This is a genomic window from Lachnoanaerobaculum sp. MSX33 (assembly GCF_000512995.1).
Lineage (GTDB): Bacteria > Bacillota > Clostridia > Lachnospirales > Lachnospiraceae > Lachnoanaerobaculum.
This window is the reverse complement of sequence record NZ_AZXX01000089.1, coordinates 1-57,671: the sequence shown is the minus strand read 5'-3', so window position 1 is coordinate 57,671 and position 57,671 is coordinate 1. Positions and strand designations below refer to the sequence as shown.

At 35.4% G+C, this 57,671-nt stretch carries 50 protein-coding genes (1 of these 50 running past the window's edge); 46 read left to right on the top strand and 4 right to left on the bottom strand.

What is annotated here, in order from left to right; all coding sequences use genetic code 11:
* The 36 genes from HMPREF1495_RS11100 to HMPREF1495_RS10925 all read left to right on the top strand — a co-directional run.
* Positions 1–1,682, top strand: the 3' portion of a protein-coding gene (locus tag HMPREF1495_RS11100; RefSeq protein WP_007594255.1) for an L-fucose isomerase. It extends 100 nt beyond the left edge of the window; only the last 1,682 of its 1,782 coding nucleotides appear in the window; the start codon falls outside the window, past its left edge; the stop codon is at positions 1,680–1,682.
* A gap of 56 nt (positions 1,683–1,738) precedes the next feature.
* On the top strand, positions 1,739–2,398 hold the full coding sequence (locus HMPREF1495_RS11095) for an L-fuculose-phosphate aldolase (RefSeq protein ID WP_007594253.1): 660 nt from the start codon (positions 1,739–1,741) through the stop codon (positions 2,396–2,398).
* A gap of 12 nt (positions 2,399–2,410) precedes the next feature.
* Positions 2,411–3,910, top strand: a complete 1,500-nt coding sequence (locus tag HMPREF1495_RS11090; RefSeq protein WP_007594251.1) for a sugar ABC transporter ATP-binding protein — start codon at positions 2,411–2,413, stop codon at positions 3,908–3,910.
* Positions 3,910–4,884, top strand: a complete 975-nt coding sequence (locus tag HMPREF1495_RS11085; RefSeq protein ID WP_007594249.1) for an ABC transporter permease — start codon at positions 3,910–3,912, stop codon at positions 4,882–4,884. The genes HMPREF1495_RS11090 and HMPREF1495_RS11085 overlap by 1 nt, the downstream gene beginning before the upstream one ends.
* A gap of 14 nt (positions 4,885–4,898) precedes the next feature.
* Positions 4,899–6,017, top strand: a complete 1,119-nt coding sequence (locus HMPREF1495_RS11080) for an ABC transporter substrate-binding protein (protein WP_007594247.1) — start codon at positions 4,899–4,901, stop codon at positions 6,015–6,017.
* 9 nt (positions 6,018–6,026) lie between these two features.
* Complete coding sequence (locus tag HMPREF1495_RS11075; RefSeq protein ID WP_007594242.1) at positions 6,027–6,458, top strand: RbsD/FucU family protein; 432 nt, start codon at positions 6,027–6,029, stop codon at positions 6,456–6,458.
* Between the two features lie 39 nt (positions 6,459–6,497).
* Complete coding sequence (gene fucO, locus HMPREF1495_RS11070; RefSeq protein WP_007594240.1) at positions 6,498–7,646, top strand: lactaldehyde reductase; 1,149 nt, start codon at positions 6,498–6,500, stop codon at positions 7,644–7,646.
* Positions 7,647–7,843: 197 nt separating this feature from the next.
* Positions 7,844–8,116: a PF20097 family protein gene (locus tag HMPREF1495_RS11065; RefSeq protein WP_007594238.1), complete on the top strand. Its 273-nt coding sequence runs from the start codon at positions 7,844–7,846 to the stop codon at positions 8,114–8,116.
* Positions 8,117–8,197: 81 nt separating this feature from the next.
* Positions 8,198–8,431 (top strand): PF20097 family protein, encoded by a 234-nt coding sequence (locus HMPREF1495_RS11060; RefSeq protein WP_007594236.1) that lies wholly within the window; start codon positions 8,198–8,200, stop codon positions 8,429–8,431.
* A 486-nt stretch (positions 8,432–8,917) separates the two neighbouring features.
* The gene (locus HMPREF1495_RS11055) at positions 8,918–10,033 is read left to right on the top strand and encodes an efflux RND transporter periplasmic adaptor subunit (RefSeq protein ID WP_007594234.1); all 1,116 of its coding nucleotides are present in this window, start codon (positions 8,918–8,920) and stop codon (positions 10,031–10,033) included.
* A gap of 8 nt (positions 10,034–10,041) precedes the next feature.
* Positions 10,042–13,083, top strand: a complete 3,042-nt coding sequence (locus HMPREF1495_RS11050) for an efflux RND transporter permease subunit (RefSeq protein WP_034214819.1) — start codon at positions 10,042–10,044, stop codon at positions 13,081–13,083.
* A 197-nt stretch (positions 13,084–13,280) separates the two neighbouring features.
* Positions 13,281–14,441, top strand: coding sequence for a TolC family protein (locus HMPREF1495_RS11045; RefSeq protein WP_007594230.1), 1,161 nt, complete (start codon positions 13,281–13,283; stop codon positions 14,439–14,441).
* Positions 14,442–14,453: 12 nt separating this feature from the next.
* Positions 14,454–15,644 carry a TolC family protein gene (locus HMPREF1495_RS11040; protein ID WP_034214816.1) on the top strand — a complete coding sequence of 397 codons (1,191 nt, stop codon included), beginning with the start codon at positions 14,454–14,456 and terminating at the stop codon, positions 15,642–15,644.
* A 143-nt stretch (positions 15,645–15,787) separates the two neighbouring features.
* Complete coding sequence (locus HMPREF1495_RS11035; RefSeq protein ID WP_034214815.1) at positions 15,788–16,309, top strand: YtxH domain-containing protein; 522 nt, start codon at positions 15,788–15,790, stop codon at positions 16,307–16,309.
* Between the two features lie 118 nt (positions 16,310–16,427).
* Positions 16,428–17,474 (top strand): ABC transporter substrate-binding protein, encoded by a 1,047-nt coding sequence (locus HMPREF1495_RS11030; RefSeq protein ID WP_242832903.1) that lies wholly within the window; start codon positions 16,428–16,430, stop codon positions 17,472–17,474.
* Between the two features lie 3 nt (positions 17,475–17,477).
* The gene (locus HMPREF1495_RS11025) at positions 17,478–18,230 is read left to right on the top strand and encodes an ABC transporter permease (RefSeq protein ID WP_034214813.1); all 753 of its coding nucleotides are present in this window, start codon (positions 17,478–17,480) and stop codon (positions 18,228–18,230) included.
* Positions 18,230–18,775: an ATP-binding cassette domain-containing protein gene (locus HMPREF1495_RS11020; RefSeq protein ID WP_034214812.1), complete on the top strand. Its 546-nt coding sequence runs from the start codon at positions 18,230–18,232 to the stop codon at positions 18,773–18,775. The genes HMPREF1495_RS11025 and HMPREF1495_RS11020 overlap by 1 nt, the downstream gene beginning before the upstream one ends.
* Before the next feature lie 6 nt (positions 18,776–18,781).
* Positions 18,782–19,783 carry a hypothetical protein gene (locus HMPREF1495_RS11015; protein WP_034214810.1) on the top strand — a complete coding sequence of 334 codons (1,002 nt, stop codon included), beginning with the start codon at positions 18,782–18,784 and terminating at the stop codon, positions 19,781–19,783.
* Between the two features lie 40 nt (positions 19,784–19,823).
* Positions 19,824–20,891, top strand: coding sequence for an AI-2E family transporter (locus tag HMPREF1495_RS11010; RefSeq protein WP_242832902.1), 1,068 nt, complete (start codon positions 19,824–19,826; stop codon positions 20,889–20,891).
* Positions 20,892–21,033: 142 nt separating this feature from the next.
* Positions 21,034–22,293 (top strand): S1C family serine protease, encoded by a 1,260-nt coding sequence (locus tag HMPREF1495_RS11005; protein ID WP_034214807.1) that lies wholly within the window; start codon positions 21,034–21,036, stop codon positions 22,291–22,293.
* Positions 22,294–22,304: 11 nt separating this feature from the next.
* The gene (locus HMPREF1495_RS11000) at positions 22,305–23,252 is read left to right on the top strand and encodes a 3'-5' exoribonuclease YhaM family protein (RefSeq protein WP_034214805.1); all 948 of its coding nucleotides are present in this window, start codon (positions 22,305–22,307) and stop codon (positions 23,250–23,252) included.
* A 62-nt stretch (positions 23,253–23,314) separates the two neighbouring features.
* Positions 23,315–24,706 carry a 23S rRNA (uracil(1939)-C(5))-methyltransferase RlmD gene (rlmD, locus tag HMPREF1495_RS10995; RefSeq protein ID WP_034214804.1) on the top strand — a complete coding sequence of 464 codons (1,392 nt, stop codon included), beginning with the start codon at positions 23,315–23,317 and terminating at the stop codon, positions 24,704–24,706.
* Positions 24,707–24,728: 22 nt separating this feature from the next.
* Positions 24,729–26,426, top strand: coding sequence for a hypothetical protein (locus HMPREF1495_RS10990; RefSeq protein WP_156912997.1), 1,698 nt, complete (start codon positions 24,729–24,731; stop codon positions 26,424–26,426).
* A 62-nt stretch (positions 26,427–26,488) separates the two neighbouring features.
* Positions 26,489–27,502: a hypothetical protein gene (locus tag HMPREF1495_RS13475; protein WP_051402829.1), complete on the top strand. Its 1,014-nt coding sequence runs from the start codon at positions 26,489–26,491 to the stop codon at positions 27,500–27,502.
* 115 nt (positions 27,503–27,617) lie between these two features.
* Positions 27,618–28,724, top strand: a complete 1,107-nt coding sequence (locus HMPREF1495_RS10980) for a Fic family protein (protein WP_084544520.1) — start codon at positions 27,618–27,620, stop codon at positions 28,722–28,724.
* 21 nt (positions 28,725–28,745) lie between these two features.
* Positions 28,746–29,933 (top strand): DUF6361 family protein, encoded by a 1,188-nt coding sequence (locus tag HMPREF1495_RS10975; RefSeq protein WP_034214800.1) that lies wholly within the window; start codon positions 28,746–28,748, stop codon positions 29,931–29,933.
* A 4-nt stretch (positions 29,934–29,937) separates the two neighbouring features.
* Positions 29,938–31,788 (top strand): phospholipase D family protein, encoded by a 1,851-nt coding sequence (locus HMPREF1495_RS10970; RefSeq protein ID WP_034214798.1) that lies wholly within the window; start codon positions 29,938–29,940, stop codon positions 31,786–31,788.
* Between the two features lie 10 nt (positions 31,789–31,798).
* Positions 31,799–35,050, top strand: coding sequence for a DEAD/DEAH box helicase (locus HMPREF1495_RS10965; RefSeq protein WP_034214796.1), 3,252 nt, complete (start codon positions 31,799–31,801; stop codon positions 35,048–35,050).
* Positions 35,051–35,308: 258 nt separating this feature from the next.
* Positions 35,309–35,923, top strand: coding sequence for a PepSY domain-containing protein (locus tag HMPREF1495_RS10960; RefSeq protein WP_034214794.1), 615 nt, complete (start codon positions 35,309–35,311; stop codon positions 35,921–35,923).
* A gap of 236 nt (positions 35,924–36,159) precedes the next feature.
* Positions 36,160–36,768 carry a TetR/AcrR family transcriptional regulator gene (locus HMPREF1495_RS10955; RefSeq protein WP_034214792.1) on the top strand — a complete coding sequence of 203 codons (609 nt, stop codon included), beginning with the start codon at positions 36,160–36,162 and terminating at the stop codon, positions 36,766–36,768.
* Complete coding sequence (locus HMPREF1495_RS10950; RefSeq protein WP_034214789.1) at positions 36,755–38,509, top strand: ABC transporter ATP-binding protein; 1,755 nt, start codon at positions 36,755–36,757, stop codon at positions 38,507–38,509. The genes HMPREF1495_RS10955 and HMPREF1495_RS10950 overlap by 14 nt, the downstream gene beginning before the upstream one ends.
* A complete protein-coding gene (locus HMPREF1495_RS10945; protein WP_034214786.1) occupies positions 38,493–40,214 on the top strand; it encodes an ABC transporter ATP-binding protein in 1,722 nt (573 codons plus the stop codon). Before HMPREF1495_RS10950 ends, HMPREF1495_RS10945 begins: the two co-directional genes overlap by 17 nt.
* Before the next feature lie 9 nt (positions 40,215–40,223).
* On the top strand, positions 40,224–40,805 hold the full coding sequence (locus tag HMPREF1495_RS10940) for an MptD family putative ECF transporter S component (protein WP_034214784.1): 582 nt from the start codon (positions 40,224–40,226) through the stop codon (positions 40,803–40,805).
* On the top strand, positions 40,805–41,497 hold the full coding sequence (locus HMPREF1495_RS10935) for an energy-coupling factor transporter transmembrane component T family protein (RefSeq protein WP_034214781.1): 693 nt from the start codon (positions 40,805–40,807) through the stop codon (positions 41,495–41,497). The genes HMPREF1495_RS10940 and HMPREF1495_RS10935 overlap by 1 nt, the downstream gene beginning before the upstream one ends.
* Positions 41,485–42,894, top strand: a complete 1,410-nt coding sequence (locus HMPREF1495_RS10930; protein ID WP_034214778.1) for an ABC transporter ATP-binding protein — start codon at positions 41,485–41,487, stop codon at positions 42,892–42,894. Before HMPREF1495_RS10935 ends, HMPREF1495_RS10930 begins: the two co-directional genes overlap by 13 nt.
* A 64-nt stretch (positions 42,895–42,958) precedes the next feature.
* The gene (locus HMPREF1495_RS10925; protein ID WP_034214901.1) at positions 42,959–43,138 is read left to right on the top strand and encodes a DUF6440 family protein; all 180 of its coding nucleotides are present in this window, start codon (positions 42,959–42,961) and stop codon (positions 43,136–43,138) included.
* A gap of 46 nt (positions 43,139–43,184) precedes the next feature.
* Here the strand turns inward: HMPREF1495_RS10925 and HMPREF1495_RS10920 are convergent, their stop codons facing one another.
* Entirely contained in the window at positions 43,185–44,210 is a 1,026-nt protein-coding gene (locus tag HMPREF1495_RS10920; protein WP_034214776.1) for a hypothetical protein, read from the bottom strand.
* A gap of 12 nt (positions 44,211–44,222) precedes the next feature.
* A complete protein-coding gene (locus tag HMPREF1495_RS10915) occupies positions 44,223–45,248 on the bottom strand; it encodes a hypothetical protein (protein ID WP_034214773.1) in 1,026 nt (341 codons plus the stop codon).
* A 93-nt stretch (positions 45,249–45,341) separates the two neighbouring features.
* Between HMPREF1495_RS10915 and HMPREF1495_RS10910 the strand changes: the two genes are divergently transcribed.
* The 7 genes from HMPREF1495_RS10910 (at position 45,342) to HMPREF1495_RS10880 (ending at position 51,919) form a co-directional block, all read left to right on the top strand.
* Entirely contained in the window at positions 45,342–45,725 is a 384-nt protein-coding gene (locus HMPREF1495_RS10910) for a hypothetical protein (RefSeq protein ID WP_034214770.1), read from the top strand.
* Positions 45,726–45,737: 12 nt separating this feature from the next.
* Positions 45,738–47,135, top strand: a complete 1,398-nt coding sequence (locus HMPREF1495_RS10905) for an aldehyde dehydrogenase (RefSeq protein WP_034214768.1) — start codon at positions 45,738–45,740, stop codon at positions 47,133–47,135.
* 17 nt (positions 47,136–47,152) lie between these two features.
* Positions 47,153–47,587 (top strand): hypothetical protein, encoded by a 435-nt coding sequence (locus HMPREF1495_RS10900; protein WP_034214765.1) that lies wholly within the window; start codon positions 47,153–47,155, stop codon positions 47,585–47,587.
* A 24-nt stretch (positions 47,588–47,611) separates the two neighbouring features.
* A complete protein-coding gene (locus HMPREF1495_RS10895; RefSeq protein ID WP_034214763.1) occupies positions 47,612–48,097 on the top strand; it encodes a GNAT family N-acetyltransferase in 486 nt (161 codons plus the stop codon).
* 387 nt (positions 48,098–48,484) lie between these two features.
* Complete coding sequence (locus tag HMPREF1495_RS10890) at positions 48,485–50,044, top strand: McrB family protein (RefSeq protein ID WP_034214761.1); 1,560 nt, start codon at positions 48,485–48,487, stop codon at positions 50,042–50,044.
* Positions 50,045–50,058: 14 nt separating this feature from the next.
* Positions 50,059–51,471, top strand: coding sequence for a 5-methylcytosine restriction system specificity protein McrC (locus tag HMPREF1495_RS10885; RefSeq protein ID WP_034214759.1), 1,413 nt, complete (start codon positions 50,059–50,061; stop codon positions 51,469–51,471).
* Between the two features lie 154 nt (positions 51,472–51,625).
* On the top strand, positions 51,626–51,919 hold the full coding sequence (locus HMPREF1495_RS10880; RefSeq protein WP_198013560.1) for a hypothetical protein: 294 nt from the start codon (positions 51,626–51,628) through the stop codon (positions 51,917–51,919).
* A 146-nt stretch (positions 51,920–52,065) separates the two neighbouring features.
* Here the strand turns inward: HMPREF1495_RS10880 and HMPREF1495_RS10875 are convergent, their stop codons facing one another.
* Positions 52,066–53,673, bottom strand: a complete 1,608-nt coding sequence (locus HMPREF1495_RS10875) for a hypothetical protein (RefSeq protein ID WP_034214757.1) — start codon at positions 53,671–53,673, stop codon at positions 52,066–52,068.
* Between the two features lie 243 nt (positions 53,674–53,916).
* On the opposite strand from HMPREF1495_RS10875, the gene HMPREF1495_RS10870 reads away from it, so the two are divergent.
* Positions 53,917–54,351, top strand: a complete 435-nt coding sequence (locus HMPREF1495_RS10870) for a hypothetical protein (RefSeq protein ID WP_034214755.1) — start codon at positions 53,917–53,919, stop codon at positions 54,349–54,351.
* 39 nt (positions 54,352–54,390) lie between these two features.
* On the opposite strand, the gene HMPREF1495_RS10865 is transcribed toward HMPREF1495_RS10870, so the two are convergent.
* A complete protein-coding gene (locus HMPREF1495_RS10865; RefSeq protein ID WP_242832901.1) occupies positions 54,391–55,104 on the bottom strand; it encodes a hypothetical protein in 714 nt (237 codons plus the stop codon).
* Between the two features lie 454 nt (positions 55,105–55,558).
* Between HMPREF1495_RS10865 and HMPREF1495_RS10860 the strand changes: the two genes are divergently transcribed.
* Positions 55,559–56,392 (top strand): DUF364 domain-containing protein, encoded by an 834-nt coding sequence (locus HMPREF1495_RS10860; RefSeq protein WP_034214752.1) that lies wholly within the window; start codon positions 55,559–55,561, stop codon positions 56,390–56,392.
* A gap of 187 nt (positions 56,393–56,579) precedes the next feature.
* Positions 56,580–57,671: ATP-binding protein (locus tag HMPREF1495_RS10855; protein WP_034214750.1), on the top strand; the 1,092-nt coding region annotated here is incomplete at its 3' end.

Sequence of the window (57,671 nt, the reverse complement as noted above, 5' to 3'; positions counted from 1 at the left end):
CGGCTAAACTTATAGAGGACAACCTTAGATATCCTGATGGAGAAAAGGTAGAGGTTGTAATATCACCTACAACTATCGGTGGCGGTGCAGAGGCTGCTGTTTGTGAAGAGTTTTTTGCAAATCAGAATGTAGTGGGAACACTTACAGTTACACCATGCTGGTGCTACGGAACAGAGACAATGGACTTGAATCCGAACACAATCAAAGCTGTTTGGGGATTCAACGGAACAGAGAGACCGGGTGCTGTTTATCTTGCGGCAGTTATGGCGGCATATGCACAGAGAGGACTTCCTGCATTCTCAATTTACGGAACAGAAGTTCAGGATAAGGATGAAACAACTATCACAGCAGACGTTGCAAAGAAGATCTTAGACTTTGCAAGAGGAGCGGTTGCTGTCGGTATAATGAAGAATAAGTCATATGTAAATATCGGTTCAGTATCTATGGGTATTGCAGGCAGTGTGGTAAACGTAGACTTCTTACAGAAGTATCTCGGAATGAGAACCGAATGGGTAGATATGACAGAGGTTCTTAGAAGAATTACACTTGGTATCTATGATCATGAAGAGTTTGCAAGAGCTCTTGCATGGGTAAAGGAATACTGCAAAGAGGGTATGGATATCAATGCAGGTAAGGACTTCCCTGAGATAATCAAGAAATCAAGATATATTAAGGATGACGAGCAGTGGGAATTCTGCGTAAAGCATGCAATGGTAGTAAGAGATATCCTTGAAGGAAATCCGAAGCTTGCCGAAATGGGATGGCATGAGGAGTCACTTGGAAGAAACGGTATTGCAGGCGGATTCCAGGGACAGAGAATGTGGACAGACTGGCTTCCAAACGCAGACTTTACAGAGGCTATTATGGCTTCAGGTTTCAACTGGAACGGTAAGAAGATGCCGACACCGTTTGCAACAGAGAATGATACATTAAACGGTGTAGCTATGATGTTCGGATGGCTTTCTACAGGAAAGGCTCCTATCTTCTCAGACGTTAGAACATACTGGTCACCGGATGCGGTAAAGAGAGTCAGCGGTAAAGAACTTAGCGGATATGCTAAGAACGGTATCATCCACCTTATCAACTCAGGTGCAAGCTGTCTTGACGCAAGTGCGGCGGCTAAGGATGAGAACGGTAACGGAACAATGAAGGAGTGGTGGAACCTTACAGATGAAGATGTTAAGGCATGCTGTGAGGCTACAGACTGGTGCAGAGCCGATTATGAGTACTTCAGAGGCGGCGGTTTCTCATCACACTTTAAGACATCAGCAGAAATGCCTGTTACTATGATCAGAGTAAATATGGTTGAAGGTGTAGGACCTACACTTCAGGTAATAGAAGGACATACATGTGTACTTGATGATGATGTACATAGAATCCTTGATGAGAGAACAAGCAAGACTTGGCCGACAACATGGTTCGCACCGAAGATTGGCGTAGGTGCTGCAGATTCAGTATACAATGTTATGGCTAAGTGGGGTGCAAACCACGGTGCAACAGTAGAAGGACATGTAGGAGACAGACTTCTTACATTGGCTTCAATGCTTAGAATCCCTGTAGCATTCCACAATATTGAGGACGAGAGAATATTCAGACCACATTCATTTAACGGATTCGGAACAGCTGATTTAGAGGGACAGGACTACAGAGCATGTGCTTACTACGGTCCGCTTTATAAGTAAAAATTAAATACAGGAGGGCAGTATTGCCCTCTTGATAGTAAAGGGGAAAAAATATTATGTTGATGGAGAAGGAAAGACTGCTTTTAATAGAGTACGGAAAGAAACTTGTAAAAGCGGGACTTACCAAGGGAACAGGTGGTAACCTGAGTATATTTGACAGAAAGAACGGACATGTGGCAATCACTCCTTCAGGAATAGATTTCTTTGAGATACAGCCTGAGGACATAGTTATCATCGATGTTGACGGAAATGTGATAGAGGGAAACAGAGTTCCTTCATCAGAGTGGGCAATGCATGTAATGCCATATAAATACAGAGATGATATCGATGCTGTTATTCATGCTCATACAATGTATGCAACCGTTATGGCTTGTCTCAGACAGGAACTTCCGGCAACTCATTATATGATCGCTGTAGCAGGTGAGAATGTAAGAGTGGCCGAGTATGCTACATACGGAAGCCCTGAGCTTGCAAAGAATGCTTTTGAAGCAATGAAGGACAGAAAAGCTGTTATTTTGGCAAACCATGGAATCCTTGCAGGTGCAAATGATTTGCTTAACGCTTTCAATATTATAGAAGAAATTGAGTACTGTGCCGAAGTTTACACCAAGGCTAAGGCTATCGGTGAGCCGGTAATATTACCTCACGAAGAAATGACTCTGATGGCAGAGAAGTTCAAGACATATGGTCAGAGGGTTAGTATTAAAGATAAATAGGAGGGAGATCTTATGTCAGCATTACTCACAATGAAAAATATAAAGAAATCTTTCTCCGGAGTTGCAGCATTAAAAAATGCCGAACTTGAACTTAATAAGAGTGAAGTAGTAGCACTGATGGGTGAAAACGGTGCCGGAAAATCAACTCTTATGAAGATTTTGACAGGAATATATTCTAAGGATGAGGGTACTGTAACTTTTGAAGGAAAAGAAGTAGAGTACAAGTCTGTATCCGAATCTGAAGAGGCGGGAATTGCAATCGTACATCAGGAATTAAATATGATGAACGATCTGACAGTGGCACAGAATCTTTTCATCGGAAAAGAGAGAAAAAAAGGAATCTTTATAGATGATGCAAAGATGGCTGAGGATGCCAGAGAACTGTTTAAAAAGCTTAATGTAGATATAAATCCTAATGTAAAAATAGGAAGTCTTACTGTAGGAAAGCAGCAGATGGTGGAGATTGCAAAGGCTATCTCAACAAATGCAAAGGTTATAGTTTTTGATGAGCCTACAGCAGCGCTTACAGATTCCGAAATAGAAGAGCTCTTCAAAGTTATAAACGATTTGAGAGCTAAGGGTACAGGAATCATTTATATCTCACACAGAATGGACGAAATTAATGTCATCTCGGACAAGGTTATTGTTATGAGAGACGGAGAATACGTAGGTACTTTGGTAACAAAGGAATGTACAAAAGACGACATTATTAAGATGATGGTCGGAAGAACAGTCTTTATGGAACCAAAGACCAAATCTGATGTAAGTGCGGATGCGGAAGTTGTACTCAGATGTGAAAATCTGAACAGAGGAAAGTACGTAAAGAATGTTTCCTTTGAGCTGAGAAAGGGTGAGATACTCGGTTTCTCAGGACTTATGGGTGCAGGAAGAACGGAAGTTGCAAGACTTATCTTCGGTGCGGACCCGATGGATTCCGGTAAGATATATATTCACGGTAAGGAAGTAAGTATAAAATCCACAAAGGATGCCGTAAATGCAGGTATCGGTTATCTGTCAGAAGACAGAAAGAGATATGGACTTTTGGTAGATAAGTCTGTAGAAGAGAACACCTGCCTGTCTTCACTTGAAAAATTCACAAAAGGACTGTTTATAGACGGGTCAAAGTCAAAAAGTGTCAGTGAAAAATATGTTCAGGAATTAAGAACCAAAACACCAAGTGTTACACAGATTATAAAGAAACTTTCAGGTGGAAACCAGCAGAAGGTCGTTATAGCGAAGTGGTTGGTAAAGGATTCTGAAATATTGATATTTGACGAACCTACAAGAGGTATAGACGTAGGTGCAAAGAGTGAAATATATGATTTGATGGAAAGATTGGTTAAAGAAGGCAAATCCATAATAATGATTTCATCGGAATTGCCGGAAGTACTCAGAATGAGCGACAGAGTCGTAGTAATGTGTGAAGGCAGAATAACAGGTTGTCTTGACATTTCTGAGGCCAGTCAGGAGGGAATCATGACATGTGCAACAAATAGACAGGGGGCAAAATAATGAACCTAAAAAAGATTTTTTCAAATCAGCAGGCAGTGGTTATCGCCGCGCTGGTAGTAATATGTATAGTGTTTTCACTGTTAACAGATAAGTTCTTACAAGCTACAACATTTACAAACATTTCAAAGTCTGCTTACTATGTAGCATTTATGGCAATCGGAGTTACTTTCGTTATTGCTACAGGCGGTATCGACCTTTCAATAGGTACAGTTGCTATATGCTCTGCACTTATAGGCGGAACCTTTATGGAAAAAGGTACACCGATGTTTGTTGTTATATTGATAATGCTCTTGGTTGGAGCCGTATTCGGACTTATAAACGGTATTTTGGTATCACATTTTGAGTTGCCGGCATTTATCGCTACACTCGGAACCATGATGGTATCAAGAGGCTTGGGCTCAATCGTATCAAAGACAAAGACAATATCATTCCCGCAGGGAAGCAGTGCAGGTGCTTGGTTTAGAGAGATATTCATGGTAACAAAGGATGGCGGCATCCTTCCAAAGAATTTCCCTACAGGATTTATACTTTTGGCAGTATGTGCAGTAGTAATGGCAGTAGTGCTTAACAAGACAAGACTTGGAAGATATATTCTTTCAATAGGTTCAAACAAGGAAGCTACAAGACTTTCCGGTATTGATGTAAAAAAATATGAGACACTTGCTTATGTATTCTCAGGTGTGTTCGCAGCACTTGCAGGACTTGCATATGTAGCGGTATTCTCAACAGCACAGCCAAATACAGGTAACGGATTTGAGCTTGATGCTATCGCGGGAGTAGTTATAGGTGGTACATCACTTTCAGGTGGTGTCGGTTCAATCGTTGGAACAATTATAGGTGTGTTTATCATGACAGTACTTAAGATCGGTTTCCCATACATCGGAGTACAGTCACATTATCAGCTCTTCATCACAGGAATCATATTAGTATTCGCTGTGTATATGGATATCTTAAATAGAAAAAGAAAGGGTTAATTAAGGAGGAAATTATGAAGAAGAGATTTTTAGCAGTTGCAGTAGCAAGTTTGATGGCAATGTCATTAGCGGCATGTGGCGGATCAAGCAGTAGTTCAAGTGAGGCTGAGAAGACAACAGCAGCACAGGCAGACGGATCAAAGTCTGAGGAGACAAAGGCGGAAGCAAGCGCTGACGGAAAGAAGATCAACGTTATCGCTAAGGGATTCCAGCATCAGTTCTGGAAGGCAGTTGAGAAGGGTGCAATGCAGGCAGGAACAGATTTAGGAGTTGAAGTATCATTCCAGGGTCCTGATAATGAGTCAGCTATTGCACAGCAGATCGAGTATTTAGATGCAGCTATAGCACAAAAGCCTACAGCTATCTGCTTTGCGGCACTTGATACACAGGCAAGCTTGGGTTCAATCCAGACAGCAATGGATGCAGGTATTCCGATTATCGGATTTGACTCAGGTGTTCCGGATGCACCGGAAGGAGCTATCAAGGCTAATGCATCTACAAACAATCTTGTAGCAGGACAGTTGGCAGCAAAAGAGACATATGAGCTTATCAAGGACAAGATTGACGGTGCTTCAGGTACAGTTAGAATCGGTGTTGTTGCTCAGGAGTCAAACTCACAGTCAATCGTTGAGAGAACAAAGGGCTTCGTTGAAGAGATGACAAAGCTTGTTGGAGAAGACAAAGTTTCAGTTGAAGGACATGACAGCTTAAAGAAAGAGAAGGCAGGCGCTCCTGTTGTTATCGATGTAGGTATACCTGCAGAAGTTAAGGATGCAGACGGTGCAGCTGTTGCATCAGCTATTTTAGAGAAGTCAGACCTTATCGCAATCTACGGTTCAAACGAGTTCGCAGCAAACGCAATCATTACAGCTAACGAAGGTCTTGATAAGATCGGCGAAGGCAAAGTTGTTGCAGTTGGATTTGACGCAGGTAAGAAGCAGCTTCAGGCAATCAAAGACGGTTTATTTGCAGGTAGCGTAACACAGGATCCTGTACAAATCGGTTATAAGGCAGTTGAGCTTGCAGTTAAGGCGGCAAACGGCGAGAGCGTATCAGATGTTGATACAGGTGCTTTATGGTACACAAAGGACAACATGGAAGATCCAAAGATTGCTCCATGTTTATATGAATAAGAGGTAAATATGTTAAAAGGTATACCCGAGATAATATCACCGGAACTTTTAAAATACCTTTGTGAAATGGGTCATTCTGACAGACTTGTAATTGCAGACGGCAATTTCCCCACACATAGTGTGGGGAAGAATGCCCATATCATAAGAATGGACGGTCATGGTGTATGTGAGATATTGGATGCTATATTAAAGCTCTTTCCGCTTGACACATATGATCCGCACCCGGTCAGCATTATGGAAAAAGTACCGGGAGATACGGTAGCGACTCCTATTTGGGACGAGTTCAAAGAAATCGTATCAAAATATGATACAAGAAAAGATGCTATCGGAAGCATCGAAAGATTTAAATTTTACGATGAAGCAAGAAAAGCATATTTGATTATTGCGACATCTGAGAAGGCACTCTATGGCAATATAATGTTGCAAAAGGGTGTTGTATAATTTTGGTCAGTAAGTGACAGATAATTAGGGGGATTCATTATGGCTAACAGAATCATATTAAATGAAACATCATATCATGGACAGGGTGCTATTTTAAGCATTACAGAAGAAGCAAAGCTTAGAGGTTTCAAGAAAGCTTTTGTTTGTTCAGATCCGGATTTGATTAAGTTCAATGTAACAAAAAAGGTTACTGATTTACTTGATAAAGAGGGTCTTGAGTATGAGATTTATTCTGATATAAAAGCAAACCCGACAATTGAAAATGTTCAAAGCGGAGTAGCGGCTTTCAAAAAATCAGGTGCAGATTATATAATAGCTATCGGTGGCGGTTCATCTATGGATACCTCTAAGGCTGTCGGAATAATTATTGCAAACCCTGAGTTTGAAGATGTGAGAAGTCTTGAGGGACTTTCACCTACAAAGAACCCATGTGTTCCTATATTTGCAGTACCTACAACAGCAGGTACAGCGGCAGAAGTTACTATAAACTATGTTATCACAGATGTAGAGAAGAAGAGAAAATTTGTGTGTGTAGATCCACATGATATTCCAGTAGTAGCATTCGTAGATCCTGATATGATGTCAAGTATGCCAAAAGGACTTACAGCTTCAACAGGTATGGATGCACTTACACATGCTATCGAAGGATATACTACAAAGGGTGCTAACATTATTACAGATATGTTCAACTTAAAGGCTATCGAGCTTATTGCAAAATCACTTCGCGGTGCAGTAGAAAACACTGCAGAGGGAAGAGAAGGAATGGCTATCGGACAGTATCTGACCGGAATGGGATTTTCTAACTGTGGACTTGGAATAGTTCATTCAATGGCACATGGTCTTGGTGCATTGTATGATACACCTCATGGTGTAGCAAACGCTATTATTCTTCCGACAGTTATGGAATATAACGCTGATGCGGTTGGTGAGAAGCTCAGAGATGTGGCTAAGGCTATGGGCGTAGAAGGCACAGAGAATATGAGCGAAGCGGAGTACAAAAAGGCAGCCGTTGATGCGGTAAAGAAGCTTTCTGAAGATGTAGGCATTCCAAAAGATTTGAAAGAAATAGTAAAACCTGAGGATGTAGACTTCTTGTCACAGTCAGCAATGGATGATGCCTGCAGACCGGGCAATCCAAGAGATCCAAAGCTTGAGGATATTAAAGAATTATTCTTAAGCTTGATGTAAAATTGTTACCTTCTATATTATTTTAATAAAAGGGTGTATACTTGCTTTAGGGTGAGTATATGCCCTTTGTGCTTTACTTACTAAATTTTTATTTACAAATCCGGGTAAATAAAGTGTAAGCATAACACCGGTCAAAAATTTTTTCCGGCTTTGTGAAAAACAATTGAGTACTGAAAATTTAAATAAATGGAGGTTATATGGAAAAGTTTAATAAAAGATGTCCATACTGTGGAAAGATTATGGAAAGGGGAGAAATTCCCAGAGGTGAAGGGGAGTCACCTCATGATATCAAGTGGATTCCTGAACGCAAAAAAGGTAAATGGTATGAGGAGTTATTATACTTCTTGTCTCAGGAAGGTGAAGATAAGGTAATAGAATTAACGAGTAAGTATTATCCCACAATATGGGATGAGAAGAAGTGCATAGCCTATCTTTGCAGAGAGTGCAAAATAATAATAATAGATATTTAACAGTAAGAAGGATTTATATAAGACAACTGACTACCGGTATAATATATCATATATTTATCAGATTATTATGAAAGGGGGATTATGGGAAGTTATTATATGAAATGCCCTTATTGCGGCAGAGCAATGGAAAAGGGGAGTATACCTTACGGCGGAAGATATTCGCTTAAGTGGAAGAGTGAATATGAAAACAGAAGCAGTCTAAATTATATGTTCAACTTTGATAAAAAGGATGTAAAGCTCGCTTCTGTTTGGGGTGAAATATGTTGTACCGCCTATCTCTGCAGAGTTTGCAGGAAGATAGTAATTGATGTATGACTTTAATATAGCTGTTTTAAATACAGCTATTTTTTATGTGTATGTAAGATTATGGCAGTGACATGCAAATTGATTGACATTTTGCATGTCACCTTTTCTTTGGAAATTTGGATATGGATTTGCCAAAGAAAGATTCAGTATAAAATCCGTAGCGGAATTTTGTAATTGCAAAAAGAAAGAATACCACATAGTACCTTACATTATAAAGTACTATGTGGTATCATCGTTATAAATTATATGTAGTATTATCATGCAGTATGCTTTTATATATAAAATTATTAAAAAGTAAAGCATTTATCATTTGATATTTTGTTTAGAATTGGAGTTTTGCTATATTTATATAAATATAGCAAAAAAACATAATAAAGCAAAAAATAATATAGTATTAAACATCAAATTGAAAAGTAGTATAATACAAGTATAATTTATTATTTTAACAGTTCGGTCAGATAAACATCATAAATAATATATAGAATGGAGAAATATATGAAGATAGGGAGAATAGTGATAGCTGTAATAGTTGTTGCGGCAGTGGCTTTTACAGTATATAGATTTGTCGGTTCAAAGAAGGTGGAGGTAGTAACAGATACCAGACCGGGGGTTATGACAGTGGAGCCTGAAAGAAGGAATATAGTAATATATACGGAGCAGATAGGAACAATCGCTCCTACTCAAAGCGTATCGGTATTTCCTAAGGTCGGAGGTGAGGCACTTTCGGTTAATTTTAATGTGGGTGATAATGTAAATGCCGGAGATGTTTTGGCAACAATAAATTCCGATGCACTTACAGCGCTGAAAATTCAGATGGATGCGGCAAAGGTCACTATGAATGATACCGCTACAGCACTTTCAAGAACTCAGGCACTGGCAGATACGGGAGCTGTTGCCCCACAGGTACTTGAACAGGCAAGATCTGCCGCAACATCCGCAGCATTAAACTACGAGGCTGCCAAGTCACAATATGATTTACAGTCTTCATATACAAGTATTAAAGCACCTATTTCGGGAGTGGTGGAGACCAAAGGTGTGGAAGAACATGATATGATCGCTCAAAGTACATCTATTGCAACTATATCAGGCAATAGCGGAATGGAGGTAAAGTTCGGGGCGACGGTGGATGTTCAAAATCATCTAAAAGCAGGCGATCAGATAAAAGTTTTACATAACGGTGCTGAGTACAATGGCAATATAACCGAAATATCAAATGCGCTCTCAAGTTCCACAGGACTTTATGATGTAAAGGCAAGCCTTGAGGGAGAAGCATTACAGAGCGGAATGAAAGTAAAGCTTACACTTTTAAAGAATAAGGCTGATAATGTGTTGACTCTCCCCATCTCGGCAGTGATGTATTCGGGAAATGATGCATATATATATTTATACAGGGACGGCAAGGCTGTAAAGAAAAATGTAAATGTGGGAATTTATGACAGTGATTATATAGAGATAAAGGAGGGACTTAATACTTCCGATAAAGTAATATCTACATGGAGCAATGAGCTCTATGACGGAGCCGAGGTAATGCTCTCTCAAAATGATGGTGCAGAAAGCAGTGCTGATGAGACTGTAGGCAATGCAGAAACAGAAAGTGCAGGAAATAAGTAGGAGGATTTATGATTGGATTAACAAGGTTTTCATTAAAAAGACCGGTAACTCTTATTCTTGCAGTAATAACGGTTTTGTTTTTCGGATTGCGCTCTGTTATGAATGCACCTATGGAGCTTAATCCCGAGATGAGTTTGCCGATGATGGTTGTATCCACTATATATCCGGGAGCATCTCCGGCAGATATAGATGAACTTATATCAAAGAAAATAGAGTCAGAGGTCTCAACACTGACGGGAATAAAGACTGTAAGTGTAAGTTCCATGGAAAATGCCTCTACCATGCTTTTACAATATGAGTTCGGAACAAATATGGATAAGGCATATATCAACTTAAAAAAGGTATTGGATTCTGTAAAATCAAGCCTGCCAAAGGATGCACATGAGCCGAATATTATAGAGATAGATATGAATGCTCAAAGTGATATACAGCTAAGTATTGCCGGAGGTACGGACGGCAATTTGCAGGACTATGTGAATACAAATATTGTTCCTGAATTTAAGAAAATGTCTTCGGTTGGAAGTGTTTCCATATCAGGAGGGCAGTCAAGTTATATAAGAATTGAGCTGATACCCGAAAAGCTTGCACAGTATAATTTAGCTATGTCGGATATCGGAAATATAATAAGCAGTGCGGATTTTTCCACACCTGTAGGCAAGGTTGACTATGGAAGGCAATCACTAAGTGTAAGTATAGGTGCCAACTATAAGGATATCAACAGATTAAAAAATATTGTAATACCGCTAAAAACGGGAGATGTAATACATTTATCGGATGTGGCAAATGTATATGACGCTTTGGAGGAGAAAAATTCTCTGAGCCGTTATAATGGTGAAGAGGTGGTTTCAGTGGCTATTACAAAGCAGCAGTCATCCACTTCGGTTGAAGTATCAAAGCAGGTTAACAAGGTTATAGAGGAGCTGAAGGCAAATAACAAGGATTTGACCATTACTACGATATTTGACAGCTCAAAATATATCAAGGAATCCATTAGTGATGTATTTAAGACACTTATAATGGCGGTAATACTCTCAATGATAGTTCTGTTTATATTTTTTGGAGATATCAAGGCTTCGCTGATAGTCGGAAGTTCAATACCGATATCTGTTATGGTAGCTCTTACACTTATGCGTGCGGCAGGCTTTTCACTAAATCTTATATCCATGGGCTCATTGGTACTTGGAATCGGTATGATTGTGGATGCGTCCATAGTCGTACTTGAAAGCTGCTTCAGATCAAAAAGTGATAAAAACTTTTTTGATGCCGCCGTGGAAGGTACAGGTATTGTGATAAATTCAATAACAGGTTCTATAATAACCACCTGTGTAGTATTCCTTCCTCTTGCAATGCTTAAAGGTCTTTCAGGACAGCTCTTTGCACAGCTTGGTTACACCATAGTATTTTGTATGGTTTCATCATTATTCTCCGCAATAATGATAGTTCCGCTTCTATATCTCTTTTTTCATCCTGTGGAAAAGACTGATACATTGGCAAACAGAGTGCTTTTAAAAGTACAGGATGGCTATAGAAATACGGTAAAAAAGATAATACCGAAAAAAATCACTGTAGTCGGAATATCGGTAATACTTCTTGTAATATCCTTTATACTTGCCGGAAATGTCGGAATGGTGCTGATGCCCGAATCGGATGACGGTCAGATAGCAATAAGTATTTCCGTAGCTCCGGGACTTAATATCAAGGATGTGGATAGAATTGCAAAGCAGATAGAAGATTTTGTGGCGGCGGATCCGGATGTGGAAAATTATCAGATGACCTTTGGAAATTCTGAAATGTTTTCAGAAAAAACCGGTATTTCAATAACTGCATATTTGAAAAAGAAACGCAGCAGAAAAACCAAAAATGTAATACAGGAGTGGCAGCCTGTGCTGACAAAAATCCCTGATACTTCAATATCCGTAAAGAATCAGTCTAACAGTTCAAGCGGAGTATCAAACCGTGCTGTGGAAATCAATCTTCAAAGTACCGATTATAATCTGGTAAGAAAGACCGCAAATGAAATAGTAGATAAAATGCATTCATTAAATTATTTATTAAATGTACATTCAAGTGCGGAAAATGCGGCACCGATTGTTAAGATAAATGTGGATCCTGTACAGGCTGAGGCGATAGGAATGACTCCGGGAAGTGTTGCAGGTATTGTATATCAAAATCTTACGGATACGGAGGTAATGAAATATTCCTCAGGAGATTCTACGATTACTGTAAAAATGAATTATCCGGATGAAAGCTATGACACCATCAATGAAATAGAAAATATACTGATAACAGGTGTTACAGGAACTAAAACTCCGCTTTCAGATCTTGCTACAGTGTCATTTGAGGACAGTGCGGTTACTATTACAAGATCGGATAAAAAATACCAGGTTTCCATTACAGCGGATAAGGTGGCAGGATATAAGGGAGATGCCAATAGTGAGGCTGATGCCTTTGTGGACAGTGTGGGGCTTCCAAACGGAGTGGAAAGAGCCACCAATGCATATAATGATATGATGAGTGATGAGATGACATCACTGCTTAATGCATTACTTACAGCCATATTTTTAATATTTATAGTAATGGCAATGCAGTTTGAATCACCTAGATTTTCACTGATGGTAATGTTTACCATACCGTTTTCATTGATAGGAGCATTCGGACTCCTTTGGTTATTTGATGTACCGATAAGCATGATGTCAATGATCGGATTTTTGATGATGGTGGGTACCGTTGTAAATAACGGTATTTTATATGTGGATACGGTAAATCAGTATAAGGTGGAGATGCCTCTTGATGATGCCCTTGTGGAAGCGGGAGCGACAAGAATAAGACCTATACTTTTGACCACCCTTACAACAATTATATCTATGCTTCCGATGGCTCTCGGCTATGGAACGGATATGCTCCAGGGACTTGCACTTGTAAATGTAGGAGGTTTGATAGCTTCAACGCTTCTTGCACTGCTGCTTTTGCCTACTCTTTATAAAATGCTTGATAAGGCAGGTAAAAAGCTTACAGGAAATCATTTAGAAGCTGGATTGGATATTGACTGAAAGATAAATGCAATTAAATAATTAAAGTCAGTATGCTGACCGGGGGGCTTACCTTAACCGTATGGAAAGCTTGAGCAAATAGAAATATAAATTGAATATAAAAGTAAGATTTGAATAATAAAATTATTGTAAAATTAAATATAGAGATGTATTTAACAAAGCTATTATAGATTTATTATATTGTGAAAGAGGTGAATATGAATAAAAAAGGCAGAAAAATAATAGCCCTTGCACTTTCAGGCAGTATGCTTATGACTACAACCGTATTTGCAAGGACTCCAAGATTTAACAGAAGTAATGAAGAGTGGGCTGCACTTGAAGACAATAATCTTGAGTACGGCGAGATAGAAGATTTGATAGCTGAGTACAATGCTACAGTGCGTTCAAATGAAGTGGCTTTAGCAAAGTTTAAAAGAAACTACGGAAGAACAAATACTGAAGTGTCTGATAAGTACAGAGAAAATGCAGAAGAAATTTTAAATAATTTGGATGACCCTGATCCAAGCGATCCGACATATATAGCAAAGCTTTCAAGCGTAGCGACTGCAAGAGCAACGGCACAAAATCTTTTATCAAGTGCGGATTCCACACTTGAAGATGCAAATATTATAAGACTTGGATATGAGCAGGCGGAAAAGACTTTGGCACAGAGCGCTGTTACAAATATGATTTCATATAAATCGGGTCAAGTAGCAATAGATGTGGCTAAGGGTAATCTTGAACTTGCAAATATTTCATTGAATATGGCAAATGCAAAGTTAAATGCCGGAACGGGTACAAATATAGATGTATTAAGTGCTAAAGAAAAGGTACTCAATGCACAGAATGCTTTGGCTAAGGCGATATCAGATAACAATACGGTACTTAAGAAATTGCAGGTAATGACAGGATGGAGCTATAATGCCACGCCAAATGTAGGAGATATACCGGCTCCCGATATGAACAGAGTATTTGATCCGAGTGCTGATTTACAAAAAGCATTGGAAAATAATTACACACTGAGAATAAATGAAAAGAAATTGGAAAATGCAAGTGCAGACTCCGACAAGCAAAGTTTGAAGCTGACTATAGAAGATAATAAGAAAAATATATCAACAGTTCTTACAGTGGCGGCACAAAATATAGCAGCTGCAAAGGAAAGCTATAACTATGCAAACAGTTTTGCAAATCTTCAAGAGGCTAATCTGGCTACTGCAAATCAGAGATTTTCACTTGGAATGATAAGTAAGCTTGAACTTGATACACAAAGGGTAACAACGGAGAATGCAAAAAGAGCGTTGGAGCAGAGCAGATATGCCATAAATCAGGCAATAGCAAACTATGATTGGGCACTAAAAGGGCTTGCATCAACATCATAAGGAGGCTTATAAATGAAAAACAAAATAATAGCTTTGTCTCTTTGTATGGCACTTGCCGCACCTGTAACATCATATGCATATGTTACTTCTCCAAAGAATCCGTCAGATGTAGGAAAGACACAGGCACAACTTAACGGATACAGTGAAGAGACCTGGAATAAACTTATGGATAATACTTTGGAGTATGGAGAAATAGAAGATTTGGTAAAAAACTTCAATGTAAACATATCATCAGCTTGGAGTAAGTTTAATGAAAATGTAGACAGCTTGAGTACGGCACTGGATACACTCAAAGCGGCAAAAAGAGAGATGAGCGGTAATGCGACTGTGGCTATGAACGACGGTGATATTGTAAATACAATGCTATATAAGGCACAGGGCAAGGGCCTCGGTATGAGTATACAGGCAATGAGCATTGCAAAGGATAAACTGTCAAGGCAGGTGACAAGTACCAATGCACCTATAAGAAATGCACAGGATCAGGTTGTGGCAGGTGTAAGAGCACTTATGATCGGATATAAAAATATAGAAAATCAGGAAAAGATACTTGACAGTATGATAAAGATGTATGAAGAAGTGCTAAGAGTCACAAACCAGACAGGAAGTTTGGGATTGTCAACCAATGCGGACATTATAAAGGCTCAAAGCGACCTGACAAATGCAAGAGCAAATCTTTTGAATCTGAAGGCTAATAAGGATAAGCTTTATCGTACTATTATAACTATGTGCGGTTGGTCTCCTGATGCTGTCGTCACCGTTGCGGATATACCTGATGTAAGTGATGACGATATAAATAAGCTAAATCCAAGTGTGGATATAAATACAGCCATTGGAAACAATGCAACACTTATAAAGAACAGACATAATACATCTTCAAAGTCAAGTTCATTTGTGGAAGCAAAGCTGTATCAGTCAAATCAGGATGAAGATATGTTAAGAGCAAATATAAATGAACTTTATAATAATATAATAACAGATAAAAGTAATCTTGCAGCGGCAAATGCGGGAGTAGAAGCGGCCAACGCTACCGGAAATGCATTGGATACACAAAGAAGACTTGGCATGCTCTCAACTGCACAGTATCTTGGAGGAAAGCTTTCGGTTCTACAAAAGCAAGCGGAATTGGAGAGTGCAAGGCTTCAACTTAAGACGGATTACAATACATATATGCAGGCACTATCCGGAAATATTGCTATAGAGTAATACTTAAAATGTATCAAAAACATAATAAATATTAAGATAAAATAAATTGCAAAATTGTCTGTATTTGATATAATTGACTAAATCAGATTTGATTCGGGTTAACAGTTCAATGAAGGATTGTATATATTAAGGAGGATATGATAATGGGATTTTTTGATCAATTAGGTGATGTTGCAAAGAACTTGAGTGCAGCTGCAGGTGACCTTGCTAAACAGGTTAGCGATAAGACAAATGACGCTTTAGAGATAAGCAAGCTTAATTCAAAGATTTCAGCAGAGAGAGTTGAAATTGAAAAGGAAAAGAAGAAAATCAGTGAGACTCTTATAGAAAAATTTGCAAAGGGCGAGGAAGTACCTGAGGAGATAAAGGGATTCTGCGAGGCTATTAAGGAGCATTTCCTCAATATAGACAAGCTTAATGAGGAAATTGAAAAAGTAAAGAATACTGTAGGCAAGAAGGCGGAAGAAGTAAAAGATGCCGTAGCTGAAAAAGCAGAAGAAGTAAAAGATGCTGTAGCCGAAAAGGCTGAAGATGTAGCTGAAAAGGCTGAGGAAGTAAAGGATCAGGCTGTAGATACATTTAATGAAGCTAAGGAAGCTGTTGAAGACAAGGTAGAGGATGTAAAGGAAGATATCAAGGAAGGTGTCGACAACATTCAGAATTAATGCATTGATATTTCTATAGAAATTAATTAAAATAAGAGAGTAAAACCTTATGGTTTTGCTCTTTTTTATAAGAGGAAAAATATGTTTTGCTCATAATAAATATATTTTGGAGGTAGTAGTGAAAAAAAGAATATTAGCTGTAATGGCATGCGCATTGTTGGCATTGTCAGGTTGTGCGAAGACAAATGTAAATGAGAGTACTTCAGGAGCGGAGAGCACTGCAGCAGAGAGTACACAAACAAGTACTGCAGGTGCAAATGAAGAGAGTCTTGGAACCATAAAGCTCGGTGGATTAAAAGGACCTACAAGTATCGGACTTGTAAAACTCATAGATGATGCAAACAAGGGAAGTCTTGCATACAGTGTCGATTTTGATATGGAGACTGCACCTGATGTGATGGCACCGAAGCTCTTAAACGGAGAAGTTGATATTGCGGCATTGCCTGTAAATATGGGTTCGGTACTTTTCAATAATTCTGACGGAAAAGTTACTATGCTTGATATCAGCACTCTCGGTATACTTTATATACTTGAAAAAGGAGATCAGAGTATAAAGAGCGTTGAGGACTTAAAGGGTAAGACAATAATAGCACATGGTCAGGGTGCAACACCTGAGTATTCACTCAGCTATATCTTATCAGGACATGGACTTGATATAAATACCGATGTGACTATGGACTGGAAATCATCTGCTGATGAAGTTCTTGCAGCTGTTGAAAATGCAGACAATGCGGTAGTTATGTTGCCACAGCCATTTGTAACTGTAGCTCAGACAAAAGTACAGAACTTGAATACCGTTTTGGATCTTACAAAGGAGTGGGATGCGCTTGGAACAGGTGGAAAACTTATTACAGCAGGACTGTTTGTAAGAAATGATTTTCTTGAATCGAATAAAGAACTTGTAGATGAGTTTATATCTAACTACACAGATTCGGTAAAATGGATCAATGAAAATGTGGACGAGGCATCAAAGCTTGTAGAGGCAAATGATATTATAAAAGCACCTATCGCAGCTAAGGCAATACCGTATTGCAACCTTGTTTCTATCACAGGTGAAGATATGAAGAGCGCTACAGAGGACTATTTGATGACATTGTTTAATTTAAATCCTAAGTCGGTAGGCGGTGCATTGCCGGGAGAAGAGTTCTACTATACCGGAAAATAGTCTATGAATAAAAATAAAACACATAAAATCACAGCAGTGCTTCTTGCACTGCTGTTTTGGCAAATAATTGCAATGATTTTGAACAGATCATTTTTACTTTCTTCACCTTTAGAAGTGGCAAAGGCATTGTTTGAGCTTGGACTTAGCAATGTATTTTGGAAAGGTATGTGGAAAAGTATATTTAAAATACTTTTGGGATTTTTATCAGGTGCCGGAGCGGGAATACTTCTGGCAACACTCTCATATAGATTTAAACTGTTTGAGATATATATTTCACCATATATTACGGTTATACGATCGGTACCTGTTGCATCCTTTGTAATTATAATACTTATAGGGCTTGGAAGTGAGGCACTTTCAGTACTTGTATGCTTTTTCATTGTAATGCCTATATTTTATGCGAATACATTGGAAGGACTAAAGTCGGTAGACATTAAGATGCTTCAAATGGCAAAGATATTTAAACTTGGAAAAAAGGCAAAATTTATATACATATACTTACCGGCACTGGAGTCATTTTTAATATCATCAAGTGTGGCTTCAATGGGAATTGCCTTTAAATCGGGTATTGCAGCTGAAGTAATAGGCAGACCGAAGAATACTTTGGGATATTTCCTGTTTGATGCAAAGATATATCTTGAAACTTCAAAGGTATTTGTCATAACATTTATGGTGATACTTTGCAGTGCAATATTTGAAAGAGCGTTGGTATTTATTGCAAAAAGGTTCTTCAGGTTGATAAAGAAGGTGTATTGATGTTTTTAAAAAATATATGCAAAAGTTTTGGAGAGACGGAAGTTTTAAAAGACTTTAATCTTGAAATAGATGAAGGTGAACATATTGCGCTGATGGGTAAGTCCGGAAAGGGAAAGACCACTGTCTTAAATATTATAACGGGTTTTGAACTGCCGGACAGTGGTGAGACGGAAATTCCAAATGAGATATCTGCAGTGTTTCAGGAAGACAGACTCAGCGAAGATTTCAGTGCGATTTCAAATGTATGCCTTATGAGTGCCGATAAAGAACGCTCAAATGAAATATTAAGAAAACTTGGAATAGACGGTACAAAAACGGTAAATACCATGAGTGGAGGCCAGAAAAGAAGAGTTGCACTTGCCAGATGTCTTGTAAGAGATGCCGGGCTTTATATATTTGATGAGGCCCTAAAGGGACTGGATGAAAAGACAAAAGCGGTGGCAATGAGTGTTATAAAAGAGTATACTTGTAAAAGTAGTGTGGTATTCGTAACACATGATATAAATGAAGCAAAAGACTTTGCAGACAGAATAGTGGAGATTTAAATATTTATGGGAATAAAATTGGAAAAGCTCATGGACCGGCATATAGAGGGTATAACCCTTTTTGAGGTATCATATAAGTTTGCACCGATATATGCAAAGAATCATTTTGCAAGAGCGAAGGATGAGTTTGTTATTTATTGTATTGACAGCGAGAAAAATAAGGGTGTTTTATGGTTAAAGAATAATGAATATAAGTTTATTCCCATAAATACTGAGGATAGAAGTGCCAACCTTCTGCTTAATACGGATGACGGCATAATTTTAGTCAGTAAAGATAAGGCCGTAAAAATTGAAGCGGACAGCGAAGTATTTACTCCTATAATTATAGAAAACCCTTGTATTGCTGAGAATATAACAGAGATTTCAACTTTGGGAGAGAGCGAAAATTATCCTGTTATTTGTCGTGTAAGCGTGGAGGCGATGGCTGCCAACAGCTTTACATTTTTTAAATATGATAAAGACAAAAATACTATAAAATTTGAAGATATATTACAGCCGGTATTTACAACAGAAAATACAATGAAAAGATTTTTTGACTCATTGTCTGAGGCGGACGGGCTTTATTATAAGATGGATTTTAAATATAACTATCCTCAAATCGGAAGTATGATGATAAAGGATGATGCAATATATGTATTCTTAGAGTCGGATATTGTAAACCCGGCAGGTCTCAGTACTTATAAGTATTATTGGTATGTGGAAATAACCAAAGACGGAGTTTATAAAAAGAAAATTTGGGGAGCTGAAAGACTGGATAAACTACAGGGTAAGCGTGGTGTCAGAGGAAAATTCAGTGCAGATAAGAAATATCTGATATTGTCCCCTATTTTTAAAACAGATGAATGGAAGGGTAAACAAAAACTACTAAGACTTTCCGATTTGGAACTTTTGGATATCACATTGCCAAGAGGATACTCAAAGTTTAGAGTGTTGGATATCTTTGACGAACATGCATTTATCAGCGATGAGTTGGATAAGATAGCGCTTTGCAAAATGACAGAAAGGTAATATTGTGAACGGTATAAAGAGGAAATATATCGCATATATTATGATTTTTACAATTATAATATATGCGATAGTAAGATATTTTAATGTTGTAGAAGGCTATGTAAAAAATATAACCAAAGCATTGATGCCGTTCGTGGTAGGTGCCATAATGGCATATATTATAAATATTCTTATGGATGCATATGAAGATTTACTCTTGAAAAAATTTCATAACAAAAAAATCATAAGAATGGTATCAATAGTCTTGTCAATATTTACCTTTATGCTTGTGATAGTACTGCTTCTTGGAATAATTATTCCACAGCTTGTAAAAATATCATTTTCTATAATGTACACCAATCCAAGTGATTTAAAACGGTTGATAGTTGATATAAGTAATAATGAGCAAATAAACAATATTTTAAAAATGTTTAATATTGATACCAATAATATAGATATTGCCGGCTATATGACAAGGCTGATTAAAGAAGTAATGTCAGGTGTGGGAAATGTACTGAGCGGAGTATTAAGCGGAATATCGGGATTTTTTAATACGATATTTTCTTTATTTATGGCAATTGTTTTTGCAATATATATACTTGTTGATAAGGAAAAGCTGGGAGTACAGGGAGATAAGCTTCTTAAAGCATTCATTCCTTCAAAAAGAGACTTTATCATTGACATTCTTAGTATATTTAATAACAGTTTTAAGAAGTATTTTGTCAGTCAGGTAAAAGAGGCGATAATACTTGGGGTATTGTTATATATAGTTATGTTTATAGCAAGATTACCGTATGCTTCATCTATCTCCATTCTTGTTGGTGTGACCGCACTTATACCGGTTATCGGTGCATATGCAGGACTCTTTATCGGCGCTTTGATGATACTTACAAAATCTGTACAGAGCATGATAATATTTATAATAGTTCACACATTGGTACAACAATTTGAAAACAATATAATATATCCGAGAGTTGTGGGAAGCTCTGTAGGACTTCCGGGCATGTGGGTTATTGTTGCCGTTTCACTTGGCGGAAGCATCGGAGGAATATTCGGTGTACTCGTTGCAGTACCGGTAGCGGCTGGACTTTATTATATTCTAAAGAGAGAAACACAGAAGCGATTATAAAGTTTATAATTATATTGATTCAGATATGTATTTTGTGTTAAATCTATATTACATTTGCTTGATAAATCGACCTTAAACCATTATAATCTTTCTTAGGGAGAGCGAGGTATTATGTAATACATCCTGAAAGCAGAGGGTTTTTATGCCAAATACAAAAAAAGAACATGAGCCTGATGAGAAAAATCCTTTTATAAAGCAGACAATTATAGAGGATAAAAAAGAGCGTAATAAAAAGGCTGTCTCAGCGGCTTGCCTTGCTATTGTTTTTGGAATGGTTGCAGGACCAAGTATGGCATTGACATCACATATTATAAACAAAAACATACTTAGCAAAAAGACAAAGACCACTATCGAAATTCCGAAGGAAGAAACTACAGTTGAGAGTAGTGAGGAAGCGGAATCTTCAGAACAGGTGGAAGACATAGTTGCATCTGCTATAGAAAGTATTGATTTGAACGAAAAGAATCTGGTGCAGATGTATGAGAGCCTGAGTAAGGTTGCAGAAGAAAAAGATAATACTATTGTAAAAATAAGTGCCGTCACTACAGACACTGACTGGTTCAACAATACATTGCAAAATGAAAGCAGTTGTTCGGGAATCATAATAGCAAAGTCGGGTGACAGCCTTATTGTTTTGGCTCCAAATATGGAAAAAGAGGGTGGAATAAAAGTCGGTTTTTATGACGGCAGTAATCAGGAAGCTACAGTAATCGGAAGCGATCAGCTGACAAATTTAATGATACTCTCTGTAGATATTTCTTCAATGGAAGAAAAGATAAAAAGCATTGAGCCTGTTGTACTGGGTAATTCATATCAGCTGAAAAAAGGTGCTTTTATATTGGCGGTAGGCAGTCCGGTGGGAGTATCAAGAAGTATCGATATCGGTAATATAACCGCAATTGACAAGAATGCAAGTTTTTTTGACGGATACGGAAGGGTAATATACTGTGACAAACATTTGGACAGCATAGGGACATTTTTGATAGATACATCAGGGAATCTGGTAGGTGTGGTTTCCAATCTTGATGACAGTTCATCCATATCAATGGCATATGGTATATCCGATTTGAAGGTGATGATTGAAAATATGACAAATGGTGTAGGCTCTGCATACTTGGGAGTTCGTGCACTTGATATAGACAAGGACAAAGCGCCTGAGGGTATGCCAAGCGGTATCTATGTCTCAGAAGTCAGGGCAGATTCACCGGCCTATAATATAGGGATACAATCAGGGGATATAATTTCCATGATTGGCAGTGAGGAAGTAAACTCCATAACAGGGTTTAAAAATATAATGGAAAAGCTAAAACCGAACCAAGTAGTAAATATCAAGGTGAATCGTTCAGGCAAAGACGGATTTACAGAATTGAATTTTGAGACAACTATTGGTGCCAGGAGCTAGAAGGGTAGAAAATGAAATTTATTGAAAGCTTAAAAGAAGGAATGCATATTTCAGATGTTTATCTGTGTAAATCCAAAACTATTGCAGTATCCAAGACAGGTAAGGAATATGCCAGCCTCAGTTTGCAAGACAAGACAGGAAGCATTGACGCAAAGATATGGGATCTTTATTCTCCGGGTATCTCTGATGTAGATGCTATGACCTTTGTAGTGGTTGACGCTGAAGTTACATCTTTTAACAACACATTGCAGCTTAAGGTTGCAAGAATAAGAGAGGCTGATGCAAAGGAATATACAGCATCAGATTATGTGCCTGTATCTAAAAAAGATATTGAAAAAATGTTTGTGGAGTTAAAAGAAAAGATAAAATCAGTGAAAAATCCTTTCTTGAATAAGCTTTTGACCGCTATTTTTATAGAGGACTTTGAATTTCAATCTACATTTAAAGCATCATCGGCAGCCAAGACCGTACATCACGGATTTCTTGGAGGATTACTTGAGCATACCTTGGGAGTGGTGAAGCTTTGCGAATATTTTTGTGATAATTATGAGTCGTTAAATCATGATCTTCTTATCACATCCGCACTTTGCCATGATATAGGAAAGACCAGAGAGTTGTCGGCATTCCCGGCAAATGATTATACTGATGAAGGTCAGCTGGTGGGACATATTGTAATAGGTGTTGAGATATTAAAAACTCAAATTGATAAGATTCCGGGATTCCCGAAGAAGCTTTCAAACGAGCTGATACATTGTATACTGGCTCATCACGGAGAGCTTGAATATGGCTCACCTAAAAAACCTGCGCTTATAGAAGCTTTGGCACTTAATCTGGCGGATAATGCGGATGCAAAGATGGAGACATTTATTGAGCTGTTGGCACAGGGACAGGACGGAGCTACAGGATGGCTCGGTTATAATAAGTTACTTGAGAGCAATTACAGAAAGACAAGTGTATAATATAAAGTCGAGAACGTAGACTGATTATCAAAACAGTCTTATAAGTTTAGTAATGGAGATATATGAAAACTGATAATACGGCAAGTTACAAAAAAGGTGAAATGATAACAGTTGATATAACAGACTTTGGAGAAAATGGCGAAGGCATCGGAAAAACCGATGCCTTCACATGGTTTATAAAAGATACTGTTATCGGAGATAAAGTCACAGCAAAGGTTATGAAAACAAAGAAAAGCTACGGATATGCAAGACTTGACAGCATTATTAAGGAAAGCCCCGACAGAATAGAGGCCAAATGTCCGGTGGCAAGAAGTTGTGGCGGATGTACATTACAAAGTCTTGATTATAATGCGGAGCTTAAACTAAAGCAAAACAAAGTGGAAAATCATCTGAAAAGAATAGGCGGATTTGACCTCTCAAATGTAGAGATAGAAGAAATCATCGGTATGGAAGACCCGATAAGGTACAGAAATAAATCCCAATTTCCGTTCGGAAGAAAGAACGGCAAAAACATCACAGGATATTTTGCAGGCAGAACTCACAGCATTGTAGAGTTTGATGACTGTATTATCGGGATAGAAGAAAATAAGACCGTACTGAAGGCTGTACTTGATTTTATGGAGAAGTATGATATACCTGCCTATGATGAGGAGAGTGGCAAAGGCGTGGTAAGACATGTGCTTATCAGAAAGGGTTTTGCCACAGGTGAGCTGATGGTTTGCATAGTTGTAAATGCAAACAATTTGCCACATAGTGATAAGCTTGTAGAGAGCCTATGTACTACGCTTGGAAGTGACTTAAAGTCAGTCTCAATCAATATAAATAAAAAGAATACCAATGTCATATTGGGAGAAAAAACAGTTACTCTTTATGGCAACGGATATATAGAGGATTATATAGGCGATGTAAAGTTTAGAATATCACCGCAGTCATTCTATCAGGTAAATCCCGTGCAGACAAAGAAGCTATATAGTAAGGCCTTAGAGTATGCCGCCCTGACCGGTGAAGAAACAGTTTGGGATATGTACTGCGGTATAGGTACGATTTCACTTTTCCTCGCAAAGTCCGCAAAGTTTGTCTACGGTGTGGAAATAGTGGACGCCGCAATACAAAATGCAAGAGAGAATGCAAAGCTTAACAATATAGAAAATGTGAAATTCTTCGTAGGCAAGGCGGAAGAAGTCATCACAGGTGAATACGAAAACGGCAATATAAGAGATATAGACGTAATAGTGGTAGACCCTCCAAGAAAAGGTCTTGATAAGCTTGCAATAGACACAATGCTGAAATTATTGCCAAAGAGAATAGTATATGTAAGCTGTGATTCTTCTACACTTGCAAGGGATTTAAAGATACTGTGCGAGAAGGAATATGAGCTAAAGAAACTTACGGTGGTGGATCAGTTTGCAAGGAGTTATCATACTGAGAGTGTGGTGGTGATGGAGAGGAAATAATAAATAGGAGTTTATGAATTTTATGAAGTACAGTGGCAGAGATAGGTTTAAAATACTTGTTGCAAGTTTTTTTATTAACATGTTAAGTGAATTTGATTATGAAGATTATTTTTATTATAAAGATTATTTTTATCATAAGACTTTTGGACGATTTAAAAGCAATAAAGAATTCTTTCTATTTTTAGAAGAAATAGGTAAACATTATCTTGATAGGTTAATTAAAACTCAAAATTTTACAAATCATGAGATTTGCCATAAAATGTTTAAGAAGGCATTTCGAGGCAAATCCAGAATGTTTATTCAAATGCAAGATTTAAGCAAATATAGTCCATTTAAAGAAAATGATAGAGATAGCTTAAATAATAGTGAAGAAGTAGTTACTTTATATTGCTCATTATTGACTCTTGAGATGCTTTTTTATGATGGCTTGATGTTTAATGCAATGAGGGACACAGAAGATGAAGACTATAAAAATGCTGCTATCAAACATTATCGCCCTTATTTTTTCAGTTTTATTGCAGAAATCAATAGAAATGAGTATGAGGATATAAAAAAGGTACAAATAAAATTAATAGAAGCTGAGAAAAATGAACTACCAAGTGAAGAAGATGAATCTCCATATATTTGGATGGAATGTACATTTGATACTTCCATTAGAGATGGTATTAATATTAATGGATATGTTCTTCAAAGCGCTAGCAATATAGAAAAAATAAGGACAGATATAAGTATAATTGAGAATTGTAATACTCCAATTAAGTTAAAAAGAGAAATTCTAGATACATATGATATTAATAGTTCTTGTTGTTTGGATGATGATAAGTTTATTCAAATGGTTGGAAATAACATAGGAAATAATATAGTAAAAGATATTGATGTATATAAAATAGGTAATGGGAACTGTATTTTTGCTCATAATAGTAATGATGGTTTTTTTTATGATATAGGATTTAATTATAGACATAGTCCTAAAAGAATCTCATCAGGAAAAAGCTACAATTATTCTGAAACTATGAGAAAAATAGTTAAAAATAATCCATCTTGTTTTATCTTATCTCATTGGGATATGGATCATATTGCGGGAGTTGCTGTAGCTAAAAAGAACTATTTTGATAAGGATTGGTTTGCACCAGACTGTTATGATGCATGTTTAGATGCAAAAAGATTGGCTAAATACCTTGACTTAAAAAAACATCTATTTCTTGTGAAAAGATATAGTAAAGATAAAACTATAAATAAAGAGTCTTGTCGTCTAATAGGAAAACCAATCAATATTAAAGATGCAGAAAACGAAATCTCAGCAACATATAAATTGTATATGGGAGGGAAAGCTAAGTGCGATGGTAGTTTTTCGAATTGCGAAGGAATTGTTATTGAGTATACAAATTCAGCAAATAACGTAGTTCTGATGATGGGAGATGTAAATTATTCATCTTTTAATGAGGCTAGGAAAAGTAATAATGAACCCAAAATTGCGGATAGTCAAATCGAATATTTAATAGTTCCACATCATGGATCGCAGCATACAGATTATGGAGAGCTTGTAAATCAGAATAGTAACAGTATAAAAAGGGGGGAATTAGCAATAATATGCTGTACAAATGAGCCTTCAAAAGATAGACCAAATGACGCGCATAGAAAGAAACTGGAAGAACGTTTTGAAGTTATAACAACAGAGGAGATTCCCAAAGGGGATGTCAGTAAAAGAATAACTTTGTGATTAAGTTTATACTTTGAATGGAAAATAAATTAAAATAATATAATTCAAGGAGGATTGGAGCAATGAAAAAAGATAGCAATTTGGATAAAGCCGGGAAACCTTTTTATAAAAAGTGGTGGTTTTGGGTTATTATAGCATTTATCTTTATAGGAGCTTTAGGTGGAAAAAGTTCCAATAAAGACAATAATGATAATATTGAAAAAGTAGAAGAAACAACGGGTGCATCAGACGGAAACAGCAAGAAAGAATTGGATGTCTTTATAAACGTAAAAGGGCATAAAGAAGGTAATAGCGTTATATTTGATATAGATACAAATCTTCCTGATAAAACAGTGCTGATGCTTACTCTTAGTAAAGGGGATTATAATACTGAAGAATCTTTTACAGGACAAGAAAAAGTAACTATTAAAGATGGAAAGGCCAGCAGTGAGGGATTCTCTAATAAAAGAGAAGCTTTAAGTGGAGAATATGACCTAAGTGTATCAATGAGTTTGCCAAGTACTCAGGAAGATTCAGTTCGTGGAGTAATTGGAGAAAATGGAGAGTATATGGCAGGGCGTCTTGTACAAAAGTCTGATATAAGTGGCGATAGTTATTTAAAAGCAATGTTTGAAGTGAAAGTCGATAGTGATGTAGCAGTTAATCCAACCGAAGATTATCTACATACAACATTTAGAAATGAAGAAACAGAGGATACAGTAGACGAAGTTCCTAGTGATACAGTATCAAATACTCAAAATAACAAAGAGTTTATTAAGCAGTATGAGACAGATATAGTTGTTGCTGCATCTATGTCATTAGAAAAATTCATATCCGGATATAAGATGTCTCTAGCTCCTCAGCGTTGGATATTAGCAAAATTTGATGATAAGGATGCGGTTATAGGAATGACAGATATAAAGTATAATAATCAAGAAGGTAAATATATCTATGTTGGAACATTAAATTTTGATGATTCAGGGAAAGTTGTTAGTGCAACACCTCATTATATTGAGGTACTTGGACAAGTACTTGGAGATGATGGATACTGTACTGATATTTTTGACAAAATCAGAGAATTATCAGGAGATAACTAGATTTTATTATTTTTATATTATACTGGTTTTTATTTGATTTCATCATAATATTATATTGTGTAAATAGGAAGTATATATTACATAGAAGTGGGACAGAGTAGTTATATATTGATGTATGTTGGGAGGTGATGTTTTGACGGATAAGAACTGGAATCTTGAGCTAAATGAATATATACGCCAAGGTGAACCGGATAAGGTAGAAAAGAGTAATGCATGGAAAACTGCCATAGGGCTTCAGGATGTAGACGGGCTTAAGCCATCAAAATATTTGATTGAAACTGCAAAAGATCATATTGAAGGTAAAATCAGCATTTCTGAAGCGGATAGGCTTATAAGTAGTTATTATAAAGAGAGAAAAGAAAGGGACGGTGTGGAAGCAGATACTAAAGAAGCGGATATTGTATCTGTAAGAATTGCAAAATTGCTTGGAGAAAAGACGTTTCAATTTTCACCGGTAGAATTACAAAACATTCATCGTAGATTATTTGAAGGTGTACTTCATTATGCCGGAAGAATAAGAGATTACAATATTACCAAAAATGAGTGGGTACTTAAGGGAGATACAGTACTGTATGCATCATTTGACAGTATCAGGGCTACACTTGATTATGACTTTTCACAAGAGAAGAACTTTTCCTATAAGGGACTGAATATACAGGAGGCCATTAGACATTTTGCCAAATTCACATCAGGAATATGGCAAATTCATCCGTTTGGAGAAGGCAATACAAGATCAACTGCAGTATTTATTATTAAATACTTAAAGACATTCGGCTTTACTATAAGCAACGATACATTTGCCCAAAATTCATGGTATTTCAGAAATACTTTAGTACGAGCAAATTATAACAATCTGAGAGCAGGTATTCATGCTACAAGTGAATTTCTTGAATTATTCTTTGAAAATCTTTTAATGGATACGAAGCACGATTTGAAAAATCGATATATGCATATTGATTTTGATGGCCAAAGTGCCATTCAAAGTGCCAACAAATCAGTTTCAAAGTGCCAAAATGGCACTTTGGAAATGTCTTTGGAAGAATTAGCTATTATAAATGCCTTAAAAATTAATCCGGCATTAACTCAAAAGCAGATATCGGAGCTTGTAGGGAAGTCGGAGAGAACAATTAAGAGATGCACAGTAGAAATGCAGGAAAAAGGTTTAATTGCTCGTAAGAACGGGAAACGAAACGGTAAGTGGAAGATACTTATAGAAGCATAATACGCACTAAAAAGGAAGACTATGCAATTAGGATGGGTTGATTTTTCAAAAGAAGACAGACAAAAGGCACTGGATGTTATCAATCTTCTAAGTGAGCAGGGGACGGTTGATGAGCTTGGGATAGGAATTGTCAGAGATGCCTTTGCAAACTGCTTTTTCCCGGGAACATCTACAGTACAGACAAGAGCAAAATATTTTTTTATAGTTCCATATATATTAAAAGACGCGGTTGACGGCAGATACGGCAAGGATATAGAAAGAATCCTAACAGAAATAGATGCTGATGAAAAAGACTGTGCGAAAAGATTGCTAAATTCAGATTCTAAAGTTGAAGGTGTTATCGGAAGCAGAGTCCTTCCCAAGGGATGGGTGTCGAGAAGACCTTCCGACATATACTGGAACGGAATTAAAAGATATGGGATATTTTGTGATAAAGACTTGTCGATACGTGAATATATATCACTCGCAATAGAGATTGAAAAGCGAAAATCTGATATAAAATCTGATAAACATACTTATGACGAGGAAGAAAATAACACTGATGATATAGATGCCGGAAATATAGACAGTATAAAGTTTTGGAGTCTGCTTTCATATGATACTGATTGGAGAGACAATCTTACAATTGATCTCACCAAAGAAGAGTCTGAGTATCTGAACAGGCAGATTCAAAAGGAGACAAGGGGGTCTCTTTTGGAATATTTACTTAAAAATAAGATTCTCATTGATGAATACGACAGTTTTGAGTCTTTAAGATATGCGCTGTCAGATAAAGTTGACAGCGAAACGGCGGATATGATGAAACTGGCATGTGACTTCAACAAATTAATATATATGGTGAGAGTAAGATATAATCTTATGTTATCGGAAGGTGAGAATCAAGATGCCCTCAGTGAATGGGAAAGAGTAAGAAATGATATTAAATACCGAGCTCAAGTTAATTTGGATGAGGTATTTTTTAAATTAAATCTTATAAATATCAGAACAAAGAAATTTCTTTGTGATATACAAAGCGCATTTATGACTGAAGATATCGATTTGGCAGATGAAATAATACGTAAGAGAGAACTGCATTTAAAGGGAAGTGCACGGGCAAAGTTAATGAGAACAAAGGAATTTGATCATTCCAAATGGGTAGGCGGTAAAGAACTTGACTACAGATTTTTTAATGCAAGAAGGATTATAAAAGACATCTATAATTGGAGATAAGTATATGTTTAGACCTGATTCAAACAGTGACAGGACTGATTACGGTAATATTTTAATGCCGCCAAAGGGTTATAAATTGGAAAGTGCGGTAGGAACAACCTATTCACTGGATTTGGAAGCTCTGACATCGGTGGCTGTTTGCCTCGGATTATCTGAGGAGGTGGACAGCAGACTGATGCAAAATCCTATATGTATGTTAAATGCACTACAGAAAGTATCAGACAGACTGATACTTTTTTGTGAAGCCGGGCAAATCAAAGTGCCTTCGAAGCCTACAGCATTATCTGTTTTACTTGAAAAAATAGTAGTGGAAGTTGCATTACCTAAGGATAAAGGTATGGGCATATATCCTTCGTTTCACCCTAAAACCTGGATGCTGTCTTATATAAACAGTGAGGGAGACAGGAAGTATCGCTTTGTAGTGATGAGCAGAAATCTGACATTTGACAGAAGCTGGGATATCAGTTTTGCAATGGACAGCAGTAAGAAGGTCAGACAAAAAAGAAAGAGCACGCCGATATGTAATTTTTTGGAGTATTTGGCTCGCAATGTAAATAAACAATGTATTGATTACTTAAAGAAAAGAAATCTTATTCGAAAAATGATGAAGGAAATTAAAGATATTTCTTTTTCACTTGACAGTAAGGTATTCGGAGAGAATTTTGAAATACTACCTCTGGGCATTGGAGAAAAGGCATACAAAATAGAAAATGATAAATTATTTTGTACGCAAAAAGGTGATGCCGATTCTACATTTAATGAGCTTGTTATAATGTCACCGTTTTTATCGAGTGGTGTAATTGCAGACTTTAACCTTTCAGAAAGGGCATTGTCGGAGTGCAGCAGAACTCTTATTACAAGGAGATCTGAACTTGGAAAATTAAGAGAGTGTGATGTCAATAATTTTACCATATACACATTAAAAGATGAAATTATAGACGGAGAAGATGAGATCTCGGATGAGTCATCGGATAAAAGAAAACAGGATATTCATGCAAAGATATATTTAAGAAGAAAATATGCCGATGTGGATCTGTATCTTGGTTCTATGAATGCATCATACTCTGCAATCAATAAAAATGTGGAAATGATGGTAAAGTTTAGTACAAAGAATAAACATCTTAACGGCGAAAGGTTTTTGGATGATATATTTTGTGGGAATGCAGATGATACAAAAAATCCTTTTGAGCAGGTTACGATAGAAAGTGCAATAGATGACACGGCAGATATTAACAGAGATATAATGGAAGATAAAATAAAGTATCTATGCAGAACAAAGAAAATTGCTTATATTTCAAAAGACGAATCCAATACAGATAAATACAATGTTAAAATAGAATTTACCGGTATTGATACAGATGAAAATATAACGATTTCACCGATTAATTCAAAAAGGAAACATATCTTGTCCGAGCATATGGAGTTTTCGGACTTGGAAATATTGCAATTATCAGAGTTTTATAAAGTGGAAATTAAATCTGGTGATACTGTACTCAACAGGATTATCATGATTCCCACAATAGGTTTTCCGGATAACCGAGAAAATATAGTGGTAAACAGCGTTATAGGAGATAAAGTATCTTTTATAGAATATATTTCACTTGTACTTGGTGATGACTATATTTTATCTATGATTGAGGGAAAGCAAATAAGAGAATCAGGGATGTTTAGTAAGAAAAGCGGTATAATGCCTGCAATATACGAGAAAATGCTGAAGGTGGCAGTGACAGAACCTGAAAAGATAAAAGATATCGGATATGTACTTAAGATGGTAAATGACAGTGAAATTATACCGGATGAATTTCGCAGACTATATGAAACATTTTGCAGTACTCTAAAATTGAGAATACAATAAAGGATTATGTATGACAAAGTTTGATATAGATGAGATTGAAAAGCGCACTATGAATATGTTAAAGGACTTTCAGGCGGAAACTGTTAAGCGTGTAGATTATCTTTTTAAAAATAAGCAGAATCATGTGCTTGTTGCCGATGAGGTCGGTATGGGTAAGACGCTTATCGGCAGGGGTGTGATTGTAAAGACAGCGAGACAAAAAATTGAAGAAAAGTGCGATCTATGTAAGGTGGTTTATATCTGTTCAAATCAGAACATAGCAAATCAAAACATCAGGAAGCTTGATATCACAGGTAGAAATATCGTCGAATCTGTATCGGATACTAGATTATCCATGCAACATTTAAAAATCATGGAACAATCAAGTGATGAGGCTGTAAAAGACGGATTCATACAGCTTATTCCGCTTACACCGGAAACCTCGTTTAAAATGACATCGGGAGGCGGAAGTGTGCAGGAAAGAGCTTTGATTTTTGCAATTTTAAAGCGGATTCCTGATTTTAAGGCTCATATAAAAACCCTTGAAGATTTTATGATACATGGCGCCGTAAAGTCATGGGAGAATAGTGAAAAATACAATTATGAGAGTCGTGTGGCACAATGTGAAGAGGCTACAGGAGGTATCTATCCTAAAAATATAATTGATAAGATATGTAGTGAAGAATTTGAGGAAATAATAGAAATTGTACTGGAGCATTTAAAGGAGATAAGGTATAAGAGAGAACTTTCATACTCGGATTATGCAGTAATGAATAAGCTTAGAGTTATGTTTGCAAAGATAAGTGTATCCATGTTGGAACCTGACCTTGTAATTATGGATGAGTTTCAAAGATTTAAGTTCCTTATATCAGATGAAGACAGTGAAATAGGTATACTTGCTAAAAGATTTTTCAGCGGTAGAAATACAAAGGTGCTTCTTATGTCTGCGACTCCGTATAAGCTGTATTACACACCGGAAGAGATAGATGAGTCACAGGGTTATGAACATTTTGAGGAATTCTTGCAGGTTATGAAATTTATCTTTGATGATGAAGCAAAATACGGTGAGTTTGAGAAAATATGGACGAATTATTCTGTTGTACTCAGAGAGACGAAGTTGGTAGATGCTACCGTTATCGAGTTGAAAAAATTAGCTGAAGACGCCATGTATCAAGGTGTCAGCAGAACAGAGCGTATATCTGTTATGGATTCAGGAGACTTTATAGATGACGGCAGTATTAAATATCATTTGCAGGTAAATGAAAATGATATAAATTCCTATATACAGATGTCTGCTTTATTGTCAAATGTCAAGGTAGGTGATACCTGCCCGATAGACTATGTAAAGAGTTGCCCCTATCTGATGTCATTTATGAGAAAATACAAGATTAAAGAACAAATTGAAAGGTACTATCGCAAAAATAAATATGAACTTGAGAAAGAAAGAGCTCAAAATCTGCTGTGGTTAAGTCGAAGCAAAATCAGTAAATATGAAGAACTGCCAAAGACAAATGCAAGACTGGAGGCCTTAAAAGAGAAAGCGTTTATTAAAGGCGCAGAAAAATATCTATGGATTCCACCGTCTATGCCATACTATGAGCTACAGGGTGTGTATAAAAACAGCAAAGGTTTTTCTAAAATACTTGTCTTTTCCGCATGGGAGATGGTGCCTAGAATGATAGGTGTTATGTTATCATATGAGGCGGAAAGGCTTACAGTCGGAAAGCTTGTAAATCAAATAAAAAATAAAGATATAAAAAATACAGGCTATTTTGCAAAAGGTACGAGAAAGTATCCTTCACCAAGGCTAAGATTTAATACCTCAAACGGTGAAGTAAGAGGTATGAATTTACTTACACTGATTTATCCGTCAAAAGTGCTGGCAGATATGTATTCACCTATTGAATCGCTCAATAAACAAGAATCTCTGAAAGATATAGAAAAGTCTATAAGACGTAGATTAACAGGTAAACTCAGGGTATTGGAAGAAAAGTATGGATATTCTTCTAACAAGAAGGAAGATAAAAGGTGGTATTATCTTGCACCTATACTTATGGATGGATTTGATTACGCGAAAGATTGGGCAGAGAATATTTTAGCGATTCAAGATAATGAGTATGAAAACTTTGATGTAGGGGATAATTCAAAAGATAAAGGAAACAAGGGGTTTAAAGCCCATATTGAAAAACTTCAAAATCACCTTGAATACCCGGAAGAAATACAGCTTGGCAGAATGCCTGATGATTTGGTAGAAACACTGATAAATATGGTTTTAGGCTCTCCGGCTGTTTGCATATATCGTTCAAATTTGGGAAACAGAGAAATGGCTACATCACTGGCCAAAATTTTTATAAATAATTTTAATCTTTCCGAATCCACAGCCATTATTGACCTTGCATATGGAAGGTGTAGGGATGATAATTCACATTGGCAAAATGTCCTTAAATACTGTAAAGACGGATGTTTTCAGGCTATGATTGATGAATATATTCATATGTTGAGAGAAAGTGTAGGCTCTCAAGATGATGTTGATAGAAACTCTCTCGTACATAATATAATGGTTGAATCATTAAATATACGTACAGCCACATATGCCATTGATACTTATGCGGATTTTAAGAAGCGAATTACCGGTACAAATGAAATAGGGGATGAATGTAGGATTAGATCAAGCTATGCGGTAGGATTTGGTAATGAGAGGGGAGATAATTCCAAGACTGTTATAAGAAAGGAAAATATCAGAAATGCCTTTAACTCTCCGATGCGTCCCTTTGTATTGGCTACTACATCCATAGGTCAGGAGGGACTGGATTTTCATAACTATTGCCGCGTTATAATGCATTGGAATCTGCCGAGTAATCCTATAGATCTTGAACAAAGAGAAGGCAGAATAAACAGGTTTAAATGTTTGGCAATAAGACAGAATGTAGCCGATAAATATGGTAAGAATACACAGTTTGAGAAAGATATATGGAAAGAACTCTTTGAAGCGGCAGTGAAAGAAAGGCAAGAGGGGCAATCCGAACTTATTCCGTTTTGGTGTTTCGGAAAGAATCAGAGTATAAAAATTGAAAGACTTGTGCCGATGTATCCTTTGAGTAAGGATGAATTAAATTATGAGAGATTGATTAAAATTCTTTCTTTATACAGATTGACTTTGGGGCAGTCAAGACAGGAAGAGCTTTTAGAGTATTTATTTAAAGAGTTTAGGGACACAAGTGAACTGAAAAAATTATTTATAGATTTGAGCCCGTTTTCTAAGAAGAAGAGCTTACCTGATTAAACCTTCGTTACAGTTATAGTTTTATAAAAGCTATGATATTAAAAAAATAAAAAAATTTAAAAACAATGCAATAAAATGAAGTCCTCGTGCATTAATATAGTGAAAGGGTAAATAAGAGAACTTAAAAAAGACAGTATTATCCATATAAACGTCGACGGTGGATGATAAATCTATTAAGAACTTACGACCTTTTGAAAAAACGCTTGTATTAACAGATTGGTAAAATTATTTTCACTGTACACGGAAAGGATGGAAAATATGAAAAAGTTTAATAAATTAGGTAAGAGTTTAATAGGTGCGGTTACAGTATCTTGTATGTTATTTGCAGCAGGAATGACAGGAGTTCCATATTATGGAAGCACCTTTGTTGCCAAGTCAAAAGTATCCAAATCATATAAAGCAACAAAGAAAATAACAGCTGATGAGGCTAAAAGAATCGCACTTGCACACGCAAAGTTGGCGGAAAAGGACGTGACTTTTGTTAAAGTGGAGCTTGAGCTTGAGGATAATAACAGATATGAGTATGATGTTGATTTTTACAGCGGAAATGTAGAATATGATTATGAGATAGATGCAGTGAGCGGAGCAATATTATCAGCTGATAGAGATATTGAGAACTATGTTATTCCTACACAGCCAAGTACATCATCGACTAATACTCAAACTTCAGAGATTTCAGTAGAAAGAGCAAAGCAAATAGCACTTTCACACGCAGGAGTCGGATCTGCAAGATTTAAAAAGGCAAAGCTTGATTATGAAAACGGTGTTAAAGTTTATGAGATCGAGTTCAAAGTTGGAAACTTGGAATATGAATATGATATCAATGTTTCAAACGGAGCTATAATCTCAAGCAGCGTAGAGGTAGATGATTAATAGAGATATATACTTACAGTCAGTCCGAGGTGAATCCCCGGGCTGATTTTTTATGTATGAGAGTAAGTGGTTAAGAGTTAAAATTACTTCAAAGTAAATTGAAGTTTGTTTGAAGTGATATTGAAGTTGACTTTGAAGTGACAGTGAAGTAGTTCAAATAACCACTTGTTAGCAAATCCTAACTATGATATAATAATTTTACCGACGATAACGTCGGTAAAGAGGAGGTATACAATATGGCTGCTGCGAAGAGGCTTAGTGAGGCTGAAAGAAAAAAGGAAATTATGGATTCAGCCGCAAAAGTAATTGCCGCAAAGGGCTTAGGAAAGGCAACTATGGAAGACATCATCGCGGGAACAACTTTATCAAAAGGAGGAGTATATCACTACTATGGGAACGTAACAGAAATCTTTAAAGACATTATGATAGGCGGGATTGATTACAGAAACAATATCATTAAGGAGCATTTGGCTGAATGTGAAAAGGGTGGTGAAAGTAAGTTTATGGCAAAACAGTTGGTTGATAAAGTCATAGACAACAATCCTTTAATGCCTCTTTATGTTGAGTTTTTGATAGAGAAAAAAAGAAATCCCGAACTGAATAATATTATGGAAGAGCTTCAGGAACAGACAAAGGAAAGATTTAAAGCGATATGGAGTGATGACTCAGGATGGTTGTTTGATCCACAAATGTTTCAGTTTGTTACCGATTTTATGAATGCTCTGATAATGGCTTCTGATGTACTGGATGCAAGAGAAAATTTCAAAAAGAACAGACAGCATTTGGAAGCAATATTTACTTACTTATTTGAACAAGTAAAGGAGAAAACTGATGGGAGTTTATAAGAAATTATTCAGATATGTGCCGAATGAAAAATATATCGGATATATGTCAATTTTATTATCGAGTATTTCGGCATTCCTGGTGGTTTATGGGTATTATTATATATTTCTACTTCTAAAAGAAGCGGTAGTAAAGGGAAATTATGAAAATGCAGGATATTATTCGACAAGGATAGTTATCTGTTTAACTATAAGTGCAGTAATGTATTTGGTATCCGGCATTGTTTCACATAAGCTGGCATTCAGACTTGAAACAAACTTGAGAAAAAGAGGAATTGAAGGTCTTACCGATGCAAGCTTTCGATTTTTTGATCTGCATTCCTCAGGATATATCAGAAAAACTATAGATGATAATGCGGCAAAAACACATATGGCGGTAGCACATATGTTGCCTGATAATTCACAGGCATTTTTGGTACCGATTTTTGCATTTATACTGGCATTTGCCATAAGTCTTAGAGTGGGAATTGTTATTATAGTTTTATCTGTTGTAAGCGGACTTATATTGATGGGAATGATGGGCAATAAAGATTTTATGAAGCTTTATCAGACTTCACTTGACAAACTGAGTTCTGAAACTGTGGAGTATATCAGAGGCATACAGGTAATAAAGATATTCGGTTCAAAACTTAAATCCTTTAAAGCATTGCATGATTCTATTATGGAGTATTCAAAATATGCTTATGATTATTCTCTGTCTTGTAAAACACCCTATGTAATATATCAGCTGATATTTTTGGGATTGATCGCAATTATCAGCATTCCGCTCAGCTTCTTTTTGACCGGTATAAAAGATCCTAAATTTATGGCTGTAGAGCTTATTATGATCTTTTTCTTAAGCGGTGTAATAATGGTCTCTTTTATGAAAATAATGTGGGCAAGCATGAATATCTATAATGCAAATTTTGCCATTGACAGTTTGGAAGAATTATATGAAAAGATGCAGGAGGATAAACTCACATATGGAAACAGAGATCATTTTGACAATTTCAATATTGAATTTGAAAATGTGAGCTTTTCATATGGGGATAAAAAGGTTCTGGAAAACTTATCATTTTCATTAGAAGAGAAAAAAACATATGCCTTAGTAGGGCATTCAGGTTCAGGAAAGTCAACTGTTGCAAAGCTTTTGTCAGGATTTTATAAGGTTGATAAGGGGGCAATAAAAATAGGTGGATATCCTCTTTCGGAATATACAAAGGAGGCAATCATAAGGAATATCTCGTTTGTATTTCAAGACAGCAAACTGTTTAAAAAATCAATATACGATAATGTAGCATTGGCTGATGAAAATGCAGGCAGAGATAAAGTAATGGAGGCTCTCAGTCTTGCAGGTTGTGATGAAATTATTGAAAAGTTTAAAGACAGGGAAAATACAATTATAGGTTCAAAGGGTGTGTATCTTTCAGGAGGTGAAAAACAAAGGATCGCTATTGCAAGGGCTATTTTGAAAAATTCACCTATTGTAATTATGGATGAAGCGAGTGCGGCAATTGATGCAGATAATGAATATGAATTACAAAAAGCATTTAAAAATTTAATGCAGGATAAGACTGTTATAATGATTGCCCATAGAATGACAAGTATCAGAAATGTAGATGAAATAATAGTTTTGGAAAAGGGAAATGTAATAGAGCGAGGAGATAATGATTCATTAGTAAAAACCGGAGGGTTATACAGCAGACTCCTCAGCCTTTACGAAACTGCAAATGATTGGAGGGTGTCAAATGAAAAACTATTATAAGAAAAGATATGCTCTCTCGGAACAGGGTGCAAAAAATCTTACAAAAGCAACGATATATTGTTTTTTGACATATTGTATAAACCTTGGTCCGATGTTTATTTTGATGGGACTGATTAATCAGTTGGTCTTGGGAAATGTATCAAGCACCTTGCAGTATATTGTTATGGCAATACTTACTCTGATATTTATGTATATTTTATTATCAGAGGAATATGTAAGCCTTTATAATTCCACCTATAAAGAATCGGCAAATTTGAGAAAGGGAATAGCAGAGAATCTGGCACAGCTTCCGCTGGCATATTTTTCAAAGCACGATCTCTCCGACCTTTCACAAACGATAATGTCTGATGTGGAAAGGGTAGAGCATTCTATGAGCCATTCTATACCAAAGGTTGTGGCTATGTGGTTATTCTTTCCTCTGATGGGACTTATTATGCTTATTGGAAACTGGAAGCTTGGACTTGCAGCAATTATTCCCACTCTTTTAAGCTTTATGATCAATCCTTTGGCAAAACAGAAGGAAGTTTCAGAGTACAGCAGATACTTTAATGTGCTAAGAGATAATTCAGAGCTTTTTCAAGAAACAATAGAGCTGCAACAGGAGATAAGTAGCTTTAATCAAGCTGACAAGGTGAAGGAAAACCTGTATGAAAAGATGGAAGAGAGTGAGAGGATACATCTTAATGTAGAGATAGTTCCAATGCTGGCGGTAGGTATATCTTCATCTCTCTCATATATAAACCTTGCGGTAGTATTGGCTGTCGGAATACAGTTACTTATTCATAATGAGATCAGCCTCTTATATCTGATAGGATACCTGATAGGAGCAATAAAGGTTAAAGAACTTTTTGATGTTTCAAGGGAAGGAATGACCGAAATGTCCTATATTGAACCTGCAATTGTAAGAATAAAGGAGATAAAAAATGCAGCGCTTCAAGAGGGTGAAGATACAGACCTTTCAAGCTACGATATAGAATTTAAAAACGTTTCATTTGCTTATAATAAAGATGCAAAGGTATTAAAAGATGTGAGTTTTACGGCAAAGCAGGGTGAGGTTACAGCTTTGGTAGGTATATCGGGTTCCGGTAAAACTTCTGTACTGAGACTTATATCAAGGCTGTACGACTATGATACCGGAAGTATCTTAATAGACGGAAAGGATATCAAAAATATATCTACAGAATCATTGTTTAAGAATGTCTCAATAGTATTTCAGGATGTGACCTTATTTAACACAAGCATTATGGAAAATATTCGTTTGGGCAGAGAGAGTGCAACAGATGAGGAAGTAAAGGAAGCGGCAGTGCTTGCAAACTGTATGGATTTTATCGAAAAATTGCCGGACGGATTTGATACTTTGATTGGAGAAAACGGTGCGGAATTATCAGGGGGAGAAAGACAGAGAATTTCTATTGCAAGAGCATTTCTAAAGGATGCACCTGTTTTGATATTGGATGAGATATCGGCAAGCCTTGATGTGGACAATGAAAAGAAGATACAGGACAGCTTAAATAAGCTTATCAAGGACAAAACGGTTATTATCATCTCACACAGATTAAAATCAATAGAAAATGTGAATAAGATCGTGGTAATAGATGAGGGAGTTGTTGAGACAGCAGGAAATCACAGTGAGCTTATGAAACAGTCAAAAACATATAAGAACTTGATTGAAAAGACAAAATTAGCCGAAGCATTTAATTATTAAGGGGAAGATATGAAAGAGAAAAAGCTGAAAATAAAAGATCTGGTTACTATAGGCGTGTTTGCAGTCATATATATTGTAGTTACCTTTGCCGTTGGAATGATTGGAGTTATTCCGATTTTATTTCTCATATATCCTACAATACTGGGAATTGTTAGCGGAACTGTTGTTATGTTATTTATGGCGAAGGTACAAAAACCTTGGGCATTGTTTATTTTCGGAATGTTGTCACCTCTTATTATGTTTGTTGGGGGACATACATATGTCATTATACTTCATGCATTTGCAGTAATGATTATAGCCGAGTTGATAAGAAGAGTCGGTCATTATAATTCCTTTAAATACAATATGCTTTCGTTTGCAATATTTAATACTTGGATTTGTGGTTCACTTATGCAAATGTTATGGGCAAGGGAGAAATACATTGAATTATCTATGATGATGGGCAAGGAGTATGTAGATATTTTGATAAAACTTATTACCTATCAGCATATGGCTTTGGTTTATCTTGGTGCTATAATCGGAGGACTTATAGGAGCAAATATCGGAAGAATATTACTGAAAAAGCATTTTATAAAGGCAGGTATAGTTTGATGTATTACATCAAAGATAACAGATTAAATCCGAATCCTATAACCAAATTTTTTGTGGTTGCATTATTGGGGGTTACCGTATTAAATTCTATAAATCACTATTCAGAATGGGCAGTTGTAATTGTAATTTCCGCTATGTATTTTATAAACGGATTTAAAAAGGATGCTATAAAAAATATACTTTGGTTTGGTGTGCTGTTTTTCGTACCTGATTTCAGCGATTTGGAAAAGTTTCCCATCTTTATACTGATGATGCTTTCATTGTTTGCCCTATGTCGTATGTTTTATCTTCCATTTGCAGCAGGTAAATTTATGATTAAGACTTCTGATGTAGGAAGTATTATTTCATCAATGGATGCCATAAAAATACCTAAGGAGGTTTCCATCCCTATTGCGGTGATGTTCAGATTCTTTCCGTCTTTTGTAGAGGAGAAAAACAGTATTAAAATGGCAATGAGAATAAGAGGAATAGAAACAAAAAATCCTGTTAAATATCTCGAGTATGTAGCAGTTCCGCTGCTTATTATTTCGTCAAATATAGCTGACGATATTTCAAAAGCTGCAGAAACAAGATGTATTGCCAATCCTATAAAGAAAACAAGGTATGTAAGCGTGAGAATACATTTGATCGATTTTATTTATGCCGTAACAATCAGTGTTATAGTAGCAGGAGGAATTATATGCTCACATTAGAAAATTTATCACTGTTTTATGAACAGGACAAAAAGATTCTTGACTGTATAAACTTAACTGTGGCAGACGGTGAATGCATATTGCTTACCGGAGAGAGCGGAAGCGGAAAATCCTCTATTATAAATTCTATAAACGGATTGGCTTTTGAATATGAAAATGCCAAAATCAGCGGAACTATAAAGGTTGACAATAGAGAATTAAAGGGAATGGAGCTGTATGAAATATCACTGTTGATATCAAGTGTTTTCCAAAATCCCAAGACACATTTTTTTAATGTTGATACAACACTTGAGCTTTTATTTTATCTTGAAAATATTGGACTAAGTAAACAGGAAATGGAAAACCGTATGGAAGATATGCTGAAGCTCTTTCCTATAAGGCATCTACTGGGGCGTAGTATATTTGAACTTTCAGGCGGTGAAAAGCAGATTCTTTGTGTGGCGGCCTGCTATATTTCCGGTTGTAAGATAATAGTACTGGATGAACCTTCATCAAATCTGGATGATAAATATATTGATATATTAAAAGAAATGCTGCAGATACTAAAGAATAAGGGTATAACACTTATCATTGCAGAGCATAGAATTTATTATTTGACGGATTTGGCAGATAGAATTATTCTTGTCAGAAAGGGAGAGCTTTTTAAGGAGCTTACAAAAGATGAGCTTTTAAACTCTGAAAAGCAACTTGGACTTCGTTCTGCAATAAAAACAGTATTGAAAGCACAAAATAAGCCGGTTGGAAATGATTTAAATATTAAAAAACTCGAGTACAAATTTAAAGAGGGTTCCGGGTTAAAGATAGAAGACATTTCATTTTGTTTTGGAAATATTTACGGTATTACCGGAAAAAACGGCTGCGGTAAATCTACATTTATAAGAGTAATGACAGGCCTTGATGATAAGGGAAAGAGTGAGATAACATTTAACGGGAAAATCCTAAACAAAAAAGACAGACTGAAAAATTCATCATTGGTTATGCAGGATGTTAATCATCAGCTTTTCACAGATTCTGTAGAGGAAGAAATAAAACTTGGGGTTAAAGATTTGTCACAGGATAGATTGGATAAGGTGCTATATGGTCTTGAACTTACAGAATTTAAGGACAGACATCCTATGAGCCTTTCAGGTGGACAAAAACAAAGGGTGGCCATTGCTTCTGTTCTGTGCAAAAATTCAAGATTCATATTTTTTGATGAACCTACAAGCGGTATGGATTATAAGAATATGATAAGAATTTCAAAGCTGATAAAGGAGATGAGTACTAAAGATAATATTATATTTATTGTTTCCCACGATATTGAATTTTTAAATGAAACCGCAGACAGTATACTTTGCCTTGAGGAATTTACGACCCCGGCATCCAAAAATGAAAGTAATAGAATCATTTATTATTAAAGAAAACTTTAAGAACTGTAGTTTAATATATGATATAATCAAAAAAAACATCGGAGGATACTTTATGGATCGTTTCAAGAAAGTTTACAAACAGGGAGTAATAGAAGTACTTGAAGTCTGGGTTGATACGGAGACAGGTGTAAACTATTTGTTTAAGGCAAACGGATATGCAGGAGGTCTGACAGCTTTACTTGATAAAGACGGAAAGCCTGTAGTAACACATGACATTAAAGAAGATTTATAAATAAAAACTGTAGCGGAAGGGTAGCTTCTACTACAGTTTTTTGCGTCTATTCCCATATTGTATGCTGTGCTCTCACACCATATTTATCAGGTTTATAAAGTGAATCGAAATCAGCTTCTATACTGTATCTTTTCCATATAACATAGTCGGAAGTCTGAATCTTAAGTGTAAATGAAATATCATTCTTTATTTCTTCATATTCAATCGGATGTAGTGAAAAAATATCTGTCAAATCTTTTTCTCTAAAGTCATCTATACTCAGTTTTGACAAGTCGGTATTATTAAATTTAACTTCCGGTAAAGCCTCACTGTCTGCCGGAATCCTGTAATAAGTTATCGTACAGTTTTTTAGTTTATCTCTATCTTTTAATGTAGGAGTAACACTTACAAAACCGTAGGATTTATCATCACGAAATATTTCCAAAAGTTCACCATAATAAAAGTGGTCATTACGATTGTTTACTATTTCGCTGTCTGCCGATTTTTCTAAGAAGTAAAAGCCGTCAGATAAAAGTGTGGATGCCTTTGTTTCACCTACAATTATATTGCTTGTATTTATTTGTACTACGACCGGCTTTTCGGGAAAACCTATCATAGATATAAAAAGGGTAAGAGTAAAATTTGTTATAAACAGTCCGGCTATAACAGCATTTGAAGCTGAGTAGAGTCGAAATATTTTATTTTTATGATTGCTTATAAGTCCTGAAATAAGCTGAATGATATGATAAATTATCAAGCTTATTACTGCAAGTCCAAGCTGAAATCTTAAACATCTATAAAGTGACAATGTAAAATTATTTGTCATGTAAAACATAATGCCTATGCAGGAGATATTTGCCAAAATATACACGAAGAAGAATAATAATGCAGCTTTCAGTGCCTCAGATTCGGTAATATCATCATAGTCTATATGTATTCTACCTTGAAAGCCCTGTCCGATATTGTACATCCATTTTGGAACCTCCTTACCGGCAGCTACTGCAATTATCAGCCTTAAAAACATATAGATTGTTAATATAAAGCATAGTAAAACCAAAAGACCAAAAATTAATGCGAATACAGTAAATCCCATTTTATTCCCCCATTATTCCCAAATAGTATGCTGTGCCCTGACACCATAATGGTGTACTGAGCCATTTTCAAAAAAATCCGCCTCAATGCTATAACTTTTCCACAGTGAGTACCCTACAGTTTGTATTTGTAAGGTATACAGCGGACTGCGTTTATACTGATGATAATTATAAGGCTTTAGTGAAAAGATGTCAGCCATATCTTTGTATTCAAAATCCTGAATACTCAATTCGGACAGAGTTGCATCACTAACTTTTACCTGAGATAAAACCTCACTGTCACCCGGTATCTCATAATATGTTATGGTGCAATTTTCGAGTTTATCGGAATTCTTAAATGTAGGAGTAATGCTCATATATCCATAAGATTTTCCGTCACGAAGCAATTCTACAAGTTCACCATAGTGAAGTTGGCTGTTTCGTTTATTTACAATTTCACTGTCTGAATCTTTACCGTAAAACTCAAAGCCGTCTGCTAAAAGAGAGGAGGCTTTTGTTTCGCCTATAACCACAGTGCTGTTATCTATTTGTATATTTATAGGTTTTTCAGGAAATCCTACCCTGAGCATCCATAGAGTATAGACAAGTGCAGTCACAAATATACCTGCCATTACAGCATTTGTTGGTGAGTAGAGTGGCCTGTAATTTCCCAATATATGAGATACAAAAAATAAAATCATTTTTACTATAAAGTAGAATAACATTGCTATCAAAACAACCACGACCTGCAAGCCTACACATATATAAAATGCTTTCTTGGAATTTTGTGTTTGATAATACATTACAAAATAGAAAAAAATATTGGCTAAAATAAAACAAAGGATAAAAAAATTGGTATCCCATAATGCCGCAGGTTCTGTAAAATCCTCGTAATTGATATTGATTTTACTTTTAAATGCCTGTCCAATTTTGTACATACAATTTGGAACCTCAGTATAAGTACTTACAGCTATTACCAGTTTTATGTACATATAAACTGTGAATATAAGGAGTATCAATATAAGCATAGCGAGTGCTATGGAAATTATAAAAAAGGCCATTGTAGCTCCCCTTTTCAAATTAAAAGTTGTATACTCGTATTATATCATTTTGTTGTAAAATTTACGATATTTAATACTTTTATGGGGAGGAATATGGCTGTTTCATATTTTATTTATGTAACTGATAAAGAAAATACCGGTTTTAATTTGGAGAAGTTTAATAATGACATTAAACAAAGATTTCCTAAAGTCTGTATTTCGGTAAAGGATGATGAGAAATGTCAGTACAATATTTGTTGGGAAGACTACGAAGAAGAGTATGAGTTTGAACTTTGGATGCTAAGGGATAGAAGTGTATTCATGATAAATTACTTTAACTCAAAGAACAGGCTCTATGATTATGCAAAATATATCATATGGCTTAGAAGCTACTTCCCTTATGAAAAGGAAGTTTTATTATGTGATGAGGGATATAATAAAACTATTGTATTAATTGAGGGAGTAGAGATAGAGGATATTTTGGAGATATTGGAGTAGGAGATAAATATTATGGAGAAAAAAGCAGAATTAAAAGAAATTATAAATAAACAAAGAGATTTCTTTAACACAAATGCAACTAAGTCGGTTAAATACAGGATAAAGATGTTGCAAAGGTTAAAGGAGGCAATCAGAAATAATGAGGTGGCAATCCTTTCCGCTCTATATAAGGATCTTTTAAAGTCCGGAGCTGAGGCATATATGAGTGAACTGGCAATAGTTTATGCGGAGATAAATGAGGCTTTAAAAAATGTAAGAAAGTGGAGCAGGCCGGAGAAGGTAAAAGGAACTATATCCACATTTCCGGCAAAGAATTATGTATACTCTGAGCCTTATGGGGTGGTGCTTATTATATCACCTTGGAATTACCCCTTCAATTTGGCGATATCACCGTTGGTAGCGGCAATAGCGGCAGGAAACACAGCCATTATCAAATGCTCAAAAGAGAGTGTTTATACCTCAAAAGTAATTAAAAACATTATAAATAAAGCTTTCGGTTCAAATTATATTTTTTGTGTGGATGAAGATATAGATTATGATGAGCTTCTACAACAAAGATATGATTATATATTCTTTACAGGAAGTCAAAAAGTAGGAAAGATTGTAATGAATATAGCGAGCAATAACCTTATACCGGTTTCCTTGGAGCTTGGTGGAAAGAGTCCTTGTATTATAGATGAGACAGCCGATATTAAACTTGCTGCAAGGCGTGTACTGTGGGGGAAACTGCTTAATGCCGGACAGACCTGTGTGTCTGTTGATTATGTGTTAATACATAGAAGTGTTAAGGACAAATTTATAAAGTATCTGCAAAAAGAAATAAAGAGAAGATATCCTAACGCATTAAATAATGATACTTATCCGAGAATAATAAATGAGTATCATTATAAAAGACTGATGAATTTAATAAAATCAGAGGAGAGTATAATAGGTGGCAGAAGTGATGATGTAGTTAGGAGGATTGAGCCTACTATTTTACCGGATGTGGATTTTGACCATGAAATCATGAAAGAAGAGATATTCGGACCGGTGCTTCCAATCATAGAATATGACGATATAAATAAGGTAATAAGGATAATAAAAGAACATGAGAAGCCTTTGGCATGCTATGTATTTACAAGGGATAAATATATTGCAAAGCATATTATAAAGAGTATTTCATACGGTGGCGGATGCATAAATGATGTTATTCTGCAAGTATCAAATCATTATATGCCGTTTGGAGGAGTAGGAAGTAGCGGAACGGGTTCGTATCATGGGAAGTTCGGATTCGATACATTCAGCCATAAAAAGAGTATTGTTTGGAGTGAAACAATGATTGATTTGCCGATTAGGTATGCACCGTTTAACCAACTAAAATTTAGAATATTGAAAAAAATATCGGAATCATTTAATGATTCAAAAAATTAGAAAACCGGAGACAAAATATGGCGTATACCAAGGAAAACTTTGAAGAATGGATTATTCTTATAGACTCTAAAATGGAGTATTTTACAGATGTGTTTGCAAAAGAAAATAATTTAAAACTTGACTACAGTATAGAGTCACTGGATGAAATTGAAAATTGGATCCTAACTAATTACAGTGAGATAAAGGATTTGATAGGAGATACTAAGACTTTAGACTATTTGACGGTATATATCGGTGAGACTTTCAGGAAACATATAGGTGGAGAGTGGTTTATAGATTTGAAAAATAAAAAGAATGCATACTATTCCATGCCTGTTTTGACAAGTCCCGATTACATAGGAGAGAGTTATATAGCACCGATGACATTTGCTACGGCATGTATTAATAGAAAAAAGGGCAATTATATAAGTACGATACTGAAAAACTGTTTGGAAGATATGAAAATACAGTAAAAATACTGTTTAAGAGATAAGCGTATGGATATAAGAAGAATAAATACAAATGAAGCAAAGCTGTTTTTTAATTGTTTAAAAAATATAGACAGGGAAACAAAGTTTATGATGCTTGAGCCGGATGAAAGGCATTTTGATGAAAAGAAAATGAAAGAAATCTTGGGAGATAAGGATGATTATTTTATAGCAGCTATTAATGATGGGGAAATTATAGGCTTTCTTTCGGCTCAAAGAGGGAAATATAAAAGAACAAGACATTCGGCATATATTGTCATCGGAATCAGGCAGGAGTTTCAAAAGCAGGGAATCGGATTGAAACTCTTTGATAAACTTGAGGAATGGGCAAAGGAAAACCATTTAAAAAGATTGGAATTAACGGTTGAGGTAACAAATAGCGTTGCCATAAACTTGTATAAAAGGCAGGGATTTGTAATTGAGGGGACTAAAAAGAATACTATGTTTGTGGACGGTGTATTTGTAGATGAATATATGATGGCAAAGGTATATTAAGTTTACATGTACTCGGTGTAGGAATAAAAAAGATAATAGTGTGGGAAAATATAGACATATGAACTTTGAACTTATACTGCTGTTGGTAGAGAACTTTTAAAAGAATGGGGATTTTGTGTGAATGAGAGTTTATTGACATACAAAGTAACAAAATAGAAAGCAGGAAAAGCTATATATTATTCAGGGATTTTTATACATTTGAATAAAATATCATTGAAAAAATAATTTGGCATAAAAGATTTTCATACAAAGTTATATTCTTTTTATAATATTTCAGGAAACCTAGGTGTTTGAAATGCTATACATTTAGACTATAATGTATTTGAATTAAAAAATGTGAAACTATTTACGCGAGTAAAATATAAAGTTAAAGGAGATGGAATAATTATGAAACCACTTACATGGGAGACGACTTTTCAAGATATAGAAGATTTGTTAAAAAGTAAGGATTCGGATTTTATAGCTATTTGTAAAAGGCTACATTCTGGGGAAAATAAGAACGAAGTATATAAAGGTTATCGGGTTCGACATTTTGATTTTCTAATGGGTGTTGTATTAGGGGGGTACAATAATAAAGATTTTATAGATACTTGTTATAAATCCGATAAAAATGCAACATGGAGTGCTAACTTTAATAACTATATGTCAAAACAAGTTAAAAGCGAACAAAAAATAATGGATTTTTTAGAAAAATTAGATAAAGAAAATACCAAGTTGCGTGTGTTTCAAGATAAAACATGGTTGACAAATTTGAATGGTAAAGCAATTTTCGGAAGTGTTTTTTCGAATCGAAATGAGGTTGCAGAGCAAATGGAAAAAATGGTTAATTATTTAATTAAAGAAAGCGCAAAAAACATGACAGAAGAAGTTCAACTTCAATACAACCTATTAATAGCCAATAAACAACTTATTATGAACGGTGCACCGGGTACGGGAAAGACTTATTCCGCAAGAAATGAAATTGCAGATTTATTACTGGGTATTTCAAATAAATCTGAAAAAGAAAAAGAAGAAATTAAAAAAATTCAATTGGATATGGTACAGTTTCACCCATCCTATGATTATACAGATTTTATAGATGGGATAAGACCAGATTTATCAGCCGGTAATTTAAGTTATACACTTAAAAATGGTTCATTCAAGTCCTTTTGCCGTAGAGCAGGCGTTGTAGAAAGAATATATGCAGCCGGAAAGTCAGTTGATGCAAATACTATAAATGATTTCCTTTTTGGTGAAGATGAAGAAATTAAGGACTTCTGGAAAAAGGCAATTGAAAATGCAAATTTAAAAATAAGTGAAGAACAGGGTGAACAAGATGATGAAACAATGGTTGATTGTCTCCCTAAATTTTTGTTCATTATAGATGAAATAAATCGTGCGGAGATATCAAAAGTTCTTGGGGAAATTATGTATTGTTTGGATCCTGACTACAGAGGTAAAAAGGGTGCTATTTCAACCCAATATTCCACATTGGCTACTGATGATACATTTTTTATAAATAAAGATAATGATAAATTTTTCATCCCTTCAAATGTGTATATTATCGGTACTATGAATGATATAGACAGAAGCGTTGAAGTGTTTGATTTTGCTTTAAGAAGACGCTTTGCATGGTATGAAGTAAAGGCAAAAGAAGTTATGGATACTGTACTGATTTCTATGGGAATAGATAAAGAACTCGGGTCAAACTATGGTGATTATAAAGAGAAGATAGAGAAACTTAACCAGTTGATTATAGATGAGTTAAAGCTAAATGAGCATTATCATCTTGGTCCATCATACTTTGCCAAAATTAAATTGTATTTACATAATAATAATTCCAATGAATATAAAGATGCCAAAGAAAAGGTGTGGGATAACCATATTTCACAGATTCTAACGGAATATGTTAAGAGTAAGGGTAAGTTGAAGGAAATCGAAAATATTAGAGAGAACTTTATATCATAAATGGAGCATAAACTATGAAGGTTACAATTACTCTTAGTGATAATCAGCAACCTAACAGTAAATACTGCTTTGTTGATGATAATGAAAAAGACATATCAAATTATAAAATACCATATAAAGCAAAGGCTCTTATAGAAGCTGTTAGTTCTGTAAAGAAATTAAAGGAAGAACATAAAATAATTACCATACCCGCAGAAGGTGGCAAAAGTGATACGGTTATAGAAATAAGAAATAGTGAACTATATACATTTAATTGTATAGGAGTTATATCCACACCAATTGTTAATCAAACTAATAATATATATAGGATAGAAATAAGATCTCGTTTTGATAAGGGAGATAAGCAGTACTTTCTTCTTTACTTACTAAATTGTGTGTATGGGTTTAATATTTTCAATATTGATGTTAACAGTAAGGAAGAAAGTAATTATATAATTATATTGATAATTCTCTACTTGAATAAATTGATAGAAGCGTATAGTGACGGATTATATAAGGAATATATCCGGCAAGAATATAACGACTATAATTTTAAAGGAGCAATAGATATAAATAGACATCTCAAGCTCAACACTCCGTTCATGGGTAAAACAGCTTATACAATCAGAGAATATACATATGATAACGAAATATTATGTCTGATGCGACAAGTTATTGATTATATTGCTGAAAATCATTCTAAGATATGGAATGAATCTCTAAACAGCAAATCAATATTAAGTGAAATAGTTGAAGTAATAGAAAATGCAACACCCTCATATAGGATGAATATTAATTATGTAGAGGCTTTAAAGTGTAGAAGAGAGATTACCCACCCAATGTATCAGAACTATGAGGAAGCAAGAAAACTTGCGATTATGATATTAAATGAAGCAGGTCAAAATGTATTTGATGATGCGGAAGATTTATCATTAAGCTTGTTAATTGATATAGATTGGCTTTGGGAAGAATTTGTTGCGGAGAAACTTTTGAAAGAATATAAGTATAAACATTTATTGTTCAGTAGAAAAGAAGGAAGTTTAGAGTGGGCAGCCGGTGAGTATTGGTATCCTGATTTTATAGAAGAAAAAGGCAAAAAAGATGAAAACAAAGGACTAAGTATATTTGACGCCAAATACAAGCCTTGGAATTGGGAAAAAACCGAGGATATTCATCAATTGATTTCATATCTATTTATATCAGGAGGTGATAAATGTGGTGTTATATATCCTTCTGATGAAGATGAAGATAAAAATAAAGATAAAGAACCGAAACAAAAGACTTTGTGTCCGTTTGATAGTTTTTATAAAGAGAGGAAAGAGCCGAAATTCTATACGCTACCACTGCATATTCCGATAAGTAAAGAAGATGCAGATTATTCTGAGTACTGTAAAGATATGGATGAAAAAATATGTAAATGGAAGCAACACTTTTCTGAAGTTATTTAAAAAAGTAGTACGTTAAAAACCAGAAAGATGTTTAAGCTATCCTGTTTCTTCAGTAATTGTTTCATTATATCTTGCGAATAGAAAGTCTAAGGTCGTTCGAAAGCTTAATATTGTAAAACAATTTAAAGAGTCTTACTCTAAAGGAGAGATATACATGTTTATAACAATTAAAAATATTGGAAATGTACCTATAATTTTGGATGAGTATGGACGAGATCTTGCTAAAAAGAATACTATAATGACAGACATTCAAGAGTTCATTGTTAATAAAGACGAATTTATTATGATTAAGCCAAATGAGGCTAAATTAGTGACTTATAAATATAATTTTGGGTATCCGTTTGAAGAAAATGATTCTAAAATTTGCAATTCACGTGAGTACAAATTATTTACTAAAACAAAGTTTAAAGCTAAAGATACTCTGGGGAATTATTATCTACAAATATAGAGGGATAAGACTTTTTGTAATTGTATCATAAACTTATAGTTTAGACATGGGAAAGCAGGGCCTAATTCTTTAGAAGATATATTACTGCCGGAGCCTTACGTGATCCACATGGGCCTAGTGCGACTCCAGCAGTATTTATATCTTTATTATCTGAATATAGTGCTAAATGAACTTGTATTATTTTTTACAAAGCCCTTTACATCACTGTCTATATCTTTAAGCTTTCCGTTTAAATATTGCTTCAAAACACCTGTTTCTTTGCTTTCGTCATAATCTGTTAAAAAATAGGTTTTGTCGAATTTTTCATTTTCCGGAAGGGATCCGTTATAATCCTTTACATTTTCAGCAACTATAGTATCTTTGCCGTTTTCAAAAATATGATAAGTATAATTATGATCTTCATATGAAGCTTGAGAGAGTGTGTCAGCATATATAATATAACTTTCAGTACCGTTATTTTCTAAATGTGCCGGTGAATAATACTTGCCTACATTTTCATTGATAATATTTTTATTTAGGAATAAAGAATAGTAGTCATTCCCTTTGATTTTTGCTTTATATAACAAATCATCGTTTTCCGCTTTAGAGTCTTGTGAATAAGCAAAATCTAAAAAATCAGTTACATTATCATTTACAAGTTCAATTTCCCCTTTTTTACTTCCTTCTAAAGCGACTTTCCAAAGCTTCTTATTTTCTTCAGAGAAAAAATACCAATATTTTGATTTAGAAGGGTGTGCTTCTTGTAGTCTGTACATGTCGTCATCGTCTTCTATATCTTCATACTCTCCCAGTGTTTCACCATTCTGTGCTACTTTTAGAATGATTTTGCCTTCAGAGTTTTTTTCTGTGTATGCCAGAAAATTTTCTTTTATATTAAATTTTACAAATTTTATAAATGAATCACTGACTAATTCCTCATTGCCGTTAAAGTCAAATCTATAGAGGGATGTCGGTTCATCAGCTTTTGACGCATAGATGACTTTATCAGAAGAATAAGCAACGCTATTATATGGTTCGTCAATACCTTTTACTATTTCTTTTGAGTTTCCATCTTCCAACTTGTATATTGTATTATCCTTAAAATAGCATATTGAATCAAGTTCAAAAGAATAATCGAAAGAATTTATATTAAAATCTGAATATACAGTGTTATTACCTGTATATATATCGATTAAATATACATTCATCAATTTTTCTTTGTCATAAGTGCGCTTACCTGGAACAATTAAAAGCTTATCCTGAGACTTAGAAAGTATGTATTTTATTTCTTCTTCGCCCTCTTCTTTAAAGAGACTGACCGCTTTACCACCTTTATATAAAAACAGCTCTTTATTTGAAATATAGAGTATATCACCATTTTTTAAGGCTGAATGTACTGTAACATTGTCAGCTACCTTAGTCCGTTTTGTAGGTTTTTTATATGTCGATATATATAGAGTATAGGTTTCACCGTCATAATCTGAAAATGAACAAAATTGATCTAATTTTTTGTTATATCCATTTATAGAAAACTTTTCCATAACACTTCCGTTAGTTGTACAAGGTCCCAAGTCTATAATTTCGGAGTTATTATAGCGAGCCATATACAAATTATCTCCCTTTAAATAAAGAGAAAACTTATTGGAACTTGTACTTTTTTGAGATTCCGCCTTGGATTTTTTACCTGATGAGCAGGCTGATGCAAATATAGCCAAGAGACATATGGCTAAAAAACAGAAAATAACGGGAAGTTTCGATGTGAGTTTTTTGAACATAAATTTCACCTCCATAAATTTTGTTTTAATTTTACTATATATTTGTATAAAAATCTATTTAATATTAACTAAATATACTTAAAAATTTTGAATTTATAAATTATATTTACTTTAATCTAATGTATAAGAAATATATTGTATTTACATCTATGTATGATTATACTAAACAGAGATAAATATTCGACTTTAGAGCATTGACGAGTTAGAGAATATTTATATAAATTAAGAAAGTTGGATATAAAAATGGCTTATAATAAGGAAAACTTTGAAGAGTGGATAATTCTTATAGACTCTAAAATGGAGTATTTTACAGATATATTTGCAAAAGAAAACAGTTTAAAACTGGACTACAGTATAGAGTCACTTAATGAGATTGAAAATTGGATTCTCACTAATTACAGTGAGATAAAGGACTTGATAGGTGATGCCAAAACCCTTGACTATTTGACAGTATATATCGGTGAGACTTTCAGGAAACATATAGGCGGAGAGTGGTTTATAGATTTGAAAAATAAAAAGAATGCATACTATTCCATGCCTGTATTAACAAGTCCTGATTACATAGGAGAAGTATATAAAGCTCCGATGACATATGCGACTGCATGTATCAACAGAAAAAAGGGCAGTTATATAAGCACAATACTGAAAAACTGTATGGAAAATATGAATATCAGATAATCTGATATAAAAAAGGAAAGCCGCTTAAGCTTTCCTTTTTTATTCCCATATAGTATGCTGTGCCATAACAGTGTAGTATGAAAGACTGTTATCGGAGTTAAAATCAGCTTCTACACGATAGCGCTTCCACAGAGAATAGTCATGAGTTTGCAATGTTAGTACAAAATAATAAGGACCTTTCATCTCGTCATAATCTGTCGGATGCAGTGAAAAAATATCTGTCAAATCTTTATTTTCAAAGTCGTTAAGATCTAAATTCGACAGCGCTACATTGTTAATCTTTACAGCAGATAAATCCGTATCATCAGGTGTAGCCTTAAGTAATGTTACAGTACAGTTTTTAAGCTCATCCGAATCCTTCCATGTAGGTGTGACACATACATGACCGAAAGACTTGTCACCAAGATATAATTCCAAATATTCTCCATAGGAAAAGTTGTCGCTTCGAGTATTTATGATCTCACTGTCTGCATTTTTTCCTTTAAATGTAAAGCCGTTATCAAGAAGAGCGGATGCTTTTGTTGAACCGATAATCACATTAGTTCCTGATATCTGCACATTTACAGGCTTAGCAGGAATACCTGCTATTGATATAAAGAAAGTAAATGCAAATGAATAGAAAAACATAAGTATATCCAGCGCATTGGTAGTTGAATAAGAATATTTTGTACGGTATGAGGGTATCAAAAAACGTATAAGCGGTCTGATAATTCCGGAAAGTATTATTGCAGCTATAATTACAGCAAACTGCATTTGTAAACAGGAAAAAATTGCTTTCCCTACATTGTGTAATTTGAAATAATTCACACCGGTAACTATTATATTAACTAAAATAATACACAGCATAAAAACGCTCGCTTCTATAAGTGCGGGCTTATCGGTGATATTATCATATTGAACAGCCCTCCTTGTAATCTGTATATATTGTCCTAAAGCATATATCCAATTAGGTAGCTTCTTAAAAGTACAAACAGCTATCAGCAGTCTAAAGTATATAAAAACAGCTAAAATAAAGCATAGCAGTGAAAATATACCAAAGGCTAATGTAGATATAAAAAATCCCATTACATTAATCTCCTGTGATTGTTTAAAAGTATTATAAACCTGTGTATCATTATATCACTTTATGTATTGATATTGTAGATGTAAAGGAATAGTATATAAAATTAGGTGTGCTGACATGTTTTAGACGGAAAGGAATTAAAGTATGAATATATTATTACAGGAAAGTGCCGATATTTTAAAAGAATATTTTGGAGAGAGACTGGGTAAAATGGTAGTTGAAAGGGCGGTGTTCGGACTGTTCTTTTCAGGAGTAAAATTAAGCACAGGTCATGGAGGGCTTTGTTTTACTCCTGTTAAGGAGATTCCTGAGGCTGTATGCTGTCCAAGCTCAGCAAAGGCTATGCCTCTATCAGGTAAACTTGGTGGAAGGAGTGTAAAAAGTTATTTGGATGATCTTTCACATGCAAATATTCTCAGAAAGACACTGGCCATTGCAACACTTAATGCACTTTCAGCCTGTTACTGGGAGGAAAATAAGAGTTTGGAGTATAAAATAGAGATAGATGTAGACTCTTTTGATGTGATGGAGGTTCACCAAGGCAAAAAAAGTGTTGTAATAGGTGCTTTGGTACCGATGCTTAAAAAGTTACTTGCAGCAGATGCCGATTTTAAAGTTCTGGAGATGGACTCATGTACTCTAAAGGGAAAGGAGCTGGAACATTTTGCACCTGCAAAGGATGCTGATTTGTATCTGCCGGATTCCGACCTTGATGTTATTACAGGTGTTACTATACTTAATGATACATTACCGAATTTACTGGCTATGTGTAAACCCGGTGCCGATGTTTTGGTTACAGGTCCTACAGCAGGTATGATACCTGATGCATTCTTTAAAAGAGGAGTGACTGTAATGGGCGGTATCTTGGTGACAAAACCTGATGAGCTGCTTGATGTTATAAGTGAGGGAGGTTCAGGTTATCATTTCTTCGGCAAGAGCGCCGAAAGAATAGTAATTTACAATAAGCAGGGTATGTAAAAAATTTAGAATTATAAGTAGAACGCGATTTTACGGCCTTAAAAGTGTGCAGAATTGCATTTTTATGGCATTAAAAGTGTAGTAAATTACATTTTTATGGACTTAAAAATGTTGACGAAATGCTTTTAAACCTCTAATATATAAAAAAGAGTATTTTTTTATAGAAGTATTTTGGGAGGTAGACCTTATGAAGCGTTTTGCACTTGAAAAACTTATAGAATGGAAGGATAAACAAAATAGAAAGCCTTTGATTATCAGAGGGGCAAGACAGGTTGGAAAAACCTGGCTGATGAAGGAGTTCGGAAGAACATGCTTTGAAAAAGTTGCTTATGTAAATTTTGATAATAATAAAAGGTTGGAGCAGGTATTTGAGGGCGATATCAATATAGACAGGATTTTATTGGCAATCAGTATAGAAACAGGAGTTTCTATTGATGCAAAAAATACTTTATTGATATTTGATGAAGTACAAGAGGTACCAAAGGCTCTATCTTCATTGAAATACTTTTGTGAGAATGCACCGGAGTATGCAATAGTAGCAGCAGGTTCATTATTAGGTGTAGCTCTTCATAAAGGAACATCATTTCCTGTAGGCAAGGTTGACTTTATGGATCTTTACCCATTGACCTTTCTTGAGTTTTTATATGCTTTAGGTGAGGAACGTTTTGCAAATGTGCTTCAAAGTGATGATACAGATATGATAACAATGTTTAAGACTAAATATATAGAAAGACTTCGTGAATACTACTATGTAGGTGGAATGCCTGAGGTTGTAAAAACTTATGTTGACAGTAAAGATTTTAAACAAGTGAGAGAAATACAGAGAAACCTTTTGAATTATTATCAACAAGACTTTTCAAAGCATGCTGAAGTTTCACTTGTTCCAAGACTGAATCTTGTGTGGGATTCTATTCCAATGCAGTTGGCAAAAGAAAATAAAAAATACATCTACGGACAAGTTAGAAAGGGTTCAAGAGCAAAGGACTTTGAACTTGCATTACAGTGGCTTTTAGATTGTGGGTTGATCCATAAGGTACAAAGAGTAGGAAAAGTAGCGCTTCCATTGAAAGCTTATCTTGACCTTGATGCATTTAAAGTGTATCTGCTTGATATCGGTTTGTTGATAGCTATGACAGATTTGAATGCTCAAGTGATTATTGACGGCAACAGAATTTTTACTGAATTTAAGGGAGCATTGACAGAGCAGTATGTTTTGCAGCAACTTATTGCATCAGAAGGTATAGATCCTTATTATTATTCCACATCTAATTCAAGTGGA

What these genes read in the sequence shown, in the direction of transcription:
- HMPREF1495_RS10890 (WP_034214761.1), top strand. Translation starts at nt 48,485, where the DNA reads ATGAAACCACTTACATGGGAGACGACTTTTCAAGATATAGAAGATTTG.
- HMPREF1495_RS11080 (WP_007594247.1), top strand. Translation starts at nt 4,899, where the DNA reads ATGAAGAAGAGATTTTTAGCAGTTGCAGTAGCAAGTTTGATGGCAATG.
- HMPREF1495_RS11010 (WP_242832902.1), top strand. Translation starts at nt 19,824, where the DNA reads ATGATTTTTACAATTATAATATATGCGATAGTAAGATATTTTAATGTT.
- HMPREF1495_RS10910 (WP_034214770.1), top strand. Translation starts at nt 45,342, where the DNA reads ATGGCTGTTTCATATTTTATTTATGTAACTGATAAAGAAAATACCGGT.
- HMPREF1495_RS10870 (WP_034214755.1), top strand. Translation starts at nt 53,917, where the DNA reads ATGGCTTATAATAAGGAAAACTTTGAAGAGTGGATAATTCTTATAGAC.
- HMPREF1495_RS11040 (WP_034214816.1), top strand. Translation starts at nt 14,454, where the DNA reads ATGAAAAACAAAATAATAGCTTTGTCTCTTTGTATGGCACTTGCCGCA.
- HMPREF1495_RS10915 (WP_034214773.1), bottom strand. Translation starts at nt 45,248, where the DNA reads ATGGCCTTTTTTATAATTTCCATAGCACTCGCTATGCTTATATTGATA.
- HMPREF1495_RS10970 (WP_034214798.1), top strand. Translation starts at nt 29,938, where the DNA reads ATGTTTAGACCTGATTCAAACAGTGACAGGACTGATTACGGTAATATT.
- HMPREF1495_RS10940 (WP_034214784.1), top strand. Translation starts at nt 40,224, where the DNA reads ATGAAAGAGAAAAAGCTGAAAATAAAAGATCTGGTTACTATAGGCGTG.
- HMPREF1495_RS11020 (WP_034214812.1), top strand. Translation starts at nt 18,230, where the DNA reads ATGTTTTTAAAAAATATATGCAAAAGTTTTGGAGAGACGGAAGTTTTA.
- HMPREF1495_RS11025 (WP_034214813.1), top strand. Translation starts at nt 17,478, where the DNA reads ATGAATAAAAATAAAACACATAAAATCACAGCAGTGCTTCTTGCACTG.
- HMPREF1495_RS10900 (WP_034214765.1), top strand. Translation starts at nt 47,153, where the DNA reads ATGGCGTATACCAAGGAAAACTTTGAAGAATGGATTATTCTTATAGAC.
- HMPREF1495_RS10990 (WP_156912997.1), top strand. Translation starts at nt 24,729, where the DNA reads ATGAAGTACAGTGGCAGAGATAGGTTTAAAATACTTGTTGCAAGTTTT.
- HMPREF1495_RS11000 (WP_034214805.1), top strand. Translation starts at nt 22,305, where the DNA reads ATGAAATTTATTGAAAGCTTAAAAGAAGGAATGCATATTTCAGATGTT.
- HMPREF1495_RS10980 (WP_084544520.1), top strand. Translation starts at nt 27,618, where the DNA reads ATGTTGGGAGGTGATGTTTTGACGGATAAGAACTGGAATCTTGAGCTA.
- HMPREF1495_RS11065 (WP_007594238.1), top strand. Translation starts at nt 7,844, where the DNA reads ATGGAAAAGTTTAATAAAAGATGTCCATACTGTGGAAAGATTATGGAA.
- HMPREF1495_RS10885 (WP_034214759.1), top strand. Translation starts at nt 50,059, where the DNA reads ATGAAGGTTACAATTACTCTTAGTGATAATCAGCAACCTAACAGTAAA.
- HMPREF1495_RS10975 (WP_034214800.1), top strand. Translation starts at nt 28,746, where the DNA reads ATGCAATTAGGATGGGTTGATTTTTCAAAAGAAGACAGACAAAAGGCA.
- HMPREF1495_RS11060 (WP_007594236.1), top strand. Translation starts at nt 8,198, where the DNA reads ATGGGAAGTTATTATATGAAATGCCCTTATTGCGGCAGAGCAATGGAA.
- HMPREF1495_RS10925 (WP_034214901.1), top strand. Translation starts at nt 42,959, where the DNA reads ATGGATCGTTTCAAGAAAGTTTACAAACAGGGAGTAATAGAAGTACTT.
- HMPREF1495_RS11075 (WP_007594242.1), top strand. Translation starts at nt 6,027, where the DNA reads ATGTTAAAAGGTATACCCGAGATAATATCACCGGAACTTTTAAAATAC.
- HMPREF1495_RS10860 (WP_034214752.1), top strand. Translation starts at nt 55,559, where the DNA reads ATGAATATATTATTACAGGAAAGTGCCGATATTTTAAAAGAATATTTT.
- fucO (WP_007594240.1), top strand. Translation starts at nt 6,498, where the DNA reads ATGGCTAACAGAATCATATTAAATGAAACATCATATCATGGACAGGGT.
- HMPREF1495_RS10895 (WP_034214763.1), top strand. Translation starts at nt 47,612, where the DNA reads ATGGATATAAGAAGAATAAATACAAATGAAGCAAAGCTGTTTTTTAAT.
- HMPREF1495_RS11085 (WP_007594249.1), top strand. Translation starts at nt 3,910, where the DNA reads ATGAACCTAAAAAAGATTTTTTCAAATCAGCAGGCAGTGGTTATCGCC.
- HMPREF1495_RS11035 (WP_034214815.1), top strand. Translation starts at nt 15,788, where the DNA reads ATGGGATTTTTTGATCAATTAGGTGATGTTGCAAAGAACTTGAGTGCA.
- HMPREF1495_RS10920 (WP_034214776.1), bottom strand. Translation starts at nt 44,210, where the DNA reads ATGGGATTTACTGTATTCGCATTAATTTTTGGTCTTTTGGTTTTACTA.
- HMPREF1495_RS10955 (WP_034214792.1), top strand. Translation starts at nt 36,160, where the DNA reads ATGGCTGCTGCGAAGAGGCTTAGTGAGGCTGAAAGAAAAAAGGAAATT.
- HMPREF1495_RS10930 (WP_034214778.1), top strand. Translation starts at nt 41,485, where the DNA reads ATGCTCACATTAGAAAATTTATCACTGTTTTATGAACAGGACAAAAAG.
- HMPREF1495_RS13475 (WP_051402829.1), top strand. Translation starts at nt 26,489, where the DNA reads ATGAAAAAAGATAGCAATTTGGATAAAGCCGGGAAACCTTTTTATAAA.
- HMPREF1495_RS11095 (WP_007594253.1), top strand. Translation starts at nt 1,739, where the DNA reads ATGTTGATGGAGAAGGAAAGACTGCTTTTAATAGAGTACGGAAAGAAA.
- HMPREF1495_RS11050 (WP_034214819.1), top strand. Translation starts at nt 10,042, where the DNA reads ATGATTGGATTAACAAGGTTTTCATTAAAAAGACCGGTAACTCTTATT.
- HMPREF1495_RS10950 (WP_034214789.1), top strand. Translation starts at nt 36,755, where the DNA reads ATGGGAGTTTATAAGAAATTATTCAGATATGTGCCGAATGAAAAATAT.
- HMPREF1495_RS11045 (WP_007594230.1), top strand. Translation starts at nt 13,281, where the DNA reads ATGAATAAAAAAGGCAGAAAAATAATAGCCCTTGCACTTTCAGGCAGT.
- HMPREF1495_RS10865 (WP_242832901.1), bottom strand. Translation starts at nt 55,104, where the DNA reads ATGCAGTTTGCTGTAATTATAGCTGCAATAATACTTTCCGGAATTATC.
- HMPREF1495_RS11015 (WP_034214810.1), top strand. Translation starts at nt 18,782, where the DNA reads ATGGGAATAAAATTGGAAAAGCTCATGGACCGGCATATAGAGGGTATA.
- HMPREF1495_RS11005 (WP_034214807.1), top strand. Translation starts at nt 21,034, where the DNA reads ATGCCAAATACAAAAAAAGAACATGAGCCTGATGAGAAAAATCCTTTT.
- HMPREF1495_RS11055 (WP_007594234.1), top strand. Translation starts at nt 8,918, where the DNA reads ATGAAGATAGGGAGAATAGTGATAGCTGTAATAGTTGTTGCGGCAGTG.
- HMPREF1495_RS10965 (WP_034214796.1), top strand. Translation starts at nt 31,799, where the DNA reads ATGACAAAGTTTGATATAGATGAGATTGAAAAGCGCACTATGAATATG.
- rlmD (WP_034214804.1), top strand. Translation starts at nt 23,315, where the DNA reads ATGAAAACTGATAATACGGCAAGTTACAAAAAAGGTGAAATGATAACA.
- HMPREF1495_RS11090 (WP_007594251.1), top strand. Translation starts at nt 2,411, where the DNA reads ATGTCAGCATTACTCACAATGAAAAATATAAAGAAATCTTTCTCCGGA.
- HMPREF1495_RS10960 (WP_034214794.1), top strand. Translation starts at nt 35,309, where the DNA reads ATGAAAAAGTTTAATAAATTAGGTAAGAGTTTAATAGGTGCGGTTACA.
- HMPREF1495_RS10905 (WP_034214768.1), top strand. Translation starts at nt 45,738, where the DNA reads ATGGAGAAAAAAGCAGAATTAAAAGAAATTATAAATAAACAAAGAGAT.
- HMPREF1495_RS10945 (WP_034214786.1), top strand. Translation starts at nt 38,493, where the DNA reads ATGAAAAACTATTATAAGAAAAGATATGCTCTCTCGGAACAGGGTGCA.
- HMPREF1495_RS10875 (WP_034214757.1), bottom strand. Translation starts at nt 53,673, where the DNA reads ATGTTCAAAAAACTCACATCGAAACTTCCCGTTATTTTCTGTTTTTTA.
- HMPREF1495_RS10880 (WP_198013560.1), top strand. Translation starts at nt 51,626, where the DNA reads ATGTTTATAACAATTAAAAATATTGGAAATGTACCTATAATTTTGGAT.
- HMPREF1495_RS10935 (WP_034214781.1), top strand. Translation starts at nt 40,805, where the DNA reads ATGTATTACATCAAAGATAACAGATTAAATCCGAATCCTATAACCAAA.